47 protein-coding genes and 1 pseudogene (1 of these 48 cut by a window edge) are annotated in these 57,671 nt (G+C 71.2%); 13 read left to right on the top strand and 35 right to left on the bottom strand.

The genetic code is table 11. From position 1 onward, the window contains the following. Together ACZ4NT_RS08360 and ACZ4NT_RS08355 are read right to left on the bottom strand one after the other, a co-directional pair. On the bottom strand, positions 1-1,455 hold the 5' portion of the coding sequence (locus tag ACZ4NT_RS08360; RefSeq protein WP_467724315.1) for an ABC transporter permease/substrate binding protein. It extends 1,161 nt beyond the left edge of the window; the window shows 1,455 of its 2,616 coding nt (coding positions 1-1,455); its start codon is at positions 1,453-1,455; its stop codon lies off the left edge, out of view. After that, the gene (locus ACZ4NT_RS08355) at positions 1,448-2,554 is read right to left on the bottom strand and encodes a quaternary amine ABC transporter ATP-binding protein (RefSeq protein ID WP_467724313.1); all 1,107 of its coding nucleotides are present in this window, start codon (positions 2,552-2,554) and stop codon (positions 1,448-1,450) included. The genes ACZ4NT_RS08360 and ACZ4NT_RS08355 overlap by 8 nt, the downstream gene beginning before the upstream one ends. 302 nt (positions 2,555-2,856) lie before the next feature. Here ACZ4NT_RS08355 and ACZ4NT_RS08350 point away from each other — a divergent pair, with 302 nt between their 5' ends. From ACZ4NT_RS08350 to ACZ4NT_RS08335, 4 genes are all read left to right on the top strand, one after another. Beyond that, the gene (locus ACZ4NT_RS08350) at positions 2,857-3,786 is read left to right on the top strand and encodes a 5'-3' exonuclease (protein ID WP_121404819.1); all 930 of its coding nucleotides are present in this window, start codon (positions 2,857-2,859) and stop codon (positions 3,784-3,786) included. 60 nt (positions 3,787-3,846) lie between these two features. Next, positions 3,847-4,686, top strand: a complete 840-nt coding sequence (locus tag ACZ4NT_RS08345) for a siderophore-interacting protein (protein ID WP_121404228.1) — start codon at positions 3,847-3,849, stop codon at positions 4,684-4,686. Positions 4,687-5,300: 614 nt separating this feature from the next. Continuing rightward, complete coding sequence (locus tag ACZ4NT_RS08340; protein ID WP_467724310.1) at positions 5,301-6,848, top strand: amino acid permease; 1,548 nt, start codon at positions 5,301-5,303, stop codon at positions 6,846-6,848. 34 nt (positions 6,849-6,882) lie between these two features. Then, complete coding sequence (locus ACZ4NT_RS08335) at positions 6,883-7,824, top strand: RluA family pseudouridine synthase (protein ID WP_467724308.1); 942 nt, start codon at positions 6,883-6,885, stop codon at positions 7,822-7,824. 14 nt (positions 7,825-7,838) lie between these two features. Here the strand turns inward: ACZ4NT_RS08335 and ACZ4NT_RS08330 are convergent, their stop codons facing one another. The 6 genes from ACZ4NT_RS08330 to ACZ4NT_RS08305 form a co-directional block, all read right to left on the bottom strand. Then, a complete protein-coding gene (locus ACZ4NT_RS08330; protein WP_467724306.1) occupies positions 7,839-9,317 on the bottom strand; it encodes a cytochrome P450 in 1,479 nt (492 codons plus the stop codon). Between the two features lie 71 nt (positions 9,318-9,388). Further along, the gene (locus ACZ4NT_RS08325) at positions 9,389-10,003 is read right to left on the bottom strand and encodes a GTP-binding protein (protein ID WP_467724304.1); all 615 of its coding nucleotides are present in this window, start codon (positions 10,001-10,003) and stop codon (positions 9,389-9,391) included. Next, on the bottom strand, positions 9,984-10,388 hold the full coding sequence (locus ACZ4NT_RS08320; RefSeq protein WP_121404223.1) for a DUF742 domain-containing protein: 405 nt from the start codon (positions 10,386-10,388) through the stop codon (positions 9,984-9,986). Before ACZ4NT_RS08320 ends, ACZ4NT_RS08325 begins: the two co-directional genes overlap by 20 nt. Beyond that, positions 10,385-10,792, bottom strand: a complete 408-nt coding sequence (locus ACZ4NT_RS08315; RefSeq protein ID WP_121404222.1) for a roadblock/LC7 domain-containing protein — start codon at positions 10,790-10,792, stop codon at positions 10,385-10,387. Before ACZ4NT_RS08315 ends, ACZ4NT_RS08320 begins: the two co-directional genes overlap by 4 nt. Beyond that, positions 10,789-12,372 carry an ATP-binding protein gene (locus tag ACZ4NT_RS08310; protein WP_467724302.1) on the bottom strand — a complete coding sequence of 528 codons (1,584 nt, stop codon included), beginning with the start codon at positions 12,370-12,372 and terminating at the stop codon, positions 10,789-10,791. Before ACZ4NT_RS08310 ends, ACZ4NT_RS08315 begins: the two co-directional genes overlap by 4 nt. A gap of 303 nt (positions 12,373-12,675) precedes the next feature. After that, the gene (locus ACZ4NT_RS08305; RefSeq protein ID WP_121404219.1) at positions 12,676-13,299 is read right to left on the bottom strand and encodes a TetR/AcrR family transcriptional regulator; all 624 of its coding nucleotides are present in this window, start codon (positions 13,297-13,299) and stop codon (positions 12,676-12,678) included. A 170-nt stretch (positions 13,300-13,469) separates the two neighbouring features. Between ACZ4NT_RS08305 and ACZ4NT_RS08300 the strand changes: the two genes are divergently transcribed. From ACZ4NT_RS08300 to atzF, 4 genes are all read left to right on the top strand, one after another. Next, on the top strand, positions 13,470-14,294 hold the full coding sequence (locus tag ACZ4NT_RS08300) for an urea amidolyase associated protein UAAP1 (protein ID WP_121404217.1): 825 nt from the start codon (positions 13,470-13,472) through the stop codon (positions 14,292-14,294). Positions 14,295-14,446: 152 nt separating this feature from the next. Then, the gene (locus ACZ4NT_RS08295; RefSeq protein ID WP_467724503.1) at positions 14,447-15,103 is read left to right on the top strand and encodes an urea amidolyase associated protein UAAP2; all 657 of its coding nucleotides are present in this window, start codon (positions 14,447-14,449) and stop codon (positions 15,101-15,103) included. After that, a complete protein-coding gene (locus tag ACZ4NT_RS08290) occupies positions 15,100-18,615 on the top strand; it encodes a 5-oxoprolinase/urea amidolyase family protein (protein ID WP_467724299.1) in 3,516 nt (1,171 codons plus the stop codon). The genes ACZ4NT_RS08295 and ACZ4NT_RS08290 overlap by 4 nt, the downstream gene beginning before the upstream one ends. Positions 18,616-18,686: 71 nt before the next feature. Then, positions 18,687-20,342, top strand: a complete 1,656-nt coding sequence (gene atzF / locus ACZ4NT_RS08285; RefSeq protein ID WP_121404214.1) for an allophanate hydrolase — start codon at positions 18,687-18,689, stop codon at positions 20,340-20,342. 166 nt (positions 20,343-20,508) lie between these two features. On the opposite strand, the gene ACZ4NT_RS08280 is transcribed toward atzF, so the two are convergent. From ACZ4NT_RS08280 to ACZ4NT_RS08215, 14 genes are all read right to left on the bottom strand, one after another. Beyond that, positions 20,509-23,367: a DEAD/DEAH box helicase gene (locus ACZ4NT_RS08280; protein ID WP_121404212.1), complete on the bottom strand. Its 2,859-nt coding sequence runs from the start codon at positions 23,365-23,367 to the stop codon at positions 20,509-20,511. A 46-nt stretch (positions 23,368-23,413) separates the two neighbouring features. After that, positions 23,414-24,304 (bottom strand): diacylglycerol kinase, encoded by an 891-nt coding sequence (locus ACZ4NT_RS08275; RefSeq protein ID WP_121404209.1) that lies wholly within the window; start codon positions 24,302-24,304, stop codon positions 23,414-23,416. Positions 24,305-24,334: 30 nt separating this feature from the next. Then, positions 24,335-25,279, bottom strand: a complete 945-nt coding sequence (gene tatC / locus ACZ4NT_RS08270) for a twin-arginine translocase subunit TatC (RefSeq protein ID WP_467724296.1) — start codon at positions 25,277-25,279, stop codon at positions 24,335-24,337. A 47-nt stretch (positions 25,280-25,326) separates the two neighbouring features. Beyond that, positions 25,327-25,611, bottom strand: coding sequence for a Sec-independent protein translocase subunit TatA (gene tatA, locus ACZ4NT_RS08265; RefSeq protein WP_121404206.1), 285 nt, complete (start codon positions 25,609-25,611; stop codon positions 25,327-25,329). A 237-nt stretch (positions 25,612-25,848) separates the two neighbouring features. Next, on the bottom strand, positions 25,849-26,043 hold the full coding sequence (locus ACZ4NT_RS08260) for a hypothetical protein (RefSeq protein ID WP_121404205.1): 195 nt from the start codon (positions 26,041-26,043) through the stop codon (positions 25,849-25,851). Between the two features lie 24 nt (positions 26,044-26,067). Further along, positions 26,068-26,361: a hypothetical protein gene (locus tag ACZ4NT_RS08255; protein WP_183116898.1), complete on the bottom strand. Its 294-nt coding sequence runs from the start codon at positions 26,359-26,361 to the stop codon at positions 26,068-26,070. Beyond that, positions 26,358-27,440 carry a WYL domain-containing protein gene (locus ACZ4NT_RS08250; protein ID WP_121404203.1) on the bottom strand — a complete coding sequence of 361 codons (1,083 nt, stop codon included), beginning with the start codon at positions 27,438-27,440 and terminating at the stop codon, positions 26,358-26,360. Before ACZ4NT_RS08250 ends, ACZ4NT_RS08255 begins: the two co-directional genes overlap by 4 nt. 16 nt (positions 27,441-27,456) lie before the next feature. Next, complete coding sequence (locus ACZ4NT_RS08245) at positions 27,457-28,410, bottom strand: WYL domain-containing protein (RefSeq protein ID WP_121404201.1); 954 nt, start codon at positions 28,408-28,410, stop codon at positions 27,457-27,459. A 195-nt stretch (positions 28,411-28,605) separates the two neighbouring features. Next, positions 28,606-28,977, bottom strand: a complete 372-nt coding sequence (locus tag ACZ4NT_RS08240) for an FKBP-type peptidyl-prolyl cis-trans isomerase (RefSeq protein ID WP_121404199.1) — start codon at positions 28,975-28,977, stop codon at positions 28,606-28,608. Positions 28,978-29,031: 54 nt separating this feature from the next. After that, positions 29,032-30,006, bottom strand: a complete 975-nt coding sequence (locus ACZ4NT_RS08235; RefSeq protein ID WP_121404197.1) for an FKBP-type peptidyl-prolyl cis-trans isomerase — start codon at positions 30,004-30,006, stop codon at positions 29,032-29,034. 154 nt (positions 30,007-30,160) lie between these two features. Further along, positions 30,161-30,814 carry a hypothetical protein gene (locus tag ACZ4NT_RS08230; protein WP_467724292.1) on the bottom strand — a complete coding sequence of 218 codons (654 nt, stop codon included), beginning with the start codon at positions 30,812-30,814 and terminating at the stop codon, positions 30,161-30,163. Positions 30,815-30,829: 15 nt separating this feature from the next. Then, a complete protein-coding gene (locus tag ACZ4NT_RS08225; RefSeq protein WP_121404194.1) occupies positions 30,830-31,381 on the bottom strand; it encodes a matrixin family metalloprotease in 552 nt (183 codons plus the stop codon). A 508-nt stretch (positions 31,382-31,889) separates the two neighbouring features. Continuing rightward, on the bottom strand, positions 31,890-33,251 hold the full coding sequence (gene pafA / locus ACZ4NT_RS08220; RefSeq protein WP_121404192.1) for a Pup--protein ligase: 1,362 nt from the start codon (positions 33,249-33,251) through the stop codon (positions 31,890-31,892). Between the two features lie 9 nt (positions 33,252-33,260). Next, positions 33,261-34,520 (bottom strand): MFS transporter, encoded by a 1,260-nt coding sequence (locus ACZ4NT_RS08215; RefSeq protein ID WP_467724289.1) that lies wholly within the window; start codon positions 34,518-34,520, stop codon positions 33,261-33,263. Positions 34,521-34,636: 116 nt separating this feature from the next. Between ACZ4NT_RS08215 and ACZ4NT_RS08210 the strand changes: the two genes are divergently transcribed. Beyond that, positions 34,637-35,647 carry a LacI family DNA-binding transcriptional regulator gene (locus ACZ4NT_RS08210; RefSeq protein WP_183116897.1) on the top strand — a complete coding sequence of 337 codons (1,011 nt, stop codon included), beginning with the start codon at positions 34,637-34,639 and terminating at the stop codon, positions 35,645-35,647. Positions 35,648-35,775: 128 nt separating this feature from the next. Here the strand turns inward: ACZ4NT_RS08210 and prcA are convergent, their stop codons facing one another. The 6 genes from prcA to arc all read right to left on the bottom strand — a co-directional run bounded on the left by prcA (position 35,776) and on the right by arc (position 41,915). Further along, complete coding sequence (prcA, locus tag ACZ4NT_RS08205; RefSeq protein ID WP_121404187.1) at positions 35,776-36,522, bottom strand: proteasome subunit alpha; 747 nt, start codon at positions 36,520-36,522, stop codon at positions 35,776-35,778. 58 nt (positions 36,523-36,580) lie between these two features. Continuing rightward, positions 36,581-37,426 carry a proteasome subunit beta gene (gene prcB / locus ACZ4NT_RS08200; RefSeq protein ID WP_121404185.1) on the bottom strand — a complete coding sequence of 282 codons (846 nt, stop codon included), beginning with the start codon at positions 37,424-37,426 and terminating at the stop codon, positions 36,581-36,583. Continuing rightward, the gene (locus ACZ4NT_RS08195) at positions 37,378-37,977 is read right to left on the bottom strand and encodes an endonuclease VII domain-containing protein (protein ID WP_467724286.1); all 600 of its coding nucleotides are present in this window, start codon (positions 37,975-37,977) and stop codon (positions 37,378-37,380) included. The genes prcB and ACZ4NT_RS08195 overlap by 49 nt, the downstream gene beginning before the upstream one ends. 40 nt (positions 37,978-38,017) lie before the next feature. Then, entirely contained in the window at positions 38,018-38,236 is a 219-nt protein-coding gene (locus tag ACZ4NT_RS08190; protein WP_467724284.1) for a ubiquitin-like protein Pup, read from the bottom strand. 166 nt (positions 38,237-38,402) lie between these two features. Then, positions 38,403-39,914, bottom strand: coding sequence for a depupylase/deamidase Dop (gene dop, locus ACZ4NT_RS08185; RefSeq protein ID WP_467724282.1), 1,512 nt, complete (start codon positions 39,912-39,914; stop codon positions 38,403-38,405). Positions 39,915-40,148: 234 nt separating this feature from the next. Beyond that, entirely contained in the window at positions 40,149-41,915 is a 1,767-nt protein-coding gene (gene arc, locus ACZ4NT_RS08180) for a proteasome ATPase (RefSeq protein ID WP_121404178.1), read from the bottom strand. Between the two features lie 254 nt (positions 41,916-42,169). On the opposite strand from arc, the gene ACZ4NT_RS08175 reads away from it, so the two are divergent. After that, positions 42,170-42,475 carry a ferredoxin gene (locus tag ACZ4NT_RS08175; RefSeq protein ID WP_121404174.1) on the top strand — a complete coding sequence of 102 codons (306 nt, stop codon included), beginning with the start codon at positions 42,170-42,172 and terminating at the stop codon, positions 42,473-42,475. A 38-nt stretch (positions 42,476-42,513) separates the two neighbouring features. Here ACZ4NT_RS08175 and ACZ4NT_RS08170 read toward each other — a convergent pair whose 3' ends face one another. The 3 genes and pseudogenes from ACZ4NT_RS08170 to ACZ4NT_RS08160 all read right to left on the bottom strand — a co-directional run. Next, complete coding sequence (locus tag ACZ4NT_RS08170) at positions 42,514-43,092, bottom strand: hypothetical protein (RefSeq protein ID WP_121404172.1); 579 nt, start codon at positions 43,090-43,092, stop codon at positions 42,514-42,516. Between the two features lie 198 nt (positions 43,093-43,290). Further along, positions 43,291-44,193: a tRNA (adenine-N1)-methyltransferase gene (locus tag ACZ4NT_RS08165; RefSeq protein WP_121404170.1), complete on the bottom strand. Its 903-nt coding sequence runs from the start codon at positions 44,191-44,193 to the stop codon at positions 43,291-43,293. Positions 44,194-44,291: 98 nt separating this feature from the next. Then, positions 44,292-45,461, bottom strand: a pseudogene (locus tag ACZ4NT_RS08160) (site-2 protease family protein); the annotation flags it as partial. A gap of 933 nt (positions 45,462-46,394) precedes the next feature. Here ACZ4NT_RS08160 and ACZ4NT_RS08155 point away from each other — a divergent pair. Together ACZ4NT_RS08155 and ACZ4NT_RS08150 are read left to right on the top strand one after the other, a co-directional pair. Then, entirely contained in the window at positions 46,395-47,489 is a 1,095-nt protein-coding gene (locus tag ACZ4NT_RS08155) for a RecB family exonuclease (RefSeq protein ID WP_121404166.1), read from the top strand. A 14-nt stretch (positions 47,490-47,503) separates the two neighbouring features. Beyond that, a complete protein-coding gene (locus tag ACZ4NT_RS08150; protein ID WP_010988071.1) occupies positions 47,504-48,175 on the top strand; it encodes a response regulator in 672 nt (223 codons plus the stop codon). A 122-nt stretch (positions 48,176-48,297) separates the two neighbouring features. Here ACZ4NT_RS08150 and ACZ4NT_RS08145 read toward each other — a convergent pair whose 3' ends face one another. From ACZ4NT_RS08145 to metH, 4 genes are all read right to left on the bottom strand, one after another. After that, positions 48,298-49,881: an ABC transporter substrate-binding protein gene (locus ACZ4NT_RS08145; protein WP_467724278.1), complete on the bottom strand. Its 1,584-nt coding sequence runs from the start codon at positions 49,879-49,881 to the stop codon at positions 48,298-48,300. 79 nt (positions 49,882-49,960) lie between these two features. Then, a complete protein-coding gene (locus ACZ4NT_RS08140) occupies positions 49,961-51,559 on the bottom strand; it encodes an ABC transporter substrate-binding protein (protein ID WP_121404164.1) in 1,599 nt (532 codons plus the stop codon). Between the two features lie 423 nt (positions 51,560-51,982). Then, positions 51,983-52,684, bottom strand: coding sequence for an HAD family hydrolase (locus ACZ4NT_RS08135; RefSeq protein WP_121404160.1), 702 nt, complete (start codon positions 52,682-52,684; stop codon positions 51,983-51,985). A gap of 211 nt (positions 52,685-52,895) precedes the next feature. Beyond that, positions 52,896-56,423 (bottom strand): methionine synthase, encoded by a 3,528-nt coding sequence (metH, locus tag ACZ4NT_RS08130; protein ID WP_467724276.1) that lies wholly within the window; start codon positions 56,421-56,423, stop codon positions 52,896-52,898. Between the two features lie 342 nt (positions 56,424-56,765). Between metH and ACZ4NT_RS08125 the strand changes: the two genes are divergently transcribed. Next, positions 56,766-57,530: an IclR family transcriptional regulator gene (locus tag ACZ4NT_RS08125; protein ID WP_121404156.1), complete on the top strand. Its 765-nt coding sequence runs from the start codon at positions 56,766-56,768 to the stop codon at positions 57,528-57,530. Positions 57,531-57,671 lie beyond the last annotated feature (141 nt).

The following is a 57,671-nucleotide window of genomic DNA, read 5'->3' as shown; positions in this document are numbered from 1 at the left end:
CGTCGAGCTGTCGACGACCTTGTACTCCTTGTCGAGCCCGTACTCCTTCAGCACCTTGCTCTTGAGCAGGCTCATCATCCCGGCGCTGGACTCGATTCCGGTGATCTTGCCGCCGAACTCGTCCGCCCGGCCCTTGAGGTCCTCCAGCGAGTCGATGCCCTTCATGTACGAGGGCACGCTCAGCTCCAGGGACGTCGGGCCGTACCAGGAGCCCAGGTCGTCGAGCTGCTTGCCGTACTTCTTCCAGTACTGCTCGTGCGTGGTCGGCAGCCAGGAGTCGGTCTGGAAGTCGATGTTGCCCTGCGCGAGGGAGGTGTAGAGCGGTCCGGCGTCGAACTGCTTGGTCTCCACCTCGTAGCCGCGCTCCTCGAGGATCTCCTTCCACAGGTACGTGGAGGCGACGCCCTCGTCCCACGGGATGTAGCCGATGGTGATCTTCTTGCCCTGGCCGACGTTCTTGCCGTCGGAGGCGGCGGTGGTGCCGTCCGCGGCCCCGCCGAAGATGCCCATGCCGCCCGCGACCAGCGCGAGCACGACCACGCCGACGACGGCGACGGCGGGGCGGGGGCGGTAGGACCAGATCTTCAGACCGTGCGCGGCCCGCAGCTTGGCGGCGGCGCGGCGGCCGAGCGGCGACACCTGGGTGCCCAGCGCGCTCGTCATGCGGTCCAGGTAGATCGCTAGGATGACGATGGCGACACCGGCCTCGGAGCCGAGGCCCACGTTCAGCTGGCCGATGGCCTCGTTGACGTCGCCGCCGAGACCGCCGGTGCCCACCATGCCCGCGATCGCGGCCATGGACAGGCCCAGCATGATGACCTGGTTGACGCCGGCCATGACGGTGGGCAGCGCCAGCGGCAGCTGGATGCGCAGCAGCGTGTTCCCGGGCGTGGTGCCGAAGGCGTCGGCGGCCTCGACCAGTTCCTTGTCGACCTGGCGGATGCCGAGTTCGGTCATGCGCACTCCGGGGGCGAGCGCGAAGATCAGGGTGGCCACGATGCCCGCGGGGGCTCCGGTGCCGAAGAACAGGATCGCCGGGATGAGGTAGATCATCGCGGGCAGCGTCTGCATGAAGTCGAGGACCGGCCGGACCAGTCCGCTCACCCGGTCCGAGCGCGCCGCCCAGATGCCCACGGGCACGGAGATCACCAGCGCGATGAGCGTCGCCACGAGGACGAGCGACAGGGTCACCATCGCGTCCTCCCACAGTTCGAGGGAGTCGATGAAGGCGAATCCGGCGAAGGTGAGGAGACCGGCGGAGGTACCGCGCAGCCAGAAGGCGATCACGGCGAAGATGCCGGCCAGGAGGAGCGGCTCGGGAGCCTGGAGGACGGCGTTGATGCCGTCGAAGGCGCCCAGGAAGACGGTCTTGAAGAAGTCGAAGAGCCACGCCATGTGGTTCAGCAGCCAGTCGACCGTGTCGTTGACCCAGTCGCCGAAGGGGATCCTAGGCACCGGCCTTCACCGCCTTCACGGTCTGGTCGCCGTGGCCGCTCGTGGCGCGGGGCGTGCCGCAGGCCGCGGGTTCAGCCTGTTCGTCGCCCAGGAAGCCGACGAGCCGCTGCCGGGGCACCACGCCCACGAGTCGCCGTTCGCCGTCGAGGACCGCGACCGGGTGGGTCAGCCGGGCGCTGATGGCGCACAGCTCGGTGAAAGATGTGTCGGGAGCGGCGGTCTCGCAGGAGCAGTCCGCCTCGTTCCCGCGGACGTCGGTGTCCATCACGGATTCGGCGGTGAGCACCCGGGAGCGGTCGACGTCCTGGGTGAAGGAGGCGACGTAGTCGTTCGCGGGGCGCACCAGGATGTCCTCGGCGCTGCCGATCTGGACGATCCGGCCGTCGCGCATGACGGCGATCCGGTCGCCCAGCCGCATGGCCTCGTTGAGGTCGTGCGTGATGAAGACGATGGTCTTCTTGAGCTTCTTCTGCAGCTCGATGAGCTGGTCCTGCATGTCGCGGCGGATCAGCGGGTCGAGCGCGCTGAAGGACTCGTCCATCAGCAGCAGGTCCGCGTCCGTGGCGAGCGCGCGGGCCAGGCCCACACGCTGCTGCATACCGCCGGACAGCTCGTCGGGCCAGGACTTCTCCCAGCCGCCGAGACCCACCAGTTCGAGCGCCTCCGCGGCGCGCTTCCTGCGCTCGGCGCTCGGCACGCCCTGGACCTCCAGGCCGTAGGCGGCGTTCTCGCGGACGCTGCGGTGCGGGAAGAGCGCGAAGTGCTGGAAGACCATGCTGATCTTCTTCGAGCGGACCTCGCGCAGCGCCCGCGGGCTCAGCCCTGTCAGGTCCTGACCGTCGAAGAGCACGTGTCCCGAGGTCGGCTCCAGCAACCCGTTCAGCATGCGCAGCAGCGTGGACTTGCCGGACCCGGACAGGCCCATGACCACGAAGATCTGGCCCGGTTCCACGGTGAACGACGCGTCGATCACCGCGGCGGTGGTGCCGCCCGCGCGCAGTTCCTCGCGGTCGGCTCCGGCGCGGAGCCGCTCCACCGCGTCGTCGGGTCGTCTGCCGAACACCTTGTACAGGTGTTCCGCTTCTAGCCTGGATGCCACGGGCGCCTCTCGTCTTCGAACCACGACGGCCCGCCTCCCCCGCCGGCGGGCCGTGGAGCGAGGCGGGTTCTGTCCGCTCGACCGGATGGCGTTTGTCAGCACTTGTTGAAAATGCGACCGGCTTCGCTCCGGCCCGGCACCTGCCCCTGCTTATGCAGACCAAACACGTAAGTGGCCCAGTTCACAGGCCGTGCGCGTTTCCCGTGGCAGGCCTCCCCCCGGCCCGACGTCACGGCGTCCCTCCCCCCTCCGTGACGGCCGCCCGGACCGCCGACCGGTGACTGTCGGTGGGGTACGGCATGATGCGGAGGGTGACCAGACGCCTGATGCTGCTCGACACCGCCTCCCTGTACTTCCGGGCCTACTTCGGGGTCCCCGACTCGGTGAAGGCCCCGGACGGCACGCCCGTGAACGCCGTGCGCGGACTGCTCGAATTCATCGACCGCCTGGTCAAGGACCACCGGCCCGACGACCTGGTCGCGTGCATGGACGCGGACTGGCGCCCCCAGTGGCGGGTCGACCTGATCCCGTCGTACAAGGCGCACCGCGTGGCCGCGGAGCGCGCCGGGGGCCCGGACGAGGAGGAGGTGCCGGACACCCTCTCGCCGCAGGTGCCCGTCATCGAGGCCGTCCTCGACGCGGTGGGCATCGCCCGTGTGGGTGTCGAGGGGTACGAGGCCGACGACGTGATCGGCACGTTCGCCGGGCGGGCCACCGGCCCCGTCGACATCGTCACCGGGGACCGCGACCTGTACCAACTGGTCGACGACAAGCGGGAAATCCGCGTCCTGTACCCCCTCAAGGGCGTCGGCTCGCTCCAGCTCACCGACGAGGCGTGGCTGCGCGAGAAGTACGGGGTCGACGGCGCGGGGTACGCGGATCTGGCGCTGCTGCGGGGCGATCCCAGCGACGGCCTGCCGGGCGTCCCCGGCATCGGCGAGAAGACGGCCGCGAAGCTGCTCGCCGAGTTCGGCGACCTGGCGGGGATCATGGCCGCGGTCGACGACCCGAAGGCCCGGCTGACGCCGTCGCAGCGCAGGCGGCTCGACGAGTCACGGCCGTACGTGGCGGTGGCGCCCAAGGTCGTACGGGTCGCGGGTGACGTCCCCGTCCCGGACGTCGACACCGCGCTGCCGCACGCGCCGCGCGACCCGGTCGCGCTGGACGAACTCGCGGCCCGCTGGGGGCTCGGCGGGTCGTTGCAGCGGTTGCTCTCGACACTTCGGGTGTGAGGTGTTCACTGGGGAGAGATGCTAACTTAGGCAAGCCTAAGCACCGACTGGGAGGCCGTCATGGCAGAGCGTCCGGCACGCAGGACCCCGAAGCCCCACTCCGCGCGGGTCGTGCGGACCGAGCGGCTGACTCCGCACATGCAGCGGGTCGTTCTCGGCGGTGACGGTCTCGCCGACTTCACCGTCGGTTCCTGCACCGACCACTACGTGAAGCTCCTGTTCGGCGCCGAGGGCGTGACCTACCCCGAGCCCTTCGACGTGCAGCGGATCCGTGAGGAGTTCCCGCGCGAGCAGTGGCCCGTGACCCGCACGTACACGGTGCGGCACTGGAACGCCGAACTGCACGAGCTGACCCTCGACTTCGTGGTGCACGGGGACGAGGGCCTGGCCGGCCCCTGGGCCCTTCGCGTCCAGCCGGGCGAACTCGTCCGGTTCCTGGGCCCCGGCGGCGCCTACGCGCCCGACGCCGGCGCCGACTGGCATCTGCTGGCCGGTGACGAGAGCGCCCTGCCGGCCATCGCGGCCACCCTGGAGGCACTGCCGGAAGGGGCCGAGGTCCGGGCGTTGGTGGAGGTCTCCGGGCCCGAGGAGGAGCAGAAGATCGACTCCGACGTGGACGTCGTCTGGCTGCACCGCGGCGCCCGGCCGGTCGGCTCCGCCCTGGTCGAGGCCGTACGCGCCCTGGAGTTCCCGGAGGGCCGGATGCAGGCGTTCGTGCACGGCGAGGCGGGCTTCGTGAAGGAGCTGCGCCGCCTGCTCCGCGTCGAGCTGGAGATCCCGCGCGAGGACCTCTCGATCTCCGGTTACTGGCGCCTCGGGCACAACGAGGACGGCTGGCAGGCCTCCAAGCGGGAGTGGAACGCGCAGGTCGAGGCCGAACAGGAGACGCACCCCTCCTGAACCGAGTGGTCTCCTCGCCGGGCACCGACCGAGGTGCCCGGCACGCGAGCCGCCGGATGCCGTCCCGGCCCTGACGCGGCGGCCGTCCGCCTGCCTCGAAAGAGCGGCGGCCCGCTGCCCTGACGCGGTGCCTGCCTCGAAAGAGCGGCGGCCCGCTCGCCCTGACCCGGTGACCGCCCGCTTGCCTCGAATCAGCGGTGGCGCCCTCGCCCTGACGCCGTGAGGCCACTCCCGCCCTGACCCGGCGGGGGCGCCGTCGTCTGCCACCGACGCCCCGGCTCCCGCCCCGCATACCCGCATCCCGTAGGCACCCCGGCCTGCCCCGCCGCCCCCGGGTGTGCCCCTCACTCACCCCCGGCGCACGGGCGCACCCGCACGCGCAGCGCCGGGGGTGCGCAGCCGCCCCCGCAAAGGGCGCAGGCCCGTCGGGCCCCGCACACCTCGCGAGGTATCGCGATGCCCCGACCCCGGTCACGACGTGAGCACTTGGGCCCCCTCCGGACATGGACGCGTCACGCGAGTGAAACAGGCTCTCCCTAATTTCTGTCACCCGACAGGAATCCGGACCCTGTCGGCCCGTCCCGCCCCCTTCCGCGCCGAAGGCAGGTGCCGCCGTGACCACCACCGCCCCCTCCGAACTGCGCCCCGATCCGCCGGGGTCCCCCGACGACCGCTCGCTGACCGCGTTCGGCTACCGACAGGAGCTGCACCGCAGCCTCGGCCGGTACGCCTCGTTCGCCGCCGGCTTCTCCTTCATCTCGGTCCTGACGACCGTCTTCCAGTTCTTCGCCTTCGGGTACGCGTTCGGCGGCCCGGTCTTCTTCTGGACCTGGCCGGCCGTTCTGGTGGGCCAGTTGCTCGTCGCCGCCTGCTTCGCCGAGCTCGCGGCCCGCTATCCCCTCTCGGGCGCGATCTACCAGTGGTCGTCGAGGCTCTCGAACCTCTCCTTCGGCTGGTTCGCCGGCTGGATCATGGTGATCGGCCAGGTCGTGGTCGTCGCGGCGGCGGCGCTCGCGCTGCAGATGGTGCTCCCGGCGATCTGGTCCGGCTTCCAGCTGGTGGGCGGCGACCCCGCCCCCACATCACCGGACGGCGCGGCCAACGCGGCCGTGCTCGGCGTGATCCTGCTGGGTCTGACCACGCTGGTGAACCTCGCCGACAACCGCGTCATGTCCGTGATCAACCGGGTCGGCGTCACCGCCGAGATCATCGGCGCCGTCCTCATCGTCGTGCTGCTGCTGACGCACGCGGAACGCACCCCCGGCATCACCTTCCACACGGGCGGGGCCGGCAGCGGCCTCGCCGGAGCCCTGCTCGTGGGCTCCTTCATGGCGGCGTACGTGATGATCGGTTTCGACAGCGCCGGCGAGATGAGCGAGGAGACGCACCACCCGAGGCGCACCGCACCCCGCACGATCCTCACCGCGCTCGGCGCCGCGGGCCTGCTCGGCGGCCTGATCGTGCTGGGCGGCCTGCTCGCCGCGCCCAGTCTCACGGACGGCCGCCTGGGCGTCGACGGCCTGAGCTACGTGCTCACCAGCAGCCTCGGCGACGGTGTCGGCAGGGCGCTGCTCGCCGACGTGGTGGTGGCCGTCGCCGTGGCGACCCTGGCGATCCAGACGTCCGCCTGCCGCATGCTCTTCTCGATGGCCCGCGACGGGCGGCTGCCGTTCTCCCGGCGCCTCGCCGAGGTCAATCCGCGCACCGGGATGCCGAGCGCGCCCGCCGTGGTCGTCGGCGTGCTCGCCGCGGCCCTGCTGCTCCTCAACTTCGCGTCCCCGGAGGCCTTTCTGGCCATCGGCACCACGTGCATCGTGATGCTGTACCTGGCGTACGCGATGGTCACCGGGCCGCTGCTGGTGCGCCGGCTGCGGGGGCGCTTCCCCGAGGAGGACGGCGTGGACGAGGAGGGCGGCCCCCTCTTCTCCCTCGGCCGCTGGGGGATCCCGGTCAACGCGCTCGCCCTGCTCTACGGCCTGTTCATGACCGTCAACCTCGCCTGGCCCCGCGCGGCCGTCTACGACCCGGCGGGCGGTCACTGGTACTTCCAGTGGTTCACCGTGCTGTTCCTGGGCGCGACGCTGCTCGTGGGCGGGGCCTACCGGGGGTACACCGCGCACGCGGCGCGCAGGGCGCCCGCCGAGACGCCCGTCCACGTCTGACCGTGGCGGACCCCGCCTCGTACGATTGATCACGATGAGACGCAAGCCCCGGATCCCGCCCTCCCCCCTGCCGCAGCGCGACGGGGTGGACCCCGTGCGGATCAGGCTTCCGCAGGACGGAGGCTGGGCGACCGTCCGCGAGCACCTGGTGGAGCGGCTCGCGGCGGGGCCCGGGGTGATCGACGCGATGCTCGGCGAGGGGCTGATCGTCGGGGCGGACGGACGGCCCGTGCGGGCCGACACGGCGTACGAGCCGGGGATGTTCGTATGGTTCCACCGCGCACTGCCCGACGAGGAGCGGGTGCCGTTCGCCCTCGACGTCGTCCACCACGACGAGCACATCGTGGTGGCCGACAAGCCGCACTTCCTCGCCACCACGCCACGCGGCAGCCATGTCGCCGAGACCGCCCTGGCCCGGCTGCGCCGGGAGCTGGGCATCCCCACACTCGGGGCGGCGCACCGGCTGGACCGGCTCACGGCGGGGCTCGTGCTGTTCACCGTGCGGCCGCAGGAGCGGGGCGCGTACCAGACCCTCTTCCGCGACAAGCTGGTCCGCAAGGAGTACGAGGCGGTGGCCCCGTACTCCCCCGGCCTGGTGCTGCCGCGCACCGTCCGCAGCCGCATCGTGAAGGAGCGCGGTGTGCCGGCCGCCCGCGAGGTCGAGGGCGAGCCGAACGCCGTGAGCCGGATCGAGCTCGTGGAGCACCGGGCCGGGCTCGGCCGCTACCGTCTCACGCCGAGCACCGGGCAGACCCATCAGCTGCGCGTCCACATGAGCGCGGCGGGCGTGCCGATCCTGGGCGATCCGCTCTATCCGGTGGTGACCGGCCCCGTGCCGGCCGGTGACTTCCGGCGCCCGCTCCAACTGCTGGCGCGGGCACTGGAGTTCACCGACCCGGTCACGGGGCGCGAGCACCGGTTCGCCAGCACCCGGGTGCTCGGGTCCTGGGCCGCCTACGACGACTGGGCCCGGTAGCCGCGCGACTGGGCTCAGTAACCGCGCCACCAGCGCACGAGCCGCTGCCAGGCGCCGGGGCGGTGTGCCGGCTCCGGAACCGCGGAGGGCGCGTTCGTCGGGGCGACGGGCTCGGCCGGCGGCGTCGCCGGCTCCGCCGGGGGCGCCGTCGTGACCTGCCAGCCCGGCCGCGGCGTCGGCACCGGGTGGGCGGCGGGGCGCTGCTGGACGTCCTGCTGCGCCTTGGGCGCGAACTGCACCGGCAGCTCGACCAGGTGCCGCGAGGCGATCGAGGACGTCCAGCGCAACTCGTGCTCCTCGCAGCCCAGTTGGACGTCGGGCAGCCGCATCAGCAGGGCGTCGACGCCGGTGTCGGCGATGGCACGGCCGATGTCCTGGCCCGGGCACTCGTGAGGGCCGCCGCCGAAGGCGAGGTGGGAGCGGTTGCCCTGCATGTTCGCCGCGAGGTCGGGGCGGACGTGCGGGTCGACGTTGCCCGGGGCGATGCCGAAGAGCAGGCCGTCGCCCCGGCGGATGCGCTGGCCGCCCAGCTCCGTCTCGTGCTTGGCGAAGTAGGCGAAGACGGTGCTGAACGGCGGTTCGTCCCAGAGGGACTGCTCGACCGCCTCGGGCACCGTCATCTGGCCGCCGCTGAGCTGGGCGCGGAACCGGGGGTCGGTCAGCACCATGCGCAGCACGTTGGCGATGAGGTTCGCCGTGGCCTCGTAGGCCGCCATGAGGACCAGCCACAGGTGCTTGGTGACCTCGTCGTCGGTGAGCCCCGCCGGGTGGCTCATCAGCTGGCTCGCGAAGTCCTCGGCGGGCCGTTCGCGGCGGCGCTCGGTCAGCCGCTCCAGAGCGCCCATGACGTAGGCCTGGCTGGCGATGGCCGTGTCGGTGCCGCGGAGCATGTCGCGGGTGGCCTGCACGATCCGGTCGTTGTACTCCTCGGGCATGCCGAGGATCTCGCACATCACGGCCATCGGAAGGTGCTCGGCGAACTGGCTGACCAGGTCGGCGGTGCCCCTTTCGCAGAACTTGTTGACCAGTTGCTGGGTGAAGCGGTTGATGTGCCGGCGGATGCCCCGGTGGTCGATGGTCGACATGGCGCCGGTGACCGCGCCCCGCAGCCTCAGGTGCTCGTCGCCCTCGGCGTGGGAGCAGATGGGCTGCCAGGTGATGTGGGGGGCGAGCGGGTGGTCGGGACCCGCCGTGCCGTCCTGCACGGCGGTCCACAGCCGGCTGTCCCGTGCGAACTGCGAGGGGGTGCGCACCATGTGCAGGTTCTCGCTGTGGCCGAGCACCACCCAGATGGGTACGTCGTTGTGCAGCAACGCGGGTGCCACCGGGCCGTGTTCGGCACGGAGCTTCTCGTAGAGGGCCGACAGGTCCTCCGCCTCGGGGCCGTAGAGCCGGCGCAGTCCGCCGGGGCCGATTCCGTGGGCGGGGCAGCCGGGCGGTGGGCCGAGGGTGGGGTCGTCCATACCGGTCGGGGCGTGGGATTCAGACGTCACGGTGGTGGCTCCGGGCTGAAGTGGATCGGATGTCTGGGGTGGGGGCGGGGCGTCCGGCGGGGCGCCCCGGGTCACGCGGAGGTCATCGCCAGCGAGTGCAGGAAGCGCATCAGCGTCATCAGGACGTCACGGCTGGAGGCGCGGCGCCGGGCGTCACACTTCACGATGGGGATCTCCTCGGACAGGTCGAGAGCCGTCCGCAGGTCCTCGACCGGGTAGCGGGGAGCGTCCGGGAAGTCGTTTATGGCGATGACGAACGGCACGCCGCGCTCCTCCAGGCGGCCGATGACGTCGAAGCTGACTTCCAGCCGCCGGGTGTCGACCAGGACGACCGCGCCGAGCGCGCCTTCGAACAGGCCGTTCCACAGGAACCAGAAGCGCTCCTGGCCGGGGGTGCCGAACAGGTACAGCACCAGCTGTTCCGTGATGCTGATGCGCCCGAAGTCCATGGCGACGGTGGTGGCCGTCTTGGTCTCCGAGCCGTAGTTGTCGTCGACTCCGATGCCGGCCTGCGTCATGGTCTCCTCGGTGGTCAGCGGCCTGATCTCGCTGACGGAGCCCACCATGGTCGTCTTGCCGACTCCGAAGCCGCCCACGATCACGACCTTCACCGCGGCCTGCGCCGTCTGCGGCAGATGGTCCTCGGCGCGAGGGCCCGTGATGGTGTCAGAGCTTTTGAAGTCCATGCATCACCGCTTCGAGGAGGGAACGGTCGGGGAGCGCCGAGCGGACGATCGGGGCGCGCGCCTGTACCAGTTCGGCCGCCAGCAGCTCGGTGAGCAGGACGGTCACCACGCTGACCGGCAGGTTCAGATAGGCCGAGATCTCGGCCACGGACAAGGGGGCCCTGCAGAGCCGGATCACCGCCGACTGCTCCGGCTGCGAGGTGGGCGGGGGCACCTCGGCGTTCGCCACGATCAGGGTGACCAGGTCGAGCGGGGCGCGGTCCGCGCCCTCGCCCCCGCCCGTGAGCACGTACAGCCGCTCCGGGATCTTCGCGTCCCGGCCCGCTTGGGGAGGTTCCGCGGGCTCTTCCTCGGGGTGGCGCCGCCGCCGTTGCGGAGGAGTCATACGGTCTGCCCGTTGCGGCGCGGCGGACTCGTGAGATGGGCTCCGATCCGTACGACGAGGTCGCGCATGCGGTTGCTCATCAGCCCGGCGTCCACGGTCTGGTCGGCGAGGACCGCGAGGTAGGCGTTGGCGCCGGCCGACATCAGGTAGAAGTAGCCGCCGTTGATCTCGATGATGACCATGCGCATCCGGCCGTCGCTGTCGGGGATCTCCCCGGCGACGGCTCCGGCCAGGCTCTGCAGCCCCGCACAGGCGGCGGCGATGCGGTCGGCGGCGTCCGGGTCGCCGCCGTAGCGGGCGATGCGCAGCCCGTCGGCGGAGAGCACCACGATCTGCTGGGTGCCCGGGACGCCGTCGGAGAGCTCCTTGAGCATCCAGTCGAAGTTGGCTCGCTGCTGGATCACTTGAGGTCCCCCTCGTCGTCGGCCTCGACACGGGCCGGCTGGTTGGTCGTGGCCGGATCGGGGTCACCGCCCTTGAGTCCGTTCATGAACGCCTCGACCCACAGGCCCGGTTCGGGTTCCTTCTGTTCCGGGGCGGGCTCGGGCGCCCAGGCGGGCGCGGCCGTCCGTGCGGCCTCCGCGGCGGCTTCCGCGGCCCTGGCCTCGGCCACCCGCTGGCTGAAGGAGACCTTGACGCGGCTGCGGCGCTGCGGCAGCCCGTTGGGCGTCCACTCGGTCACCTCGGGGGCGTCGTCCTCCATGGCGGCAGCCGGCGGGGCGGGGACACGGGGCCCGGTGGTGGGACGGCGCTTCTTCGGCTTGCGCGCGGGGCCCTCCACGCCGCCGGTGTCCATGCGGGGCACGGCGGCGGCGCCGATGCCGTGGGCGAGTCCGGGGGCGTCGCCGGTGGTGAGCATGTCGCGCGGCACGACGAGGACGGCACGGACACCGCCGTAGGCGGACTGCCGCAGCGAGATCTGCATGTTGTACATCTGCGAGAGGCGGCCGACGACGGCCATGCCGAGGCGCGGGGTCTCCCCGAGGTCGTTGAGGTCGATGCCGGCCTGGGCCATCCGGAGCATGTTCTCGGCCCGGCCGCGGGCCTCCTCACTGAGGCTGACGCCGCCGTCCTCGATCTCGATGGCGATGCCGGTCTGCACCTCGACGGCGGTGACGTGCACCTTGGTCTGCGGGGGCGAGTAGCGCGTGGCGTTGTCGAGGAGCTCGGCGCAGGCGTGGATGAGCGGTTCGACGGAGACGCCGTTGATGGCGACCTCCGCGATCGAGTGCAGCTCGATGCGGCGGTACTCGAGGATCCGGGACATCGCCCCGCGCAGCACGCTGAACAGCGGTACGGGCTTGGGCCACTGGCGGCCGGGACGGCCACCGCCGAGCACGGCGATGGAGTCGGCGAGGCGGCCGATCAGCGCGGTGCCGTGGTCGATGCGCAGCAGGTCGTCGAAGACCTCGGGGTTGCGTCCGTGGTCCTCCTCCATCTCGCGCAGTTCCTTGGCCTGCTGGTGGACGATCGCCTGGACGCGGCGGGCGATGTTGACGAAGGCGCGCTGGGCGGAGTCGCGCAGCGCCGTCTCGTGATCCACGATGTCGAGTACGGACCGCACCAAGTCGCGGTGCGACTCGGGGAGTTCGCGGTGGACGGGGTCGGCGTCGACGAACGTGCGCATCACCCCCGAGGGGGATTCCCCGCCGCGCAGCCGGTGCAGCGCGGCCGGCAGGAGTTCCGTGCCGAGGTGCACGATCTCCCGGTCGTGGTCGGAGATGCGCTGTTCCAGGTACGCGGTCCGGTGCGCCAGTTCGGTGCGCAGGGCGCGTGCGGCCCGGCCGCGGCGCACCGCTTCGGCCGCGGTCGCGATCACCATGAGCGTGGCCACGGCACCGCACCAGCCGACGGCGGCCCTGGCCGGCTCCGTCACCACGGCGACGGCGGCCCCGGACACCGCGGCCATCAGTATGGCCGGCAGCAACAGCACGCGCGCGTAGGGAAGTTCACGGCCTGCGGGAGGCGATTGAACGCTCACCATGTATGCCCTCTGAGACAAATCGGCTGGGGGTGGGGGGGATGGTTCTGGACCTTCGTTACTTTGGGGAACAAGCGCACGATTACATCCCAACTCGGTGCGCTGCGGGCGAGCTTAGTCCGACCGGATCATCGCCGTGTCATATTCGGCAAGCCCCTGAAATCGCCCGGAGGACAGGAGTACTCTCGGCTCCATTTGCACGCTCAGGGATCACTCGCACACGGTGTGTGACGGCGCACGGGCATGCGAAGAAGACTCCCCGAAGGAGCGGAAACCCGTCGGGCGGTCAGCCGTTCGCGGGCGGGCTCACAGCCCCGCGATGCGCAGTGCCGCGTCCGCCGTGGCCTCGGCGAACGCCGACACGGGCCGCTCCGGATCGGAGCGGTGGACGAGGATGACACCCTCGATCAGCCCGAAGAGCAGGTCCGTCCGCAGCTCCAGCTCGCTCTTGGCGAGCGCCCCGCCCGACTCGGTCGCGGCGAGCAACTGCCGGTAGGCGTCCTTGAGTTCGGCGCGCACGGCATGGAAGCCGGCGAAGCGTTCGGCGCGCACCTCGGGCAGCAGGTACAGGCCCCCGAGGTTGTGCGTGCCACCGCAGAGCAGCTCCACGTCCGTACGGCACAGCTCCCAGAGCCGGTCCGCGGCCGGCACCGTATCGTCCGCGAGGAGCCTGCGGGCGCAGGCCAGCGAAGGGGTGACGGTGGACTCCAGGAGCGCGGCGAGCAGTTCCTCCTTGCCACTGACGTAGTGGTACATGGAGGCCTGCCGCATGCCGGCCCGCTCGGCGACGGCCCGGGTCGTCGTGGCGGCGTAACCGCGGGTCGTGAACAACTCGGCCGCGGCGGACAGGAGTTCCTCGCGCGGCGGGAGACCGCTGTCCGGCCGCTGCGCGGCCCGCGGCCTGCCGACCCGTCGTCCACTGCTCCCCATGCGTTCGATCCTCGCACACCCCCTCGCGGGGTGATCACGGTGAGCGATCGGTAACCGGGCGGCAACCCGCGGGCAACGGCCCGGACCCGCCCGGCTCCTAATTTCTGTCGGGCGACAGAAATGACGGAGCAGGTCCGGTCCCGGGTCCTGCCGAGCCGGAGGTCCCGCGAATGGCGACAGCGACCACGTACGGAGCCCGCGCGCACGCCCGGGCACAGGAGGGCACCCGTGTCCGGGCCATGCCCGTCGTGCCGGCCGGCGCCTGGCCCGACCCGCCCTGCGAGGCGGGCCACCTGGTGTGGGCGGAGACGGTGGCGGGCGGCACCTACACGCACCGGGTGCTGGCACGCGGCACCGAGCTGCGGCTCACCGACCTCGACGGCGACGCCTGCGCCCACCTTCTGCTGTACGTCGCCGACCGGCCGTGGGAGCGGCTCAACGTCGCCGACACGGTCAAGGTCCAGTGGAACGCCTATCTCGGCGAGGGTCGGCTGCTGCTGTCCGACCAGGGCCGGGTGCTGGCCTCGGTCGTCGCCGACACCTCCGGCCGCCACGACGCGTTGTGCGGCACCTCCACGCTGGTGCGGAACAGCGCGCGGTACGGGGACGGCACACCGCAGTCCGGCTCGCCCGCCGGACGCGAGCTGTTCAAGCTGGCGGCCGCCAAGAACGGCCTGGAACCCCGCGATCTGCCGCCCTCGCTCTCGTTCTTCCAGGGCGTGCGGGTGGGGGACGACGGCGCCCTGGACTTCACCGGGTCCGCCGGTCCGGGCGGCAGCGTGACGCTCCGCGCCGAGCAGGACGTCACCGTCCTGCTCGCGAACGTGCCGCACCCCTGCGACCCCCGCCCCGCCTACACCAGCACCGCGCTGGAGGTGCTGGCCTGGCGGGCCGAGGCGACCCGGCCGGGCGACGCCTTGTGGGAGGCCACTCCCGAGGGCCGCCGCGCCTTCCTGAACACCGCCGAACACCTCGCCGCGAGGGGGCTCGCATGAGCACCGGAGTCCAGCCGCCCGCAGCCGCCCACGCGGACACCGGGACGCCGTCACCCGACGGGTCCCCCACCGGCACCGGTTCGCCCTCACCGCGAACGCTCCCCGCCGGCACCGCGACGCCGTCCCCCGACGGCTTCCCCGGCGGCACCGGGATCCGGTCGGCCGAAAAGCCCGCCGCGCCGTCCGCGCGGCCCTCCGAGCGGCCCGGCACCACCCGCACCGTCGTCCCCGCCCGGGCCGCCTGGTCGGCCGTCGTCCGCGCCGGCGAGACGCTCACCCTCACCGATCTGCACGGCAACCAGGCCGTCGACTTCCTGGTGTACGACGCCCGGGACACGGCCGTGCGCTACAGCGCGCCCGACACCGTGCACGGCCAGGGCAGCCTCTTCCTCACCACGGGCAGCGACCTGCTCTCCAACGAGCACACCCCGCTGATGACCGTCGTCTCCGACGAGGTGGGCCGGCACGACACCGTCGGCGGGGCGTGCTCCAAGGAGTCGAACACCCTCCGGTACGGGCACCACACCTGGTCCCAGCACGCCTGCGTGGAGAACTTCCTCGCCGAGGGCGCCCGGTACGGCCTCGGCAAGCGCGACCTCGTCTCCAACGTCAACTGGTACATGAACGTGCCGGTCGAACCGGACGGCACCCTCGGCATCGTCGACGGCATCTCGGCGCCCGGCCGCTCGCTCGTCCTGCGCGCCGAGTGCGACGTGCTCGTGCTGGTCTCCAACTGCCCGCAGATCAACAACCCGTGCAACGGCTTCGAGCCGACAGCCGTCGAACTGACCGTCGGAGCGCCGGAATGACCTTCGACACGCTGCTGATCGCCAACCGTGGCGAGATCGCCGTCCGGATCATCCGCACGGCCCGTGAGCTCGGCCTGCGCACCGTCGCCGTGTACTCCGACGCCGACCGGGGCGCCCCGCACGTGAGGCTCGCCGACGAGGCCGTCCGGCTGGGGCCGGCGCCCGCCAAGGAGTCGTACCTGGACGCCGACCTCGTCCTGAAGGCCGCCAAGGACACCGGCGCGGGCGCGATCCACCCCGGCTACGGCTTCCTGTCCGAGGACGCGGCCTTCGCCCGCCGCTGCGAGGACGCCGGGATCGTGTTCGTGGGGCCCACGCCCGCACAGCTGGAACTCTTCGGCGCCAAGCACACCGCGCGGGCCGCCGCGGAGGCCTCCGGGGTGCCGCTCCTGCCGGGCACGGGACTGCTCACAGGCCTCGGCGAGGCGCTCCGGGAGGCCGAGCGCGTCGGCTATCCCGTGATGCTCAAGGCCACCGGGGGTGGCGGCGGCATCGGCATGTCGGCCTGTCGCCATGCCGACGAACTGACCGAGGCCTGGGACCGGGTGCAGCGGATCGCCGCCGCCTCGTTCTCCTCCGCCGGGGTCTTCCTGGAGCGGCTGGTCGAGCACGCCCGCCATGTCGAGGTGCAGGTCTTCGGCGACGGGCGGGGCCGGGTCGTCGCCCTCGGCGACCGCGACTGCTCGCTCCAGCGCCGCAACCAGAAGGTCGTGGAGGAGGCCCCCGCCCCGGGCCTGCCGCCCGCCGTCCGCGCCCGCCTGGCGGGCGCGGCACGCGACCTCTGCGCCGGCGTCGGCTACCGCTCGGCCGGCACGGTGGAGTTCGTGTACGACGCCGCCCGCGAGGAGGCGTACTTCCTGGAGGTCAACACGCGCCTGCAGGTGGAGCATCCGGTCACCGAGGAGGTCTACGGCATCGACCTCGTCGCCTGGATGCTGCGGCTGGCCCGCGGCGAGGCCGATGTCGTACGGGAGCCGGGCGAGCCCCGGGGACACGCCGTCGAGGCACGCCTGTACGCCGAGGACCCCTCACGTGGACACCGGCCCAGCGCGGGCCTGTTGACCCGGGTGGAGTTCCCCCCGGGCGTCCGCGTGGACAGCTGGATCGAGACGGGCACCGAGGTGACCACGTCGTACGACCCCATGCTCGCGAAGGTCGTCGCGGTCGGGCACGACCGGGCGCACGCCCTGGCCCGGCTGGACGAGGCGCTGGCCGGGACGCGGGTGGACGGCATCGAGACCAACCTCGGCCTGCTGCGGGCGGCGCTCGCCGAGCCGTCCTTCCGGTCGGCCTCGCACTCGACGGCCACGCTCGCCGGCGTCACCGACCCGTCGCCGCGTGTCGAGGTGGTCTCGGGCGGCACCCTGACCACCGTCCAGGACTGGCCCGGCCGCACCGGCTACTGGCAGGTGGGCGTGCCGCCCTGCGGACCGATGGACGACCTGTCCTTCCGGCTGGGCAACCGCGCGCTCGGCAACGCCGAGGGAGCACCGGGCCTGGAGTGCACCCTGCAGGGACCGGCGCTCCGCTTCACCCACGCGACCACGGTGTGCGTCACGGGAGCCCCGGCGCCGGTCTCCGTGGACGGTGCGGCCGTCCCCCAGTGGGAGCCCGTGACGGTACCCGCGGGGGCCGTGCTGGACGTGGGTGCTCCCGCCCGGCACGGACTGCGCACCTACGTGCTCTTCGCGGGCGGCGGCCTCGACGTGCCCGCGTTCCTGGGCAGCGCCTCCACCTTCACGCTGGGCCGGTTCGGCGGCCACGGGGGCCGGGCGCTGCGCACCGGGGACGTGCTGCACGGCGGTACCCGCACGGGCTCCGGCACCCCCGTGCCCGACGGAGACCGCCCGGTCCTCGGGGCGCGGTGGGACATCGGCGCCCTCGAAGGGCCGCACGCGGCGCCGGAGTTCTTCACCGAGGAGGACGTGCAGGACTTCTACGCCGCCGACTGGAAGGTCCACTTCAACTCGGCGCGCACCGGTGTCCGGCTGATCGGGCCGAAGCCCCGCTGGGCGCGCGCCGACGGCGGCGAGGCGGGACTGCACCCGTCCAACATCCACGACACGCCGTACTCGGTCGGTGCCGTCGACTACACGGGCGACATGCCGGTACTGCTCGGTCCGGACGGCCCCTCGCTCGGCGGGTTCGTGTGCCCGGCGACGGTGATCTCCACCGAGCGCTGGAAGCTCGGCCAGCTGCGCCCCGGCGACACGGTGCGTTTCGTGCCGGTCACCGAGGACGGCGCGGCCCGGGCGGCGATCGTGGACGGCGGGGTGCTGGCCCGGGACGGTGACATCACCTTCCGCCGCAGCGGCGACGACAACCTGCTCGTCGAGTTCGGTCCCCTACAGCTCGATCTGGCGCTGCGCATGCGGGTGCACGCGCTGATGGAGGCGGTGGCCGCGGCCGGTCCCGACGGCGTCACCGACCTCACTCCGGGCATCCGCTCCCTGCAGATCCAGGCGGACCCGCGCCGGCTGCCGCAACGCCGACTCCTCGCCGCCGTACGGGAGATCGCGCGCACCCTGCCGACGGACGGCCGGCTGACCGTGCCGTCCCGGACGGTGCACCTCCCGCTCTCCTGGGACGACCCGGCCACCCGCGAGGCGATCGCCCGCTACATGGCGGGCGTGCGGGACGACGCTCCCTGGTGCCCCTGGAACATCGAGTTCATCCGCCGGGTGAACGGGCTGGAGTCGGTGGCGGACGTGTACCGGACCGTCTTCGACGCGGAGTACCTGGTCCTGGGCCTGGGCGACGTGTACCTGGGGGCACCGGTCGCGACGCCGCTCGACCCCCGCCACCGGCTGGTCACCACGAAGTACAACCCGGCGCGCACCTGGACGGCGGAGAACTCGGTCGGCATCGGCGGCGCCTACTTGTGCGTCTACGGCATGGAGGGTCCGGGCGGCTACCAGTTCGTGGGCCGGACGACCCAGGTGTGGTCGGGCTGGCAGCAGCGCGGCGCGTTCGAGCCGGGGTCGCCCTGGCTGCTGCGCTTCTTCGACCGGATCAAGTGGTATCCCGTGGAGCCGGACGAACTCCTCACGCTGCGCGCCGACATCATCTCCGGCAGGTTCGTGCCGCGCATCGAGGAGGGTGAGTTCTCCCTGGCCGAGTACGAGGCCTTCCTGGCCGCGAACGCCGACTCCATCGGGGAGTTCCGCGCCCGGCAGGGAGCGGCCTTCTCGGCGGAGCGGGACGCCTGGGCGGCGGCGGGCGAGTTCACCCGGGCGGAGGTGGCCGCAGCTCCCGCCCCGGCGCCCGCCGAGATCACGGTGCCCGAGGGCGGTCGGCTGGTGGAGGCCGAGTTCGCCGCCTCCGTCTGGCAGCTGAACGTGGCGAAGGGCGACCGGGTCACCGCCGGCCAGCCGCTGCTGGCCCTGGAGGCGATGAAGATGGAGTCCCGGGTGTCCGCCCCGGTGGACGGCGTGGTGGCCGAGATACTCGCCGGACCGGGCGACCAGGTGGAGGCGGGGAGCGCGTTGCTGGTCCTGGCGCCCGTGTCGTGACCACCGGTCCGGGCTCCGGGCCCGTACACCTTCCTGTTGCCACGACCATCCGTTCCCGGCGAGGAGTTCCGATGCCGTCCACCGCGCTCGACCGTGCCCGTCTCGCCCTTGCCCGCATCGAGGCGGTCGACCGCCCCGAGATCTGGATCGGCCTCCGCTCCCGGGCGGAGGTCGAGGAGGAGGCCCGGGCCGTCGACGCCCGGGTGGCCGCGGGTGCGCGCCTCCCCCTGGCCGGGAAGCTGTTCGCCGCGAAGGGCAACATCGACGTGGCCGGTCTGCCGACCACGGCGGGCTGCCCGTCGTACGCCTACGCGCCCGAGGCGGACGCTCCTGCGGTCGCCCGCCTCCGCGCGGCGGGTGCCGTCCTGCTCGGCACCACGAACCTGGACCAGTTCGCCACCGGCCTGGTCGGCACCCGCTCCCCCTACGGCGCGGTCCGCAACGCCCTCGACCCGGCCCGGATCAGCGGCGGCTCCAGCTCCGGCTCGGCCGTCGCGGTGGCCCTCGGCCTCGTCGACCTGGCCCTCGGCACGGACACGGCGGGCTCCGGCCGCATTCCCGCGGCCTTCAACGGCATCGTCGGCCTCAAGCCCACCCGCGGCCTCGTCCCGACGACCGGCGTCGTGCCCGCCTGCGCCTCCCTCGACTGCGTGACGGTCTTCGCCCGCACCCTGCCCGAGGCCGAACAGGCACTGGCCCACCTGATGTCCCCGTCCGGACGCGACCTGCCGCCCCTCCCCCGCCGGACACCGGGGCCGTGGCGGGTGGCGGCCCCGCCGGCCGCGCAACTGGGAGACCTCGACGAGGGGTGGGCGGCGGCGTTCGAGGAGACGCTCGCTCTGCTGCGCGCCGCGGGGGCGGACGTGCGCACCCTCGACCTCACGCCGTTCACCGAGGCCGCCGCGATGCTCTACGAGGGCGCGTTCGTGGCCGAGCGCTACGCCGCGGTGGGGAGCTTTGTCGACAAGTTGATCGCGGATGGGGGCGACGGGCTCGACCCCACCGTCGCCGGCATCATCACCCGAGCCCGGGACATCCCCGCGCACCGCCTCTTCGCCGACCAGGAGCGTCTCGCCGGCCTCCGCGGCCGGGCCCTCACCGAACTCGGCGACGCGGACGCCCTGTTGCTGCCGACCGCGCCCGGCCATCCCACCCTCGACGAGGTCGCCGCCGACCCGCTGGGCGCCAACGCCCGGCTGGGCCGCTTCACCAACTCCACGAATCTCTTCGACCTGGCGGCCGTCGCCGTCCCCGGCGGCGAGGTGGCCGGGCTGCCGTTCGGCGTCATGCTGATCGGCCCCGCCTTCACCGACGAGCGGCTCGCCACGATCGCCCGGCTGGTTCAGCCACCCCTGCGGATCGCGGTCGTCGGGGCGCACCTCTCGGGTGAACCCCTCAACCCTCAACTCCTCGCGCTGGGCGCCGAGTACGAGCGCACGACCACCACAGCGCCCGTCTACCGCCTGCACGCGCTGGCCACCACGCCACCGAAACCGGGGCTCGTCCACGTGGGCGCGGGCGGCGCCGCGATCGAGGCCGAGGTGTGGCGGCTGCCCGCCGAGGGGCTCGGCCGGCTGGTGGCCGCGCTGCCGCGGCCGATGACCCTCGGCCGCGTCGAGCTCGCCGACGGCGGTCACGTGCCCGGCTTCCTGTGCGAGCCCGCGGCGCTCGCCGACGCGGCGGACATCACGGCGCACGGCGGCTGGCGCGCCTACCGGAACCGCTGACCCACCGGCTCCGGGCCGCCGTGCGCAGCGGTCCGGAGCACCGTCCCCCGTGGATCGAAGCCGCGCGTCGGCCCGGCAGCGGCGAACGACCGGCCCGGCCCGACCCCGGACGCAGGCGCGCCGCCCTCTGCCGAGGACGGCGCACCGATGAGCAAGGGTCGCGCGGCTACCCCACCGAGGAGTAGGCCACGACCCCGCGCAGCAGTCCGTCGACCGCCTTGCGGGCGTTCTTCGCGACCGTCGAGGTCTGGCCGGAGACCGGTGCGGCGGCGGCGATCTGCCCCAGCACGTCGATGACCTGCTTGCACCAGCGCACGAAGTCGCCCGCCGGCATCTCCGCCTCGCGCAGCACCTCGTCCAGGCCCTTGCCGGACGCCCACTGGTGGGCGGCCCAGGCGAAGCCGAGATCCGGCTCGCGCTGGCCGACGCCCTCCGTCTGGTTGATCCGGAAGTCCTCCTCCAGGGCGTCGAGGCGGCCCCAGATACGGACCATCTCGCCGAGCGCGGCCTTGGCGCCGCCGGACGGCACCTTCGGCGCCATGGCGTCGTCACCGACCCGGGACTCGTACACCAACGCGGAGACGCACGCGGCCAGTTCGGCCGGGCCGAGCCCTTCCCAGACGCCGGCGCGCAGGCACTCGCTGGCGAGGAGGTCGAGTTCACCGTAGAGCCGGGCGAGCCGCTTGCCGTTCTCCGTGACCTCGTCGCCGCGCAGGTAGTCCAGTTCGGTCAGGAGCGCGACGATGCGGTCGAAGGTCCGGGCGATGGTGTTCGTCCGGCCCTCGATGCGGCGCTCCAGCTGCGAGGTGTCACGCAGCAGCCGGTGGTACCGCTCGGCCCAACGGGCGTGGTCCTCCCGGTCGCTGCACCCGTGGCAGGGGTGCGCGCGGATGGCGGTGCGCAGCCGGGCGATCTCACGGTCGTCGGCCGCCGCGGACCGCTTCTTGTTCAGCCGGTCCGGCACGATGTGCCCGGCCTTGGTGCGCAGCGCGGAGGCGAGGTCACGGCGGGACTGCGGCGAGCGCGCGTTGAAGGACTTCGGGATCCGCATCCGCTCCAGTGCCTCCACCGGCACCGGGAAGTCCATCGAGGCCAGCCGCTTGACCTGTCGCTCGGCGGTGAGCACCAGGGGACGCGGCCCGTCGACGTGCTCGAAGCCCCGGTGGCCGTTGGAGCGGCCGGCGGGGAGCCCTGGGTCCAGGACGAGGGCCAGTCCCGCGAACTTGCCGGTCGGGACGTGGATGACGTCGCCCGGCTTGAGCTTCTCCAGGGCCACGGCGGCCTCGGCCCTGCGCTGGGCCGCGCCCTGCTTGGCCAGCTCGGTCTCGCGGTCCTTGAGTTCACGGCGCAGCCGCGCGTACTCCTCGAAGTCCCCGAGGTGGCAGGTCATCGACTCCTTGTAGCCTTCGAGACCCTCCTCGTTGCGCTGCACCTGCCGGGAGATGCCGACGACCGACTTGTCGGCCTGGAACTGGGCGAACGACGTCTCCAGCAGCTCGCGGGAGCGGTGCCGTCCGAACTGCTCCACCAGGTTCACCGCCATGTTGTACGACGGCTTGAAGCTGGAGCGGAGCGGATAGGTGCGCGTGCCGGCGAGTCCCGCCAGGTGCTCGGGGCTGATGCCGCGCTGCCACAGGACGACCGCGTGGCCCTCGACATCGATGCCTCGGCGGCCGGCCCTGCCGGTCAGCTGCGTGTACTCGCCCGGGGTGATGTCGGCGTGCTGCTCGCCGTTCCACTTGACGAGCTTCTCCAGCACCACGGACCGGGCCGGCATGTTGATGCCGAGCGCGAGGGTCTCGGTGGCGAAGACGGCCTTGACCAGGCCGCGCACGAAGAGTTCCTCGACGACCTCCTTGAACGTGGGCAGCATGCCCGCGTGGTGGGCCGCGATGCCGCGCTCCAGGCCCTCCAGGAACTCGTAGTACCCGAGGACGTGCAGGTCTTCGGTGGGGATGGAGGCGGTGCGCTCCTCGACGAGTTCCCGCACCCGCACCCGCGCCTCGTCGTCGTTCAGCCGCAGGCCCGCGTACAGGCACTGCTGGACGGCGGCCTCGCAGGCGGCGCGGCTGAAGATGAACGTGATGGCGGGCAGCAGCCCCTCGGCGTCGAGCCGCTCGATGACCTCGGGGCGGCTCGGAGTCCAGACCCGTGATCGCTGCCGGCGCTCACGCTCGCGGTCGGCCTCGCGCATCGCCCGGCCGCGCCTGCGGTCCTGGTACGACGGACGGCTCGCCTCCATGCGCGCCAGGCGCGTGAGGTCGGGATTGACGGCCTTGCGCCGGCCCTCGCCCTCCTCGAACAGGTCGTACATCCGCCGGCCGGCCAGCACGTGCTGGAAGAGAGGCACGGGCCGGTGCTCGGAGACGATCACCTGGGTGTCGCCGCGCACCGTGTCCAGCCAGTCCCCGAACTCCTCGGCGTTCGACACGGTCGCCGAGAGCGACACCAGGGTCACGGACTCGGGGAGGTGGATGATCACCTCCTCCCAGACGGCGCCCCGGAAGCGGTCGGAGAGGTAGTGCACCTCGTCCATCACCACGTAGCCGAGGCCGCGCAGGGTCTGCGAGCCGGCGTAGAGCATGTTGCGCAGCACCTCGGTGGTCATCACGACCACCGGGGCGTCCGAGTTGACGCTGTTGTCGCCGGTGAGCAGCCCGACCTTGTCCGCTCCGTAGCGGCGCGCGAGGTCGGAGTACTTCTGGTTGGAGAGTGCCTTGATGGGGGTCGTGTAGAAGCACTTCTTGCCCTGCTGGAGGGCCAGGTGGACGGCGAACTCGCCGACGATCGTCTTGCCCGAGCCGGTGGGCGCGGCCACCAGCACGCCCTTGCCCTTCTCGAGCGCCTGACAGGCCTCGATCTGGAAGGGGTCGAGACCGAAGTCGTACATCTCGCGGAAGGAGGCGAGCGCGGTGGCCTGCTCGGCAGCGCGCTTCCGTGCTGCCGCGTACCGCTCGGCCGGTGAGAGGTCCTCTGTCATCGTGCTTTCGAGCCTACCGGCAGGCACTGACAACAGGACGATCATTATCCGATCCGATGGCCCGCAACCCTGATCCGCGCAGCTCAGCAGCTCAGGGCACGGCGATACGGACCGCCGCGGGCACGCACTCGGCGGTCAGCGGCAGCGGCCCGAGCGGCTCCCCGTCGGCGTACCCGGTGACGCCCTCGGCCACCAGCTCGACGCGGGCGGCCCGGTGGACGGTCACCTTGGGATGGCCGAGGTGGGTGCCCTTGTACACCTTGGGGAACACCGTGAGCAGCGTCGTGCGGCTGCAGTCCCCGACGACGGTGACGTCGAAGAGCCCGTCCTCGAGGTCTGCGTCGGCACAGATCCGCATGCCGCCGCCGTACGACGACCCGTTGCCGACGGCCACCAGCGTCGCCTCGACCTCCCGGACGTCGCCGCCGTCCAGGGTGATGCGGTACGGGAGGGGCTTGAAGGAGGCCAGCTCCGCGAGGATCGCCAGGTCGTACGCGAACCGTCCGGCGGGCCACCGCATCCGGTTGCCGCGGTCGTTGACCCGCGAGTCGAAGCCGGAGGCGAGGACGGTGCCGAACCAGGTGCCGGCCACCCGCCCGAGGTCGACGTCACGCAGCCGGCCGCACCTGAGCGCGTCGGCGATCTGCCGTCCCGCGGCCGCCGGGTCCCGCACCGGGAGGCCCAGGGCCCGCGCGAAGTCGTTGCCGGTGCCGACGGGGACCAGCCCCAGCGGCGTACGGGTCCCGGCGACGGCCTGCAGGGCCAGATTCGCCATGCCGTCCCCGCCGACGGCCACCAGGGCTTCGACGCCCTCCGCGACGGCGGCACGCGCGCACCGGAGGGCGTCCTCGGCGTCCCGTCCGAGGACCGTCCGCACCCGGAAGCCCGCCGCCCGCAACGCCGAAGCGGCCGGGTGCGCCGCGCGGGCGCCCCGGCCGCGGCCCGCGGTGGGGTTGACGAAGAGGGCGATCTCGCTGGTCACGGCCCGACCCTACGAGGTCGCGGCGCCTGCTCAGGTCACGTCGTCATAACCGTTGACCCGGTCCGTGCTCGCCTGCTCGGGAACCGCCCGTCCCGCGGGGACGGCTTCGATCTCGCCGATGTCCTCGGGGGTGAGGTCGAGCTCGGAGGCCTCGTCGTCGGCGGGGCCCTCGGCGTCGCGCAGTCGCCTGCGCCGGTCGTTCAGGAGGGAGAAGAGCACCGCGAGGAAGTACAGGACCCAGATCGGGCCGGCGAGGGCCAGCATGCTCAGCGGGTCCGTGCTCGGCGTCGCGAGCGCCGCGAACAGCGTGATGCCGAGGATCATCGCGCGCCACCAGCCCAGCATCCGCTGACCGGTGATCATTCCCGTGAGGTTGAGGAAGATCAGCAGCAGGGGCAGCTCGAAGGACAGGCCGAAGACGACGACCATCCGCGTCACGAGGTCCAGCAGGTCGTCCAACGGGAGCAGGTTGACCGCACCGTCGGGCGTGAAGTCCAGGAGCACCTTCGCGGTGGTCGGCAGCACCTTGTAGGCGAAGAAGGCGCCGCCGAGGAAGAGCGGGGCACCGAGGCCGACGAACCCGTAGGCGTACTTCTTCTCGTGCCGGTGCAGGCCGGGCGCGACGAACGCCCACAGCTGGTAGAGCCAGACCGGCGAGGCCAGGACGACACCGGCCATCAGCGAGACCTTGAGCGCCAGCGTGAAGGGCATGAGGAGACCGCTGACGGTCAGCTGCGCGCACTGGGGGTCCGAGGACTTGGACAGCTCCTCGAAGGTCTGGTGGCAGCCGACCTTGCTGAGGATCGGCTCGGTGATGAAGTTGATGATGTCGTAGTAGAAGAAGGCGGCGACGACCGTGACGGCGACGATGGCCAGCATCGCCTTCGCGAGCCGGTTGCGGAGCTCACGAAGGTGCTCCGCGAGGGGCATCCGCCCCTCGGGATCCTTCTCCTTCTTGCGGGCAGACTTGAGCAACCCACGTCCTCATCTCGTGCGGCGGGCCGGAGGCCTCCGGCCCTGCGTCAGCGCTTGGTCGTGTCCGTCGGCTCGGCCACCGGGCGCGAGCTGGTCACGTCGCCGGGCGCGGCCTGGATCGTGCGCTGAGACGGGGACTGCTCGTCGGTGTTCGGCGGGCCCGCGGGGGCCGGGTCCTGGCCCTCCGTCTTCATGGCCTTGGCCTCGCTCTTGAGGATGCGAGCGGACTTGCCGAGGGAGCGGGCCATGTCCGGAAGCTTCTTCGCGCCGAACAGCAGGATGATGACGACGAGGATGAGAATGATCTCGGGGGCTCCGAGCCTTCCGAACATAAGTCTTTACCTTCTCACCGAGGCGGCATGGAATGGGTGCTGTTCGATCGGTCGGACATGTGCCCGATCGTCGTGCTGCCAGCGATCGTAACGCTCAGGGGTGAACGCGGGGCAATCCCTGTGCGTACTCCCAGTTCGCGACCCGCGCCTCGTATCCGGGCCACACTGAGCAGCGTACCCGGCCGCCCCGGCGGGTCGACAGGCGGAAAGCCCCGGGAACCGCGGGGAACCCGCGACTCACAGGGCGTCCACGGAGCGGGCGGTGGTCGTGGCGACCCGCTCCAGGTCCTCCGCGGCCCGGTTGATGCGCTGCGCGGAGTCCGCCACCTGCCGGCCCAGACGCTCGGCCTCCAGGAAGACACGGACGGCCAGCACGCCGAGGACGGCAATTCCCAGGAAACCCACAGCGATCGCGAACATCGGCCAGAACATGTCGTCGACCCTAGCCGCTGCCGCTCAGATCCTGGAGTGCAGGCGCAGCGTCCGCACGCCGCCCCCGGTGAGCAGTTCGACGATGCGCTCGCCGGCGGGCCTGCGTACGGCCTCACCGCACTCGGGGCAGGTGAAGGAGTAGAACGTGGTGCGGCTGCTGGCGCCGATGGCCAGCCGCAGCGCGGCGGCGGAGAGCTCGAAGCGGCCGCGGCAGTCGGGGCAAGCGGCTCTGAAGAGGACGGGGGCCACTCTCGTCATCCCGGCGAACGCCGACGCCACCGACATGTCCCGTGCACCAGAGATCGCCGACGTGCTCACAGCCCCTGCTCCTGCCTGTCGTACAGCTCGTCCTGAACTCCGTGGGGCGTGCCCCGCCCGGCGGTCGGGCGAGGCGCGCCGAGCGCCGCGGGCGGCTCCGGCTCGTCGTACGCGGCCAGCGCCTCGCGGGCGGCCCGGCGGGCACTGTCCGCGAGGTCCTGCGGCGACACGATCCGGCCGTCGCCGCCGAGTCGCAGCGCGAGCCGGCGCAGCGAGGCCGGGTCGGGCGCCCGCAGGGTGATCCGCAGGCCCCCGTCGGGCAGCTCCTCCGCACTGTCGTGCGGGTAGTACTCGGCGACCCAGCGGCCGCCGGGGCCGACCTCGATCACCACCTCGGGGTCCTCGGCCGCGGGCTGCACGAGCCCTTCGGAGAGGTCCCGCAGCTCGATCTCGGGCGGCGCGGACGGCTCGTCCAGGATGCGGATCTCGGCGACCCGGTCCAGCCGGAAGGTGCGCCGCGCCTCGGAGCGGCGGCACCACGCCTCCACATAGGTGTGCCCGACGCTGACCAGGCGGATGGGGTCGATCTCGCGCTCGGAGAGCTCGTCGCGGGCGGGCGAGTAGTAGCGGATCCACAGGCGGCGCCGCTCCGAGATGGCCCGGTCGACGTCCGCGAAGACACCGCCCTCGGACTCGAAGGTGACCGAGAGCCGGGAGCTGGCGCCGGCGGTCTCGCCGGCCGCGGCCTCGACCTTGGCGGTGGCCCGCAGCAGCGCCTGCCGGTCGCCCTCGCGCAGCCCGGGCAGGGTGGAGACCGCACGCGCGGCGACGAGCAGCGCGGTCGCCTCGTCGGCCGCCAGGCGCAGCGGCTCGGCGGCCTCCGCGCCGAGGGCGGCCGGGTTGTGCCACCAGATGCGGTCGCCGTCGGTGTCGATGTCGAGGAGGTCGCCCCCGCGGAAGCTGGTGCCGCACAGCGGCAGCACGTCGAGGTCGGAGATCAGCTCGTCCTCGCTGATGCCGAAGGCGCGCGCCACGTCACTGACCCGTGCGCCGGGACGCTCGCGCAGATAGGTCACCAGCGACAGCATCCGCCGGGTCTGGTCGATGGCGTTCGCCGGCCTGGCCGGTTTGCCTGCCACGTTGCTCGTGTCCCCCTCAGCCCTTGGCCACGGCGCGCAGCCGGTCCACTACGTCGGCCCGCAGCTCGGCGGGCTCCAGGACGACCACGTCCGGCCCGAACTCCACGAGCCAGGCGTCGAGGCCGTGCCCGTACGGGATTTCCAACTCGTCCCACCCGTCGCCGAGTTCCCGTACGGAGACGGCCTTGGCGCGCAGCGGGTAGCCGGCGCCCGCGCGCAGCCGGATCAGGGCGGAGCGGTCGGCGTTCTCACCGGCCCAGCTCGCGACGGTCACCCGGACGGTGACGACGTCGGGGACCTCGGCGGTGAACTTCCCGGAGCGGGTGCGCACCTTGCCGGTGATCCGGGAGAGCCGGAAGACGCGTTCGGCACCGCGGTCGCGGTCCCATCCGGCCAGGTACCAGTGGCCGCGCCAGCACTCCAGGGCCCACGGTTCGACCGTACGGGGCTCGGGCCGGGCGGCGGTGGCCTTGCGGTAGTCGAAGGCGACCGGGCGGCGGTCGCGGCAGGCCAGCATCAGCGGTTCGAAGGCCGCCTCGTGCACGGGGATGTGCGGTTCCAGGGCGCCGTGCGCCTCGTAGGGGTCCACGTCCTCGGGCAGCCCCGCGGCGCGCAGCTTCTGCAGGGCGCCGCTCGCCGCACCGGCCAGCCGGGCCTGCTGCCAGACCTTGGCCAGGAGCCCCAGCGCGGCGGCCTCCTCGGCGTCGAGCGTGATGGGCGGCAGGCGGTTGCTGTCGCGGCGGGCCAGGTAGCCGATCTCGCCGTCGAGGTTCTCCACGGTCTCGATGACCAGACCCAGTTCGCGCAGGTCGTCCTTGTCGCGCTCGAACATCCGGTTGAAGGAGTCGTCCGACCCGGCCTCCAGGTAGGCCTCGATGGACTCGCGCAGCTCGCGCTTGGTGAGCGGCCGCCGCGTCCCCAGCAGACACAGCGCCAGGTTCATCAGCCGCTCGGCCTTGGCAATGGCCATCGACGCCCTTCCTATGGTGCTTCCGACCGATGACCGTACCGCTCCGGAGTGTCGCGGCAAAAGCCGAGGGCCCATGCCGGACAGGCATGGGCCCAGGTGATCGGGTCCGGTCGGACTTCGATCACGCGGCGTACGAAGATCGGACCGCGATCCTGTTCTTACGATGATCGGATCGGGTGCGGTTCCTCCGACGGCTCAGACCGAGACCAGGTCGCACACGAAGATCAGCGTCTCGCCCGGGGCGATCCGGCCGCCGGCGCCGCGGTCGCCGTAGGCGAGGTGCGCCGGGATGGTCAGCTGGCGACGGCCGCCGACCTTCATGCCCTGCACGCCCTGGTCCCAGCCGGAGATGACCTGGCCGACACCGAGCTGGAACTGCAGCGGGGTGCCGCGGTTCCAGGAGGCGTCGAACTCCTCGCCGGTGGAGAAGGCCACGCCCACGTAGTGGACCTTGACCGTGTCGCCGGCCTTGGCGACCGGTCCGTCGCCCTCCCAGATGTCCTTGATCTCGAGGTCCGCCGGGGGCTCGCCGCCCGGGAAGTCGATCTCGGGCTTCTCGATGCTCACTTCATTGCTCCTTGTTACGCGGCATGGTCCCGGACGGTGTCAGTGACACCGCGGTCAGACCGTTCCGAGGATATCCACTACGAAGACCAGCGTGTTCTTGGCCAGCTCGCTCTGGGGGTTCGAGCCGTAGGCGAGCGAGGGCGGGATCACGAGCAGGACGCGGTCGCCCACGTTCTTGCCGACGAGGCCCTTGTCCCAGCCCTGGATGACGGAGCCGGTGCCGATCTGGAAGCCGGTGGCGCCACCGTGGTTCCAGGAGGAGTCGAACGTCTTGCCGTCCTCCCACTTGACGCCGGTGTACTGGGCGATGATGCCCTGCCCCGCCTTGACCTTCGGGCCGGTGCCCTTGATGAGCACCTGCTCCTTGAGGTCCTTGGGAGCCTTGGTGTTCTTCGGGATGGTGATGGTCGCCGGCTTCTGCGACGGGGCCTTCACCACCGGCATGCCCGGCGCGGGGGCGGCCTGCTCGCCCTTGGCCTCCGCCTTGGAGTCGACGGCGGCCGCACCGTCGGCGTCGACCACCCAGATGAGCACGTCGTCCTTGGCGATGCCGGAGGACGTGTTCAGGTTCTCGCCGATCAGGTCGCCCGCGGTGCCCTGCACCAGGACCCGGCTGCCCTGCTTCTCGCCCTTGACGGCGTCCAGCACCTTGGCGGGCAGCTGCTGGCTCTGCTGTCCGACCCGCTCCACGGCCTGCTGGCGGGGCGTGCTGCCCCCGCTCGCGGAGGCCCAGGTGCCGCCGAGTTCCTTGGCGCCGTCCCACTTCTCGACGGTCCAGTCCAGCCGGACGAAGTCCGACTTGTCGATCACCTTGCCGTCGCCCGTGACGACGGTCTTGGTCACCGTCTTCTCCGACGGGTCGCCCTTGGGGACGGAGATCTTGGGCTTCTGCCCGACCTTCCCCGTGACGACGGCGACTCCTTCCGTGGAGCCGCCGTCGTCGTCACCGTCCGATCCGCACGCGGCGGTGAACAGCAGGGCGGGTACGGCCAGCAGCGCGACGGCGCGACGCTTCACGTTGTAGTTCATCAGTCCAACTGGGGATCGGAGGCGGGGCAATGGCCGCCACTCTACGGCGTACGCACATCGGTGCACGGAGATCGCGACACGCGCGGGTGCCCGGATCGAGTGACGACCCGGGCACCCTCACCTCCGTGCGGACCGCCCGAGCAGGGCGGGGACGCTAGCGCGCCGAGAGCGCGCGGAGCTTGCCGCGGAACTCGGCGCGGTCCATCCGTGCGGCCGGACCCCCGTCGTGGGCCCCGCCCGCGTAGGTGGCGTCGACGACCGAGCCACCGCTCGCCCGGTAGACGAAGTTGGGCGTCATGGCCGGGCTCGTCTCGGAGTCGACGGCCGCGTACTCCGTGCCGAACACCACCAGCGAGGCGCCGGCCGCGAAGGTCTTCTTCGCCGGCGCCTCCTCGACCTCGTAGCGGACGCCGTCCGCCGTGCCGCCCATCGAGCGCACGACGACCTCGTCGCCCTTCTCCAGACCGCCCTTGTGGACCCGGTCCACCCGGACCACGACCGGCGTGTAGACGACCTCGAACGTCGAGCCGTCGTCGAGCACGTCCGTGGCGTGCACGTCGGCGCGCCGCTTCACGACCGTGCCCTCGAAGACGTTCACGTTCTGCGGGAAGCCGATCGCCGCCGCGGGACTGCTGTCCACGGCGTAGGGGTGCCCCTCGATGACGCGGACCTTCTTCTCCCCCGCGCCCGCCGACCGGTCGCCCTGGTCCGCGGCGGAGGAACATGCCGTGGCACCGAGGACGAGGACGACGAGGGCGGCCGACGCGCGGGCCAGGGCGCGCGGCCTTGCTGTGCGTACTGCGGTCATTTCTGTTTCCCCCGGTCAGTAGATGGCTTTGACGCCGGCTATGTCGTCGCTGTTGAGCCCGCGCCGGGTGCCGGTGTTGATGGTCGTCATCACCGACTTCTTCTCGGCGTCCGTGTAGGCGGAGCCGTCCGGGCAGTGGGCGGGCCACGGGTGGGCGAGTCCGGTGAAGTGCCCCACCTCGTGCACCACGACGGTCTGGACGTCGGCCTTGTTCCGGCCGATGTCCTGGCTGGCGTTGACCCAGGAGAACCGGTTGGAGAGGTAGAGCGTCCCGCCGTTGTGGGTGCCGCCCGACCGCTGGGCCGCCGCGTAGCCGGGCGCGGGGCCCATGAGGCTGGTGTAGCTGTACGAGGCGCGGAAGGCGTAGATCTGCCATCCGCCGGTGTACGTCGGGGCGTTGTAGCGCAGGTTGGAACCACTGCGGTTCCACTGCAGGAGCCCGCCCTTGAGCCCGTTCCGCAGACCGCTCGGGAACGTGGTGTTGGCGCCGATCGTCTTGGAGTTGGCGGTGCTGTTCCACTTCGTCATGCCGGAGCGGCAGTAGGCCGCGGCGGGTGAGGCGGTCATGCCCACCAGCGCGGTGGCGACGACGGCCCCCGCCGTGGTGAGAACGGCTGCCTCACGTCCCTTTGTCCTGACCCAGCGCAAGATGTACCCCCTGTTTGGTGTCCGACAGGCTGGTCATGGCCATGTCGGCTGCACGCAGTAAAACAACGGGTCGCGGCCGGGTCTTCTGCTTTTACGCCGCCACCGCACGAACGGTGAACGCGCGGACGGCTCCGGTACGGCATGTCACTCACGGACGATCTTTCGTACGTGATATCGAATCGCGAAAACGACGCCACCCCACGAAGGGTGATAGATGGCGTTTTGTCCTTGCGAGCGGGAAATAAGGGTTCAGGAATCAACCATTCCGGACACCTGGCCCGTTCTCGGGACATCGTGAAATGTCTCACCCCGCCGATCCCGCCGCACCGCACCGGACCCTCTCCGTCCGCCGCCGAACGCGGAACGCCGATGCCCGGCGGCATCACTGCCGCCGGGCATCGGCGTTCGGTGCGGGTGGGCCGCCGGCTCACATTCCGGCGATCAGCTTCTCCACACGGTCGTCCACGGAGCGGAACGGGTCCTTGCACAGCACGGTGCGCTGCGCCTGGTCGTTGAGCTTGAGATGGACCCAGTCGACGGTGAAGTCGCGACGCTGCTCCTGGGCCCGCCGGATGAAGTCGCCGCGCAGCCGCGCACGCGTGGTCTGCGGCGGCACCGACTTGCCCTCGAAGATCTTCAAGTCGTTGCAGATCCGGGCGGCTTGTCCCTTCTTCTCCAGCAGGTAGTACAGCCCCCGGCGGCGGTGGATGTCGTGGTAGGCGAGGTCTATCTGGGCGACCCGCGGGTGCGACATCGTCATGTTGTGCTTGGCCCGGTACCGCTCGATGAGCTTGTACTTCATGACCCAGTCGATCTCGGTGCCGATCCGGTCGAGGTCCTCGGCCTCGATCGCGTCGAGCGTGCGGCCCCAGAGCTCCAGGACCTGCTCGACGGTTCCGGTGCGGATGCCGCGGCGCTCGCAGAAGTCCACGGCCTTCTCGAAGTACTCGCGCTGCACCTCCAGCGCGGAGGCCTCGCGCCCGCTGGCCAGCCGCACCTTGCGGCGGCCCGTGATGTCGTGGCTGACCTCGCGGATCGCCCGGATCGGGTTCTCCAGGGTCAGATCGCGCATCACCGTGCCCGCCTCGATCATGCGCAGCACGAGGTCGGTGGCGCCCACCTTGAGGAGCATGGTGGTCTCGGACATGTTCGAGTCGCCGACGATGACGTGCAGCCTGCGGTAGCGCTCGGCGTCGGCGTGCGGCTCGTCGCGGGTGTTGATGATGGGCCGGGAGCGGGTCGTCGCGGAGCTGACGCCCTCCCAGATGTGCTCGGCACGCTGGCTCACGCAGTACACGGCACCGCGCGGCGTCTGCAGCACCTTGCCGGCTCCGCAGAGCAGCTGCCGCGTGACGAGGAAGGGGATGAGAATGTCCGCGAGTCGGGAGAACTCCCCGTGCCGGGCCACCAGGTAGTTCTCGTGGCACCCGTAGGAGTTGCCCGCCGAGTCGGTGTTGTTCTTGAACAGATAGACGTCGCCCGCGATTCCTTCCTCGTGCAGGCGGCGTTCGGCGTCGACGAGGAGTCCTTCGAGAATGCGCTCGCCGGCCTTGTCGTGGGTGACCAGCTCGGTCACGTTGTCACATTCGGGTGTCGCGTATTCCGGATGTGATCCCACGTCGAGATAAAGGCGGGCACCGTTCCGCAGAAAGACATTGCTGCTGCGGCCCCATGACACGACACGGCGGAAGAGGTACCGCGCCACCTCGTCGGGAGACAGGCGGCGCTGTCCCCTGAACGTACACGTGACGCCGTACTCGTTCTCCAGCCCGAAAATGCGGCGGTCCATGACTGAACATTACGCCCGATCCCCTGTGCTGAAACGGGGTTCGACGGCACGGTTTGGATCATTTTCCGATGAGACCGCAACGACCTCGCCCGCAGCGGGAGCTGCGAGGACCCGTCCGGTGGCCAGCAGCACCAGCAACGACACGGCTCCGGCGGCACCGGGGACGGCGAAGCCCCAGAACGCCCCGCCCCACTGGACCACCGGCCCCGCGAGGCCCGTTCCCACCGACGCGCCGACCGTGAACGTCGTCACCAGCCAGGAGAACGCTTCGGTGACCGTGCCGCGCGGGGCATGCCGGTCGACGATGATGAACGCGCAGGCGATGCAGGGCGCGAGGAACACCCCGGACAGCGCGGCGAGCGCGGTCATCGCGACCGGGCCCGGCATCAGCATGAGCGGCAGGTAACACAGCCCCAGAAGGGCCACCAGCCACCGCAGTCGGCGCTCCGGCGCCCCCACCCACCGGCGCGCCCCGTACACGGTGCCGCCGATCAGGGCACCGAGGCCCAGCGCCGCCATCAGCCAGCCGTACACCGCGTCGCCGCCGTGGCCGTCGGCGTACGACACCGCGGCGACCGTGATGGAGCCGAGCGCCATGCCGATGAACAGGAAGGCACCGAGCAGGGCGAGCAGCCCCGGTGAGCGCAGCGCGCCCAGCCAGTGCGCCTCCCGCGGCGCCGAACGCCACGCGCGCGAGGGCGGGGAGACGACCACCCAGAGGGCGCCCAGGACGCCGATGACGCACAGGACGAGCAGCGCGGCCCGGGCCGACCAGAGCGCCACGCAGAGCGTCACCAGCAACGGCCCGACGGTGAACATGACTTCCTGCGCCACGGCGTCCATCGCGTACGCGGTGTGCACCTGTTCCTCCTTGCGCAGGACGCTGGGCCACAGGGCTCGCAGGCCGCCCTCCAGCGGAGGGGTGAAGAGTCCGGCCACCACCATGGCGACGTAGGCGAGGGGCAGCGGATCCGTGCCCGCGAACGCGAAGACGGCCATGCCGAGGGCGGACACCAGCGCGGCGGGCAGCTGGACCCGCGGCTGGCCGTGGAGGTCGACGAGCCGGCCGAGCAGCGGCTGGCCCACCGCGTTGGCGACGCCGTAGACCGCTGCCAGCGCCCCGGCCAGGCTGTAGGTACCGCCCTCCGCGCGGATGAAGAGCACGACGGCGATCGCGGCGGTGGCGTTCGGCAGCCGGCCCACCAGGGTGCCCGCCAGGAGCCGTGCGGCGTGCTTCGCCCTCAGGATCTCCAGGTATCCCGCAGCCATGTCGCCTTCTCTCCCGAGCACCGAGGCGGTCCGCACCTCAAGTTTTACGTATAACTTCGCTTCCCATACGTACCATGTGCCCAGTCCGCGAGTCCAGCAGAAAGACAGGTCGACCGGTGGCACCAGGTAGTACGCGCCCCACCAGCCGGGACGTCGCCCAGGCCGCCGGGGTGTCCCAGGCCGCCGTCTCCCTGGTGCTCGGCGAGAAGTGGCGGGGCCGCGTCTCCGCCGCCACCGCGGACCGGGTCCGGGAGGCCGCCCGCGACCTCGGCTACCGGCCCAACCTCGCCGCCCGCAACCTGCGCCTCGGCCGCACCCGGACCGTGCTCCTCGTGGTGCCCGCCCTGACCACCGAGTTCTTCGCCGGCGTCTACACCGGCGCCGCCCGGGTCGCCGCCGAGCACGGCTTCGGCGTGGTCCTCTATCCCTCCCCCGAAGGCATCGGACCGGCCCGCGACCCCTTCGGCTCCGCCCGCGCCGCACTGGACGGCGTCCTCGCCTCCTCGATGGCCGCCGACGCCCTCACCGACATCCGCGGCGACCAGCTGCCCCTCGTCATGCTGGACAGCGACCCCGAGGGCAGCCTCGGCGCGGCGACCGTCAACCTCGACATCGCGGACGGCGTACGGCAGATCGTGGAGCATCTGCTCGACCTCGGCCACCGGCACATCCTGCACCTCGCGGCCGACATCGCGTCCTGGACCTTCGAGGTACGGGCCCGGGAACTCGCCGCCCGGCTCACCGGTGTCCCCGGCGCACGGCTGCGGACCGCACGCGCACCCATCTCCATCGAGGGCGCCGTGGCCGCCGCCGCGGCCGCCCTCGCCGCCCCCGGGGAACGGCCCACCGCGATCGTCTGCGACGACGACAAGCTGGCGGCGGGCGCCTACAAGGCCGTCCGGCGGCTCGGCCTGCGCGTCCCCGACGACATCTCGGTCACCGGGCTCGACGACCTGGCCCTGGCCACCGCCATCGACCCGGAGCTGACGACCGTACGGCTGGACGCCGAGCTCTTCGGTGAGCGCGGCATGGCGGCCCTCCTGGCCGTACTGGAAGGCCGCACGCCCGAGGCCGGCGACATCCCCGTCGAACTGGTCGTACGGGGCTCCACGGCGCCGCCCCGCTGAGCCCGCCCCGCTCGGGACCCCGCCCCGGCCCCGCCGCGCGAATGCAACAGGAGCGGCCCCCCACCCGCAACGCCGTGTGCCCCGGCCGTGGCGGCCGGGGCACAGACAGCGTAGGACGAAAGACCAGGTCACTCGTCGTCGTCGGCGTCCTCGGCCTCCGTGGCGGTGGACGCACCACCGGCCTCCAGCAGGCGGCCGAGCTGCCGCCCGGTGATGCGCTTGAACTTGCGCTTCTGCGGGCGCGTCCGGTCCAGGACGGCGACCTCCAAGCGCTCCGCGGGGATCTCCCGCTCGCCGCCGTTCGGCTCCCGCGACAGGGACTGCACCGCCAGCTTGAGCGCTTCCGCGAGCGTCATGCCGTCCTGGTGGCGCTGGTCCAGATAGCTGCTGATCTGCTCGGCGTTGCCGCCGACCGCGACCGAGCCGTGCTCGTCCACGATCGAGCCGTCGTGCGGCAGCCGGTAGATCTGGTCCCCCTCGGCGGTCTCACCGACCTCGGCGACCACCAGCTCCACCTCGTACGGCTTCTCGGCGGCGGAGGAAAAGATCGTGCCCAGGGTCTGGGCGTACACGTTGGCGAGGCCGCGGGCGGTCACGTCGTCACGGTCGTAGGTGTAGCCGCGCAGGTCGGCGTAGCGCACCCCGCCGATCCGCAGGTTCTCGTACTCGTTGTACTTGCCGGCGGCCGCGAAGCCGATCCGGTCGTAGATCTCGCTGAACTTGTGCAGCGCACGGGACGGGTTCTCGCCGACGAACACGATGCCGTCGGCGTACTGCAGCACGACCAGGCTGCGGCCACGGGCGATGCCCTTGCGGGCGTACTCCGCCCGGTCGGCCATCGCCTGCTGGGGTGAGACATAGAACGGCGTCGACACCGGTTATCCGTCCCTTTCTGTCGAAGTCACAGGGTCACCTGGGTAAGAGAGAGCGATGTCAGAGCAGCGCGGCCCGCGGGCCGTCGGGCTGCTCCAGGCGCCGCTCCAGGATCGCGCGGGCGATCTCGGAGGACTCGGTGTCGCCGAGCCTGCGGAATCCCTCTTCGGTGATCACGGTGACGATCGGGTAGATCCGGCGGGCGACATCGGGACCGCCCGTCGCCGAGTCGTCGTCGGCCGCGTCGTACAGGGCCTGGACGACGAGGGTCGTGGCCTGCTCCTCGGTCAGATCGTCGCGGTAGAGCTTCTTCATGGCCCCGCGCGCGAAGATCGAGCCGGAACCGGTGGCGGCGAAACCGTGCTCCTCGGAGCGGCCGCCGGTGACGTCGTAGGAGAAGATGCGGCCGCGCTCGCGGTCCACGTCGTACCCCGCGAAGAGCGGGACCACGGCGAGACCCTGCATGGCCATGCCGAGGTTGGAGCGGATCATGGTGGAGAGCCGGTTCGCCTTGCCCTCCAGGGAGAGCGTGGCGCCCTCCACCTTCTCGAAGTGCTCCAGCTCCAGCTGGAACAGCTTCACCATCTCCACGGCCAGGCCCGCCGTGCCGGCGATGCCCACCGCCGAGTACTCGTCGGCCGGGAACACCTTCTCGATGTCCCGCTGCGCGATCACATTGCCCATCGTGGCCCGCCGGTCACCGGCGAGCACCACGCCGCCGGGGAACGTGACGGCGACGATGGTGGTGCCGTGCGGCGCCTCGATCACGCCCTGGGTGGGCGGCAGCTGCCGGTTGCCCGGGAGCATGGCCGGCTGATGCTCGGACAGGAAGTCCATGAACGACGACGACCCAGGCGTCAGGAAGGCAGCCGGTAGACGCCCGGTGCTACGAGTGTTGGCTTCCACGCGTTTCCCTCCAGGTAGGCGGCAGCCCGACGAACAGCGTCGGGATCGTCTCCCAACTTGCCGATGGCCGAATTGCAGTTGAAGCACAGTACGCCACGGACCCTACCCGTCTCATGGCAGTGATCCACATGAATGGCAGGAGCCTTTAAGCAGATCACGCAGAGCCCGTATTGAGCGGCGATCATCTCGTCACGTTCGGCTTCGGTCATGCCGTACCGACGCTTCAGGTGCCCGTGCCCCTGTCTTCCTCGGACGGCCTTGCACGACTTGCAGCAGGTCGCCAGGCCGTCCGAGGAAGTGGCGTTGAGGTGCCACTCGCAGTGTGGCTTCACCTCGCCACAACCGCGGCAGTACTTGTGCCCCACGGGCACTTCGACCCGTGGTCGGACATTGCGCCCCTTGGCGACCTGGCGCTGTTGGTGGTAGGCCGCCGCGCACTCCCGGCAATAGGCCTGAAGACCGTCCCGCACGGACCGGTTGCTCGCGAAGGCTGATCGCGGTTTGTGGATCTTGCACCGCGAGCAGCGCTTCCCGCCCACCCCGTCCGCCATTTTCCGGCCCCCCGGCCATCAGTAGCCTTCGATTCGAAGGCTACTGGCCCCCCTTCTGAACGAAGCTTCGAACGAAATCCTCAGCATTCTCTTCGAGGACATCGTCGATCTCGTCCAGGACGGAGTCCACGTCGTCGCTCAGCTTCTCCTGGCGCTCCTTGAGGTCCTCGGAGGCCTGCGCGTCCTGCGTCTGCTCCTCGGCCTCCTCGGTGGAACGCGTGGCCTTCTGCTGCCCGCCGCCGGTGTCCTTGGTCGCCATAACCCTCACCCCGCTCGGTTCGACGTTCTTGATCAGACCCTACAAGCAGGGTCCGACATCGGCCCCGCAGTTGCTACAACGTCCGGGCGCCACCTCGATGATTCCCGGACACCGCCTCTTTCCACCCCACCGGGCCCACCGGGCCCGGTGGGGGCTCCGGGCCCGCTCAGTGGCCCGACAGGACCCTGACCAGGTCTTCCGCCGTACGACAGCGGTCGAGGAGCTCCTTGACGTGATTACGCGTTCCGCGAAGCGGCTCAAGGGTTGGGACGCGCTGGAGCGAGTCCCGGCCGGGCAGATCGAAGATCACCGAGTCCCAGGAGGCCGCCGCCACGTCGTCCGCGTACTGCTCGAGGCAGCGTCCGCGGAAGTACGCACGGGTGTCCTCCGGCGGCTTGGTACGGGCCCGCTCGACGTCCGTCTCGTCCAGGAGGCGCTTCATCCTGCCCCGGGCCGCCAGACGGTTGTACAGGCCCTTGTCGGGGCGCACGTCGGCGTACTGGAGGTCGACCAGGTGCAGTCGGGCCGCGTCCCAGTCGAGGTCGTCGCGGCGCCGGTAGCCCTCCATGAGCTCCCGCTTGGCGACCCAGTCGAGCTCTCCGGCGAGGCTCATCGGGTCGTTCTCCAGGCGGTTCAGGGTGTCCTCCCAGCGCGCGAGGACGTCCTTCGTCTGGTCGTCCGCGTCGGCGCCGAAACGCTCCTCGACGTACTTGCGGGAGAGCTCGAAGTACTCCATCTGGAGCTGGACGGCGGTGAGTGTGCGGCCGCTGCGGAGCGTGACCAGGCGCTTGAGCGTCGGGTCGTGCGAGACCTGGTGCAGGGTGCGAACGGGCTGGTCGACGGCCAGGTCGACGGCGATGAAGCCGTCCTCGATCATGGACAGGACCAGCGCCGTCGTGCCCAGCTTGAGGTAGGTGGAGATCTCCGACAGGTTCGCGTCGCCGATGATCACGTGCAGGCGGCGGTACTTCTCCGCGTCCGCGTGCGGTTCGTCGCGCGTGTTGATGATCGGCCGTTTGAGGGTGGTCTCCAGGCCCACCTCGACCTCGAAGTAGTCGGCGCGCTGGCTGAGCTGGAACCCGTGCTCGTGGCCGTCCTGGCCGATGCCGACGCGTCCGGCGCCGGTGACCACCTGCCGGGAGACGAAGAACGGGGTGAGGTGGCGCACGATGTCCGAGAAGGGGGTCTCCCGCTTCATCAGGTAGTTCTCGTGCGTGCCGTAGGAGGCGCCCTTGTTGTCGGTGTTGTTCTTGTAGAGGTGGATCGGCTGGGCGCCCGGCAGCTGGGCCGCGCGCTCGGCGGCCTCGGCCATGATGCGTTCGCCGGCCTTGTCCCACAGGACGGCGTCCCACGGGTTGGTGACCTCGGGGGCGCTGTACTCGGGGTGCGCGTGGTCGACGTAGAGACGCGCGCCGTTGGTGAGGATGACGTTGGCCAGACCGATGTCCTCGTCGGTGAGCTGGCTGGAGTCGGCGGTCTCACGGGCGAGGTCGAACCCTCGCGCGTCCCGCAGCGGATTCTCCTCCTCGAAGTCCCACCGGGCGCGGCGCGCCCGGTGCATCGCCGCCGCGTAGGCGTTGACGATCTGGGATGAGGTGAGCATGGCATTGGCGTTGGGGTGGCCGGGGACGGAGATGCCGTACTCCGTCTCAATGCCCATTACTCGCCGTACGGTCATGCGGCCCTCCTTGCCCGGCGGCGCCCTCGGTCGGGGGCGCTGCTCAAGTACCGCTGGTGCTCCGGTGCGTGTGCGGTGCCCGTCCCCGCAACACGCGACTCGGCGGTACGAAAGAGCCTAGAACGCCTTTGCGCTGGTGGGGAGATCATTTGCGTCATTGCCTTGCTCCGGCCGTGTCCTGAAAAACAGTCGGCTGCGGGTACCCACTGAGGGCACCCGCAGCCGCCCTGGCTTTTACAGGTACTGACCGGTGTTCGCCACCGTGTCGATGGAGCGTCCGGTGTCCGCTCCCTGCTTTCCGGTGACGAGGGTGCGGATGTAGACGATCCGTTCACCCTTCTTGCCGGAGATGCGGGCCCAGTCGTCCGGGTTGGTGGTGTTCGGCAGGTCCTCGTTCTCCTTGAACTCGTCCACGCATGCCTGGAGGAGGTGGGAGACCCTGAGGCCCTTCTGGTTCGCGTCGAGGAAGTCCTTGATGGCTGCCTTCTTGGCGCGGCCGACGATGTTCTCGATCATGGCGCCGGAATTGAAGTCCTTGAAGTACAGGACTTCCTTGTCGCCGTTGGCGTACGTGACCTCGAGGAAGCGGTTCTCCTCGGACTCGGCGTACATCTGCTCCACGGCGGTCTGGATCATGCCGTGGACGGTGGCCTCCCGGTCGCCGCCGTGCTCGCCGAGGTCGTCGGAGTGCAGCGGGAGCCGCGAGGTGAGGTACTTCGCGAAGATGTCCTTCGCGGCCTGGGCGTCGGGGCGCTCGATCTTGATCTTCACGTCGAGCCGGCCGGGGCGCAGGATGGCGGGGTCGATCATGTCCTCGCGGTTCGAGGCGCCGATCACGACCACGTTCTCCAGGCCCTCCACACCGTCGATCTCGGCGAGCAGCTGGGGGACGATGGTGTTCTCCACGTCCGAGCTGACACCGGAGCCGCGGGTGCGGAAGAGGGACTCCATCTCGTCGAAGAAGACGATGACGGGGGTGCCCTCGCTGGCCTTCTCACGCGCACGCTGGAAGACCAGGCGGATCTGCCGCTCGGTCTCGCCGACGTACTTGTTCAGGAGCTCGGGGCCCTTGATGTTGAGGAAGAAGCTCTTGCCGGTGGCCTGCCCGGTCACCTCGGCGACCTTCTTGGCGAGGGAGTTCGCCACGGCCTTGGCGATGAGCGTCTTGCCGCATCCGGGGGGCCCGTAGAGCAGCACGCCCTTGGGCGGCCGCAGTTCGTGCTCCTTGAAGAGGTCGGGGTAGAGGTACGGGAGCTCGACCGCGTCGCGGATCAGTTCGATCTGGTTTCCCAGGCCGCCGATCTGCTCGTAGCCGATGTCCGGGACCTCTTCGAGGACGAGCTCCTCGACCTCGCTCTTCGGTACGACCTCGTAGACGTAGCCGGACCTGGGTTCGAGCAGCAGGGCGTCGCCGGGACGGATGGTGACGTCCAGCAGCGGCTCGGCGAGCCGTACCACCCGTTCCTCGTCGGTGTGCCCCACCACGAGGGCGCGCTCGCCGTCCTCGAGGATCTCCTTGAGGGTGACGATGTCGCCGACGCTCTCGTACTCCATGGCCTCGACCACGTTGAGGGCTTCGTTCAGCATCAGTTCCTGGCCGCGACGGAGCTCCTCGAGCTCCACGCTCGGGCTGACGTTCACCCGGAGCTTGCGGCCCCCGGTGAAGATGTCCGCCGTGCCGTCCTCGTTCGCCGTGAGGAAGACACCGAAGCCTGCCGGCGGCTGGGCCAGCCGGTCGACCTCCTCCTTGAGGGCCACGATCTGGTCGCGGGCCTCACGGAGCGTATTGGCGAGCCGCTCGTTCTGCGCGGACACGCCGGCCAGGTTGGTCTGCAGCTCGACGATCCGCTCTTCGAGAATCCTCGTGTGCCGCGGAGAGTCGGCGAGCTTGCGTCGCAGGACGGCGATCTCCTGCTCAAGGTAGGCAATCTGCCCGGCGGGGTCATCGGACCCTCTTCCCGGGCGGATGCCGCGGTTCATGTCGTCGTCGTGGGCTGCCACGGTCCTCACCTCCTCCAAGGGGAGCTGGACGCTTCCAGACCCTACCTGGGTGGGTGTCGATTGAAACCCCTAGATCACAAAGACTGTCGAGGTGTGTCCGATCTTCACCCTTGCGCTCTCCCTCACGCCAGGGGAATACCCACCCAACATGATTGGGAAGCGGACGGAGGTAGGGTCGAAGTGTTCAACACCCGTCAGAGCTGGCCCGACTTGCCGGCGAATCGGATCGCTCGACGCAGGAAACGGCAGGAGAAATGACCGTGCAGCAGGAGGCAGGAGTCGACGGCGAGGCGCTGGAGGTCTGGATCGACCAGGATCTCTGTACCGGCGACGGCATCTGCGCCCAGTACGCGCCCGAGGTCTTCGAGCTGGACATCGACGGCCTGGCCTACGTGAAGAGCGCGGACGAGGAGCTGCTCCAGGCGCCGGGCGCCACAACCCCCGTACCGCTGACGCTTCTGCGGGACGTCGCGGACTCCGCCAAGGAGTGTCCGGGCGACTGCATCCATGTGCGGCGCGTTTCGGACAGGGTCGAGGTCTACGGACCGGACGCCGGGTGACCTGACGGGCACCCGGTGTCACCGCTCCGCCGGGTTCCTCAGACGCTCTGCGCCTCGGAGGGCCTGGAGCGGACGAACGCGCCGTCCTTCCACTGCCACTTGGCGGGGTCCTTCACGTCCGGGCAGCAACTCGGTACGGCGGCCGAGGAGTAGCCGAGCAGGGTGGCGGTGACGGCGCCGTCGCGCAGCGCGAAGTCCGAGACGCTTCTGCGGTCCGCGGGATCGACGAGCGTGGCCACGACGCGCGGCTTGCCCGCACCCTCGCCCTGGGTGAGCACGTAGACACCGTTGGGCGGGGTGCCGGACCCGGCGTCGCAGCGGACCACGGCGACCGTCTCCGGGCGGCCGTCGCCGTCGAGGTCCCCGGAGGCCTTCTTCTGGACCAGGACCTTCGCGGGCCCGCATTCGATCGGGAAGTCGACCGCCGCGGGGTCGGGCGGCGCGGCGGCGGCCGGGGCGGCCTTCGCGTCGGTGCCCGCGGCCTGGGCCGCCGTCGCCGCGTCCGGCTGCAGGACCGAGGACAGCGCGACGACGCCCGCGAGGGCGGTGGCCGTGGCGACCCAGTGGATGGGGCTGGTGTGCGTGTGTGCCAGTTCCGGGACGGCGGATTGCTGCACTCGGAGCGTCTCCTGTGAAGGCTGTGCCGGTGGGGGTGGCTCGCATGGTGCCACACGTCACAGTGAGGCGGAACCGGGGGGTGGGTACTCGTGCCGGTTCGTCAACGGAAAAGCGGTGTGGCCGAGTTCCCGGGCGTTCCCGGGAACTCGGCCACGGCCGTGGTGCGTTGGTGATGTCGTCGGCTCGCGCCTGCGGGGTCAGCGGCCGGCGCCGCCGTCGGCGTTCGGTCCCGCGTAGTCCTCGCCGTAGGCGCCCTTGGCGGGGCGGCGGCGGCGCATGGGCGGCTCGACGCCGTCCGCCAGGCGGCGGGCGGTGAGCAGGAAGCCGGTGTGGCCGATCATCCGGTGGTCCGGGCGGACGGCCAGTCCCTCGATGTGCCAGTTGCGGATCATCGACTCCCAGGCGGTCGGCTCGTTGAAGCAGCCGATCTCGCGGATGGACTCGACGGTCCGCGCGAGCTGCGTGGTGGTGGCGACGTAGCAGCACAGGATGCCGCCCGGGACGAGCGCCTTGGAGACGGCCTCCAGGCACTCCCAGGGGGCGAGCATGTCGAGGATGACCCGGTCCACGTCCGTGTCGCTCAGGTTGTCCTGGAGGTCGCCGACGGTGAGCTGCCAGGCGGGGTGCGGGCCGCCGAAGTAGCGCTCCACGTTCTGCCGGGCGATGTCGGCGAAGTCCTCGCGACGCTCGTAGGAGTGCAGCATGCCCTGGTCGCCGATGGCGCGCAGCAGGAAGCTGCTGAGCGATCCGGAGCCCACCCCCGCCTCCACGACGCGCGCGCCGGGGAAGATGTCCGCGAAGGACAGGATCTGCCCCGCGTCCTTGGGGTAGACCACGGCGGCGCCGCGGGGCATGGACAGGACGTAGTCGGGGAGCAGGGGGCGCAGCGCGAGATAGGCGACGTTCCCCGTGGTGCGGACAACGCTGCCCTCGGGAGCGCCGATCAGCTCGTCGTGGGGGAAGGAACCCTTGTGGGTGTGGAAGTTCTTCCCGGCCTCGAGCGTGAACGTGTAGTGGCGGCCCTTGGGGTCGGTCAGCTGAACCTGGTCCCCGACCTTGAAGGGCCCGCGCCTGCGGGCGGCACCGGTCGGTTCGGACATGTGAACAGCCTACCGGTCCCGACGGGGGCCGCGGACCACCTGTCGGGCGGGTCCGGCCGGGGCCGCCGGGGCGGGTTCGCCGGGCGTCGGCGTGATCGCTAGGAGGGCCGGGCCATCGCCTTGACGAAGGCGCGCTCCACGTCGGCGGCCGAGAGGACTCCGTAGATCTCGCCGGAGTCCTCCACCACCAGGTACTCGGTCGCGGGGGTGGCGCGCAGGACGTCGAGGAGCTCCTCCCCCGCGAGTTCGGCGGAGACGCGCATGCCGTCGGTGAGGTCCTGGGCGAGCCCGCTGACCGCGACCCACGGGCGGCGGTGCTCCGGCACGCCGACGATGGCGGCTTCGCGGACCAGTGAGAGCGGTTCGCCGTCGGGGTCGACGACGACGAGTGCGCGGGCGCCGGCCTCGTTGGCGCGGCGCAGGGCCTCGGAGAGCGGTGTGCTGGTCTCGACGGGGACCGCGCGGCGGGTGAGGGATCGGGCGCGCAGTTCCGGCAGGTGCTCGCGCAGGCGGGCCATGCGCAGGCTGTTGCCGGCACCGGTCCAGATGATGGCGGCGAGGATCGCGGCGAGCAGGGCGTCCATGACGGTGTCCATGCCGCCGATGTCCTCGGGTGCGTCGCCGAGGGCGCCGGACTGCGTCAGCAGGGGCAGCCCGATCAGGACGGAGACGGCGAGCGCGCGGCCGACCCAGGCGGCGGCGACGGTGCCGCTCATCGGCTTGCCGGTGATCTTCCAGACCACGGCCCGCAGCATCCGGCCGCCGTCGAGGGGCAGGCCGGGCAGCAGGTTGAAGGCGGCCACGATCAGGTTGGAGATCATCAGGCCGGCGAGCAGGACGCCGGGGACGGTGCCCGGTTCGACGGCCTGCATGGCGGCGTAGAAGATGCCCGCGAGGACCAGGGAGAGCAGGGGGCCCACGAAGGCCAGCACGAACTCCCGGCCGGGTGTCTCGGACTCCTTCTCGATCTCCGACACCCCGCCGAAGAACTGGAGCTGGATCCGGCGGACCGGCAGCTGGAAGCGGAGGGCGGCGACGGTGTGCGCCAGCTCGTGCACCAGTACCGAGGCGTAGAAGGCGACGGCGAAGAAGAGGGACACGAGGTAGCGCAGGTTGCCGAGCTCGGGGAGCACCCGGTCGAGCTGGCCGCCGAACACCCAGGTGATGAGGGCGGCGACGAGGAACCAGCTCGGGGCGACGTAGACGGGCACGCCGAAGGGCCGACCCATGAGCAGCCCGCCGCCGGGCTCCTTGGGACGGCGCGGGGGCCGGCCCCGGCGGTTGCCGGCCGTGGCGGGGGTCCGGTGCTCCGGCGGGCCGCCCGTACCTCCCGGAGCGTGCTGCGCGCCGGGCTTCCCGAGGGGGTCGCGGTGCGCCTCGGGCTTCGCGAAGGGGTCGGGGGGCGAGGCCGGGCCGGCCGGTGTCGCGGGCTTCCCGGCGGGCGCGGGGTGCGGGGCCGGGTCGGCTTGCGCTTCGGGCTTCCCGGCGGGGCCCGGCTGCGCGGCCGGGTCGGCTTGCGCTTCGGGCTGTGCGACAGGGTGGGGCCGCGCCTCGGGTTTCCCGGCGGGCTCCGGGTGGGCGTCCGGCCCGTTGGCGGAGGGGGCCGGGGCAGACCCGGCCGATTCGGTCGTCGGCCCGGTCGGGCCCGGTGCGGCGGGGTTGCCGTCGGGTTCGTGGTCCGGGGCCGGCCGGTGACCGCCGGGCGGCGGGGCGGTGACGCCGGGCTCCTCGCCGCGGTCCGGGGCCGGACCGGTCCCGCCTTCCCCGACGGGCTCCGCGCGGCCGGTCCGCCCGGGCGCCCCCGAGGCGGCACCCCGGTCGCTTTCCTGCGTCGCGGGAGTTTCACCGTCCCCCCGGGCCGCGGGGGTCTCGGGGTCGGTAGGGGCCGGTTCCCGGGGGACGTCGTGCCGCTCGGGCGCAGGACGCCCGGGTCCGGCGGCCGCAGGTGCCGATGGACCCGTGTGACGCCCGGTCGCCTCGTCGCTGCCGGACCGCGGCTGCCCGCTCCCGCCGCTCTCGTCCACGATGTCCCCTCGTTCGAAGCGTCTCCCTTACTCCCGATCATGCAGGGCGGGAGGGTCTCCGGTCGATGGTATGCGGCCGTCGCGGCGCGTCCCGCCCCGGCACCCCCCGAGTTTTCCGTGCCGTCGCCCGAGCCGCGGCTGGGTCGCTGTCGGTGCCGGGCCGTAAGGTCTGTCGTCATGGACACCAGCACCGAGGACCCGGCGGAGGCCGGCGTGCCCGGCACCGCGCAAGCCCCCTCCGGCAGCACCGGCACGGCCGTGCCGTCGGAGGCCGCCGCGAGCGCCGTGGCCCCGGTGACCGCGGTGCCGGAGGCGTCTTCCGCCGGGGCCGCGGCGGAGGGCGTGCCCGCCCAGGCCGGCGAGCCGTCGGCGGTCGCGGTGGCCGACGGGGCCGTCGCCGAGGCGGTCGCGAAAGTCGCGGCCGTGCCCCCGGCCTCGCTGTCGCCGTCGCGCGCGGGCGACTTCATGCAGTGTCCGCTGCTCTACCGCTTCCGGGTGATCGACAAGCTTCCCGAGAAGCCCAGCGAGGCGGCCACCCGCGGCACGCTGGTGCACGCGGTGCTGGAGCGCCTCTTCGACGCACCGGCCACGGAGCGCACCGCGCCGCGGGCCAAGTCCCTGATTCCCGGTCAGTGGGACCGGCTGCGGGAGACCAGGCCGGAGGTCGTGGAGCTGTTCGCCGACGACCCGGAGGGCGAGCGCCTGGCCCGCTGGCTGGGCGAGGCGGAGCGGCTGGTCGAGCGCTGGTTCACGCTGGAGGACCCGACCCGGCTCGAACCGGCGGAGCGCGAGCTCTTCGTCGAGGCCAGCCTGGACTCGGGGCTGAAGCTGCGCGGCATCATCGACCGCGTCGACGTGGCGCCGACGGGCGAGGTGCGGATCGTCGACTACAAGACCGGCAAGGCCCCCCGGCCGGAGTACGCCGAAGGCGCCCTGTTCCAGATGAAGTTCTACGCGCTGGTGGTCTGGCGCCTGAAGCGGGTCGTGCCGCGCCGGCTCCAGCTCGTCTATCTCGGCAGCGGCGACGTGCTGACGTACGACCCGGTGGTCGCGGACCTGGAGCGCGTCGAGCGCAAGCTGCTCGCGCTGTGGGAGGCGATCCGCGAGGCCACCGAGACCGGCGACTGGCGGCCGCGGCCGACGAAGCTGTGCGGCTGGTGCGACCACCGTGAGGTGTGCCCGGAGTTCGGCGGCACTCCTCCGCCGTATCCGCTCCCGGTCAGGGCGCCCGAATCCGGTGCGGCCGCGCAGGGCAGAATGGGGCCGGACTAGCGAAGGAGACTTACGTGGCCATCCGCGTCCTACTGGTCGACGACCAGCCGCTGCTGCGTACCGGCTTCCGGATGATCCTGGAGGCGGAGCAGGACCTTGCGGTCGTCGGCGAGGCCGGAGACGGCCTCCAGGCACTCGACCAGGTCCGTGCTCTGCAGCCCGATGTGGTTCTGATGGACATCCGCATGCCGCGGATGGACGGAGTGGAGGCGACCCGGCAGATCACCGGCCCCGGCCGGGACGGTCCGGCGAAGGTCCTCGTGCTGACCACCTTCGACCTCGACGAATACGTGGTGGAGGCGCTGCGCGCCGGCGCGAGCGGCTTCCTCCTCAAGGACGCCCCGGCCAACGAACTGGTCCAGGCGATCCGGGTCGTCGCGGCGGGCGAGGCGATGCTCGCGCCGAGCATCACGCGCCGGCTGCTCGACAAGTACGCCGGCCATCTGCCGTCCGGTGACGAGCCGGTGCCGGACACCCTGCACACGCTGACCGAGCGCGAGGTCGAGGTGCTGAAGCTGGTGGCACGGGGCCTGTCGAACGCGGAGATCGCGGCCGACCTGTTCGTCAGCGAGACCACCGTCAAGACGCATGTGGGGCACGTCCTCACCAAGCTGGGCCTGCGCGACCGCGTGCAGGCCGCGGTGTACGCGTACGAGAGCGGGCTGGTGCGTCCCGGCGCGCAGTAGCCGAGGAGGGCGCGCGGTGGCCTCCGCTCGGGACCCGCGCGGCTTCACACGGAACGCGGTGGGCGTCTCCTTCCGGCCGGAAGGAGACGCCCACTGCGCTGTGCCCGCTCGGGCGGTCGTGCTCAGTCCTTGCTGATCTCCCAGAAGCGGAAGACGGTCGAGGCGTCGAGGCAGTATTCGAGGCCGTAGACGTTGTCCCGCACGACCGCGTACTGCTTGGCCTGCCAGACGGGGATGACCGGCACCTGGTCGGCCACGATGCCCTGGACCCGGCCGTAGTCCGCGTCGGTCGAGGAGCGGTCGCTCTCCGCGGCGGTCTTCGGGATGAGGTGGGACGTGATCGTGCTGTTGGTGTAGTTGTTGTCCAGCACGTTGCCCTTGCCGAAGAAGGGGGCCGTGAAGTTGTCGGGGTCCGGGTAGTCGGGCACCCAGCCCTTCACGTACACGCCGTACTTGCCCTGGGCGATGTCCTTCTCGTACCGGTCGAACGGGACGGACTTCACGGAGGCGTCGAACAGGCCGCTCGCGTTGAGCTGACGGGCGATCGCCCGGAACTCCTCGTCGGTGGCCGGGCCGTAGCGCGAGGGGGTCGACCACAGGGTCAGCTTCACCCTGCCGGTGACGCCCTCCTCCTGCAGTGCGGCCCGTGCCTTGGACTTCGACGGGCGGGCGCCGTAGGTGTCGAAGAACGCGGTGTCGTGGCCGGTGATGCCGGCCGGGATGATCGAGTACAGCGGGGTCGCCGTGTCCTCGTAGACCTCTCCGACCAGGGCCTCGCGGTCGAGCAGATAGGCGATGGCCTTGCGGACGCCGAGCTTGCCGGCGACCGGGTCGTCCATGTTGAAGACCAGATGCTGCACCTCGGCGCCGGTGCCCTCGACGACCTCGACGCCCTTGCCGGTGGAGTCGGCGTCGTCGAGGTCGGCGATGTCGTCGGCGGCGAGGCCCCGGTAGGCCAGGTCGACGCGGTCGGCGAGCAGCGCGTTCTTCAGGGCGGACTGGTCGCCGTGGAAGAACTTCAGGGTCACGCCGGAGTTCTGGACCTCGGCGGTGCCCCGGTAGTTGTCGTTGACGGAGAAGACGGCCTGGTCCTTGGCGAAGGACTCCAGCTTGTAGGGTCCCGATCCGACCGCCTGGCCGTCCGTGCGCAGTCCGTCGGCGGAGTACTGCCGGTGGTCCACGATCGAGCCGGCACCCGAGGCGATCTTGCTCGGGAAGGTCGCGTCGGGGTACTTGAGCTTGAAGACGACCGTCTTCGCGTCCGGCGTGGTGACCTCGTCGAGCATGGGGAACATGATCGCGGGGCCCGCGTCGTCGTCGATCTTGAGCAGTCGGTCGAAGGAGAACTTGACGTCCTTCGAGGTGAGTGCGTCACCGTTGCTGAACTTCAGGCCGTCCTGGAGGGTGCAGGTGTAGACCTTGGTGCCGCCGTCCGTGAAGGCGCACTCGCGGGCGGCCTCGGGCTCGGGTTCCGTGCCGCCCTTGGGGAAGCTCAGCAACGACTGGAAGACGTTGTTGAACAGCAGCCACGACCCGGGGTCGTAGCCGGTGGCGGGGTCGGTTGCCAGGACGTCGTCGGACATCCCCACGACCACGGAGGATCCGCTGCTCTCGGAGTCGCCGGTGTCCGAGCCGCATCCGGTCAGCAGGCCGGCGGCCAGCCCCGTCACGATGGACAGGACCGGCCACTGGTTACGCATGTTCACGTGCATGTGCCTTGTCGTTGGATCTGAACGTCCCGGTGGACCGCAGAGGGTCCCGGGTTCGGGATGGCCCGACCGTGCCTCAGAGGCCGCGGCCGAGCTCCCACAGCTGCAGGGTCGAGGAGGAGTTGATGGCCCACTCGGCGCCCGTGATGTCGTCGCGGGTGGCGATGTACTGCTTGCCCTGCCACAGCGGCAGCAGCGGTACGTCCGCGGCCACGATGTCCTGGATCTCGCTGATGCTCTTCGACGCGGTGAGCCGGTCGGCCTCGCGGCGGGACTCGGGGATCAGCGTGTTGCGGATCTCGCCGTTCGCGTACGGCGAGCCGAGGGTGTTGTCCTTGTCGAGGAACGGCGCCAGGTAGTTGTCGGCGTCCGGGAAGTCGGGGAACCAGCCCATGCCGTACACGTCGAACTTGCCGGCGATCTCGGCGGGACGGAACTTGTCCCAGGCCTCGCCCTTGATGTCGACGTCGAACAGGCCGCTGCCGTTGAGCTGCGACTTCAGGACCTCGAACTCCGCCTTGGTGGCGGTGCCGTAGTGGTCCGTCGTGTAGTGGAGCGTGAGCTTCACCGGGGTGGAGATGCCGGCCTTGGTGAGGAAGGCCTTGGCCTTGGAGGTGCTCGGGTCGCCGTACTCGTTGAAGAACGAGTTGTTGTGGCCCGTGATGGTGGCGGGGACCATCGAGAAGAGGGGCTCGGCCTGGGTGCCGTAGACCTTGTCGATGAGCTGGCCGCGGTTGACGAGCTGGGCCATCGCCTGCCGGACGGCCTTCGACTTGACCGACGAGGCACCGGTGTTGAAGCCGAGGTAGCGGATCTCCAGACCGGGCATCTCGACCAGGTCGACGTCGCCTTCGGAGTTCTTCGACAGCTTCTTGATCTGCGCGGGCGTCATCGAGCGGGTCATCAGGTCGATGTCGCCCTTTTCGAGCGCGCTGCCCATGGATTCGGCGCTGGTGAAGGAGCGCAGCTCGACCTTGTCGTTCTTCGGCTTCAACAGGCCCTTGTAGTGCGGGTTCTTGGTGAAGACGGCGTTGACGAGCTCGTTGTTCTTGACCTCGGACTCGAGGGTGTACGGGCCGGAGCCGTCGACCTGGAAGCCGTCGCGCAGCTTGCCCTTCTCGTAGTCGTCGGGGTTGACGATGCCGGCGACCGGGGTCGACAGCTTGAACGGGAAGGTGGCGTCGGCCGTCTTGAGGTGGAAGATCACCTCGCGGTCGCCCTTGGTCTCGATGGTGTCGACGGTGGACAGCAGGGCGAACACACCGCTGTCGGCCTCGAGGGAGAGTGCGCGGTTGATGGAGAACTGCACGTCCTTGGCGGTGATGGGGTCACCGTTGGAGAACTTGAGGTCCTCGCGCAGGGTGCAGACGTACCGCTCGTTCCCGGAGTCGGTGAAACCGCACTCCTGGGCCGCCTCGGGCTCCGGCTCACCGTCGCCACGCGGCTGGACCATGAGGGTCTGCACGGTCTGGCGAAGGATGTTCCAGGTGCCGACGTCGTACGCGTACGCCGGGTCGAGCGGCGCGGGGGCATCGCTCGAGAGGGTGAACCGGTCCGTGGTGCCGACGACGATCGCGTCGCCCCCCTTGCTGCCGCTGTCGGAACCACCGCAGCCGGCGAGCACGGGGCCGAGCAGGCCGACGATCGCCGGCAGCACCAAAGTCTTGCGGTTCATGCTCGAGTTTCTCCAGAGCTGTCGAGTCCGTGTACCCGGCATGCAGGGGTGGTGCTGCGGATCACGGGGAGTTGTGGCGAGGTTCTCGCGACGAGATTAGTCCGCACCTGCGGGGCGGCTCACAGGTACGGGAGCCACCCTCCCATCACGCTGCGAAACCGGGCGTGGACGCACCGAAAACCCGACAGGGGAAGGATTCGTGCAGCGTTCCATCAATCAGGACACAAGGGCACACCAAGTACCCCTGAAACGGGGGGCTCAGCACAGGACGACTCCGGTGTCGACCCCAAGGAGAGTGGCGAACGTCACACAGTCAACTGGGTTACCGAGTACCGGAATTCGGCCATCCGACCTGGTTCCGAATTGTGCGGGCGGCGGTCTCCGGTTTTTCCGCGTATTAGGACCCGCACACTGGGTGAAGTCCTAGCGCATTTCCGTCATCAGGCCCCGGAGGAATCCCAGATCCACCTCTTCCAGAGAGGAGACCACGGTGCGTCGGCGGGCGGGCGCGATGGGCGACACCGACGGCACGGCGACCACGTGGCAGCCCGCCGACTCGGCGGCGGCCACACCCGTCGCGGTGTCCTCGATGACGGCGCATCTGACCGGATCCGCGCCGAGCCCGGCGGCCGCCAGCAGATACGGATCGGGGAAGGGCTTGGTCCGCTCGACCTCGTCGCCCGCGACGGTCAGACCGAAGTACTGGGGGCCGATGGAGGCCAGGACGCGGTCGATGATGCGCCGGTGCGAGGCGGAGACCAGAGCGGTGGGGATGCGGTGCGCGGCGAGTTCGGCGAGCAGCCGGGCCGCCCCCGGCATCAGCGGCAGCGCCCGCCCGATGCGGGCCTCGAACCCGTCGTTCAGCAGGACGCTCAGCTCGGGCAGCGTGATGTCGGCGCCGGTGGCCTCGATGAGGAAGCCGGCGCTGCGTGTCATGGGGCCGCCGACCACGACATGGCGCCAGGAGTCGTCGAGCACATGGCCGAGGGACGCGAAGACCTCGACCTCGACGTCCCACCAGAACCCCTCGGTGTCCACCAGGGTTCCGTCCATGTCGAGGAGCACGGCCTGCAGGGCTGAGCCTTCGGCCGTACGGGTTCCGAGCGCGGGGACCGTACTGGTCATCCGGGCGCACCTCCTTGAGGGACGATCAGGCCGGCTGCCCTTTTTTCGACGACGGGCAGCCGGCCTGCAGTGGACCGACCAGTGTACGACTTGTCCGGTCGAAATGCCTCGGTGAACGCCTGCGCGTGCCTCGCGTCACGCCGGAGCCCGCCCCGGAGGGCGGGCTCGTCGTACCCGCGGAGGCCGTCCCGGAAGGCGGCCCCCGGGGGCGTCAGCGGGCGTTGAAGTACTTCGCCTCGGGGTGGTGGATCACGATCGCGTCCGTGGACTGCTCCGGGTGGAGCTGGAACTCCTCGGAGAGGTGGACGCCGATGCGCTCCGGCTCCAGGAGTCCGGCGATCTTGGCGCGGTCCTCCAGGTTGGGGCAGGCGCCGTAGCCCAGGGAGAAGCGGGCGCCGCGGTACTTGAGGTCGAACATGTCCTCCACGGCGGCCGGGTCCTCTCCCCCGAAGCCGAGTTCGGCGCGCACCCGCGCGTGCCAGTACTCGGCCAGTGCCTCCGCCAACTGGACGGACAGGCCGTGCAGTTCGAGGTAGTCGCGGTAGGAGTTGGACTCGAAGAGCCGGGCGGTCTCCTCGCCGATCCGGGAGCCGACGGTGACGACCTGGAGACCGACGACGTCCGTCTCGCCGGACTCCTCGGGCCGGAAGTAGTCGGCGAGGCAGAGACGGCGGCCGCGGCGCTGGCGCGGGAAGGTGAAGCGGGTGCGCTCGTTGCCCTGCTCGTCCAGGAGGATCAGGTCGTCGTCCTTGGACACGCAGGGGAAGTATCCGTAGACCACCGCCGCTTCCAGCAGGTTGCCGGTCTGGAGCTGGTCCAGCAGGCCGCGCAGCCGGGGCCTGCCCTCGCTCTCCACGAGCTCCTCGTACGTCGGGCCGTCGCCCGTGCGCGCCTGCTTGAGACCCCACTGGCCCTTGAAGAGGGCCCCCTCGTCCAGCCAGGAGGCGTACTCCTTGAGCTGGATGCCCTTGATGACGCGGGTGCCCCAGAACGGCGGCTCGGGCACGGGGTTGTCGACGGCGACGTCGGAGCGTACGTGCCCCTCCTCCGGCCGTTCCTCGGTCTCGATCCGGGCGGTGGGCCGCACCCGGCGCTGCTTGAGCTCCGGCAGGGCGGCGCCCGGCACGCCGCGCTTGACGGCGATCAGCGCGTCCATCAGGCGCAGGCCCTCGAACGCGTCGCGGGCGTAACGGACTTCGCCCTCGTAGATCTCGTGCAGGTCCTGCTCGACGTATGCCCTGGTGAGGGCGGCGCCGCCGAGGATGACGGGGTAGTCGGCGGCCAGCTTGCGCTGGTTGAGCTCCTCCAGGTTCTCCTTCATGATCACCGTGGACTTGACCAGCAGGCCGGACATGCCGATGACGTCGGCGCGGTGCTCCTGGGCGGCCTCCAGGATCGCGGAGACGGGCTGCTTGATGCCGAGGTTGACGACGGTGTAGCCGTTGTTGGAGAGGATGATGTCGACGAGGTTCTTGCCGATGTCGTGCACGTCGCCGCGCACGGTGGCCAGCACGATGGTGCCCTTGCCCTCGTCGTCGGTCTTCTCCATGTGCGGCTCCAGATGCGCCACCGCGGTCTTCATGACCTCGGCGGACTGGAGGACGAACGGCAGCTGCATCTGGCCGGAGCCGAAGAGTTCACCGACGACCTTCATGCCGTCGAGCAGCGTGTCGTTGACGATGTCCAGGGCGGGGCGCTCCGTCAGCGCCTCGTCGAGGTCCTGTTCGAGGCCGTTCTTCTCGCCGTCGATGATGCGCCGCTTGAGCCGCTCGTCCAGGGGCAGGGCGGCCAGTTCCTCGGCCCGTCCCGCCTTCAGGGACTTGGTGGTGGCGCCCTCGAACAGCGCCATCAGCTTCTGCAGCGGGTCGTAGCCCTCGCGGCGCCGGTCGTAAATCAGGTCGAGGGCGGTGGTGACCTGCTCCTCGTCGAAGCGGGCGATCGGCAGGATCTTGCTCGCGTGCACGATCGCCGAGTCGAGGCCCGCCTTGACGCACTCGTCGAGGAAGACCGAGTTCAGCAGGACGCGCGCGGCCGGGTTGAGCCCGAAGGAGATGTTCGACAGGCCCAGGGTGGTCTGCACGTCCGGGCGCCGCCGCTTGAGTTCGCGGATCGCCTCGATGGTGGCGATGCCGTCCTTGCGGGACTCCTCCTGGCCGGTGCAGATGGTGAAGGTCAGACAGTCGATGAGGATGTCCGACTCGTGGACGCCCCAGTTCGTCGTCAGGTCCTCGATCAGCCGCTCGGCGATGGCGACCTTGGTCTCGACGGTGCGGGCCTGGCCCTCCTCGTCGATGGTCAGCGCGATCAGCGCGGCGCCGTGCTCCCGGGCGAGTGCGGTGACCTTGGCGAACCGGGACTCGGGGCCGTCGCCGTCCTCGTAGTTGACCGAGTTGATGACGGCGCGTCCGCCGAGCTTCTCCAGGCCGGCCCGCAGCACGTCGACCTCGGTGGAGTCGAGGACGATCGGCAGGGTGGAGGCGGTGGCGAAGCGGCCCGCCAGTTCCTCCATGTCGGCGACGCCGTCGCGGCCGACGTAGTCGACGCAGAGGTCGAGCATGTGCGCGCCCTCGCGGATCTGGTCGCGGGCCATCTCCACGCAGTCGTCCCAGCGGCCCTCCAGCATGGCCTCGCGGAACTTCTTGGAGCCGTTGGCGTTGGTGCGCTCGCCGATGGCCATGTAGGCGGTGTCCTGGCGGAACGGCACGGTCTGGTACAGGGACGCGGCGCCGGGCTCGGGGTGCGGTTCGCGGGCGGTGGGCGACAGGTCACGGACCCGCTCGACCACCTGGCGCAGGTGCTCCGGGGTGGTGCCGCAGCAGCCGCCGACCAGCGAGAGGCCGTACTCGCGGACGAAGGTCTCCTGCGCGTCGGCCAGCTCGGGCGCGGTCAGCGGGTAGTGCGCGCCGTCCTTGCCGAGGACGGGCAGACCGGCGTTCGGCATGCAGGACAGCGGGATGCGCGAGTGGCGGGCGAGGTAGCGCAGGTGCTCGCTCATCTCGGCGGGGCCGGTGGCGCAGTTCAGGCCGATCATGTCGATGCCGAGCGGTTCGAGCGCGGTCAGCGCGGCACCGATCTCCGAGCCGAGCAGCATGGTGCCGGTGGTCTCGACGGTGACCGAGACGATCAGCGGCAGGTCGAGGCCGGTGGCGTCCAGTGCGCGGCGGGCGCCGAGGACGGCGGCCTTCGTCTGCAGCAGGTCCTGGGTGGTCTCCACCAGCAGGGCGTCCGCGCCGCCGGCGATCATGCCCTCGGCGTTCCGCTGGTAGGCGTCGCGCAGCAGGGTGTAGGGGGCGTGGCCCAGGGTCGGCAGCTTGGTGCCGGGGCCCATGGAGCCGAGCACCCAGCGCTGCTGTCCGCTGGAGGCGGTGAACTCGTCGGCGACCTCGCGGGCGATGCGGGCGCCGGCCTCGGAGAGCTCGAAGACGCGCTCGGGGATGTCGTACTCGCCGAGCGCGCTGTGGTTGGCCCCGAAGGTGTTCGTCTCGACGCAGTCGACGCCCACGGCGAAGTACGCCTCGTGGACGGAGCGGACGATGTCGGGCCGGGTGAGGTTCAGGATCTCGTTGCAGCCCTCGAGGTTCTCGAAGTCCTCGAGGGTCGGTTCCTGGGCCTGGAGCATCGTGCCCATGGCGCCGTCGGCCACCACGACACGGGTGGCGAGCGCCCGGCGGAGGGCGTCGGTTCGGGTCCGGCTCTCGGAGGCTGCGGACGAGGGGGACGGGTTAGGCGACGAGGCCATGAAGGGTGCTCCCTGGAGTGCGACGGCTGTCGGCTTTGCGCTTCCCATGGAAGGCGCACGCCGTCAGGGTAGCCCGGAGTGCCACGGCGTGGACGGGGCGTCCACGGTCCGGACGCGCGTGGCGTGCGGAAAGAGCCCGTGCGGGCGGGTACGGGGGCGGCGCGGCGGGGTCCGGGGCGGATCGTCCGTACGGGCGGCGGCGCCCGGCGTGCTCCCCTGGGGGAAGTGTTGTCCTCCGCCCATTAGCGGGACGTCGGTCACGACCGGTAGTGTTCGACATTGCCGAACGGCGGTAGCGCACAGGCTCGCCGACGGCCGAAGGGGACGGAGGGCAGCACGGCGATGGCACGGAACATCCAGTCGCTCGAACGGGCGGCCGCGATGCTGCGCCTGCTCGCGGGCGGTGAGCGGCGGCTCGGCCTGTCGGACATCGCCTCCTCGCTGGGCCTCGCCAAGGGTACGGCCCACGGCATATTGCGGACCCTGCAGCACGAGGGCTTCGTCGAGCAGGACACCGCGTCGGGCAGGTACCAGCTGGGCGCCGAGCTCCTCCGGCTGGGGACCACGTACCTCGACGTCCACGAGCTGCGGGCGCGTGCCCTGGTGTGGACCGACGACCTGGCCCGCTCCAGCGGCGAGAGCGTCTACCTGGGCGTGCTGCACCAGCAGGGCGTGCTGATCGTGCACCACGTGTTCCGGCCGGACGACAGCCGTCAGGTGCTGGAGGTCGGGGCCATGCAGCCGCTGCATTCCACGGCGCTCGGCAAGGTCCTCGCGGCCTACGACCCGGTGGCGCACAGCGAGGTCCTGGAGGCCGAGCGCAAGACGTTCACGCCCCGGACGATAAGCGAGCCGGACGCGTTCGAGGGCGTGCTGGACCTGACGCGGGCGCGGGGGTACGCGGACGACGTCGAGGAGACCTGGACGGGCGTCGCCTCGGTGGCCGCGCCGATCCACAACCAGCGGCGGATGCCGGTGGGCGCGGTGGGCATCACCGGGGCCGTGGAGCGGATCTGCAAGGACGGCGAGCTGCGTCCCGAGCTGATCGCCGCGGTGCGCGACTGCGCCCGCGCGGTGTCACGCGATCTGGGAGCCGGCCGCTTCTGAGGCACGGGCAGGGAAGGGGGGGGGGGGGGGGGGGGCGCCCGCCCCTCCCCCCCCCCCCCGGGGAAGGACGCGTTGTTGCACGGGGGGGGGGGTTTTGGTGATGCACGCGACAAGGAGTGCGTAGCGACCCATAACACCCAC

It is taken from the genome of Streptomyces sp. NPDC026417, from assembly GCF_055567695.1.
This window is presented reverse-complemented; position numbering and strand designations above follow the sequence as displayed.

Coding starts and splice junctions, on each gene's coding strand:
- ACZ4NT_RS08350 (WP_121404819.1), top strand. CDS start 2,857: ATGCGGAGGGTGACCAGACGCCTGATGCTGCTCGACACCGCCTCCCTG.
- ACZ4NT_RS08345 (WP_121404228.1), top strand. CDS start 3,847: ATGGCAGAGCGTCCGGCACGCAGGACCCCGAAGCCCCACTCCGCGCGG.
- ACZ4NT_RS08335 (WP_467724308.1), top strand. CDS start 6,883: ATGAGACGCAAGCCCCGGATCCCGCCCTCCCCCCTGCCGCAGCGCGAC.
- ACZ4NT_RS08325 (WP_467724304.1), bottom strand. CDS start 10,003: ATGGACTTCAAAAGCTCTGACACCATCACGGGCCCTCGCGCCGAGGAC.
- ACZ4NT_RS08320 (WP_121404223.1), bottom strand. CDS start 10,388: ATGACTCCTCCGCAACGGCGGCGGCGCCACCCCGAGGAAGAGCCCGCG.
- ACZ4NT_RS08310 (WP_467724302.1), bottom strand. CDS start 12,372: ATGGTGAGCGTTCAATCGCCTCCCGCAGGCCGTGAACTTCCCTACGCG.
- ACZ4NT_RS08305 (WP_121404219.1), bottom strand. CDS start 13,299: ATGGGGAGCAGTGGACGACGGGTCGGCAGGCCGCGGGCCGCGCAGCGG.
- ACZ4NT_RS08300 (WP_121404217.1), top strand. CDS start 13,470: ATGGCGACAGCGACCACGTACGGAGCCCGCGCGCACGCCCGGGCACAG.
- ACZ4NT_RS08290 (WP_467724299.1), top strand. CDS start 15,100: ATGACCTTCGACACGCTGCTGATCGCCAACCGTGGCGAGATCGCCGTC.
- atzF (WP_121404214.1), top strand. CDS start 18,687: ATGCCGTCCACCGCGCTCGACCGTGCCCGTCTCGCCCTTGCCCGCATC.
- ACZ4NT_RS08280 (WP_121404212.1), bottom strand. CDS start 23,367: ATGATCGTCCTGTTGTCAGTGCCTGCCGGTAGGCTCGAAAGCACGATG.
- tatA (WP_121404206.1), bottom strand. CDS start 25,611: ATGTTCGGAAGGCTCGGAGCCCCCGAGATCATTCTCATCCTCGTCGTC.
- ACZ4NT_RS08260 (WP_121404205.1), bottom strand. CDS start 26,043: ATGTTCTGGCCGATGTTCGCGATCGCTGTGGGTTTCCTGGGAATTGCC.
- ACZ4NT_RS08245 (WP_121404201.1), bottom strand. CDS start 28,410: ATGGCCATTGCCAAGGCCGAGCGGCTGATGAACCTGGCGCTGTGTCTG.
- ACZ4NT_RS08235 (WP_121404197.1), bottom strand. CDS start 30,006: ATGAACTACAACGTGAAGCGTCGCGCCGTCGCGCTGCTGGCCGTACCC.
- ACZ4NT_RS08230 (WP_467724292.1), bottom strand. CDS start 30,814: ATGACCGCAGTACGCACAGCAAGGCCGCGCGCCCTGGCCCGCGCGTCG.
- ACZ4NT_RS08225 (WP_121404194.1), bottom strand. CDS start 31,381: ATGACCGCCTCACCCGCCGCGGCCTACTGCCGCTCCGGCATGACGAAG.
- pafA (WP_121404192.1), bottom strand. CDS start 33,251: ATGGACCGCCGCATTTTCGGGCTGGAGAACGAGTACGGCGTCACGTGT.
- ACZ4NT_RS08215 (WP_467724289.1), bottom strand. CDS start 34,520: ATGGCTGCGGGATACCTGGAGATCCTGAGGGCGAAGCACGCCGCACGG.
- ACZ4NT_RS08195 (WP_467724286.1), bottom strand. CDS start 37,977: ATGGCGGACGGGGTGGGCGGGAAGCGCTGCTCGCGGTGCAAGATCCAC.
- ACZ4NT_RS08190 (WP_467724284.1), bottom strand. CDS start 38,236: ATGGCGACCAAGGACACCGGCGGCGGGCAGCAGAAGGCCACGCGTTCC.
- dop (WP_467724282.1), bottom strand. CDS start 39,914: ATGACCGTACGGCGAGTAATGGGCATTGAGACGGAGTACGGCATCTCC.
- ACZ4NT_RS08175 (WP_121404174.1), top strand. CDS start 42,170: ATGACCGTGCAGCAGGAGGCAGGAGTCGACGGCGAGGCGCTGGAGGTC.
- ACZ4NT_RS08165 (WP_121404170.1), bottom strand. CDS start 44,193: ATGTCCGAACCGACCGGTGCCGCCCGCAGGCGCGGGCCCTTCAAGGTC.
- ACZ4NT_RS08155 (WP_121404166.1), top strand. CDS start 46,395: ATGGACACCAGCACCGAGGACCCGGCGGAGGCCGGCGTGCCCGGCACC.
- ACZ4NT_RS08140 (WP_121404164.1), bottom strand. CDS start 51,559: ATGAACCGCAAGACTTTGGTGCTGCCGGCGATCGTCGGCCTGCTCGGC.
- ACZ4NT_RS08135 (WP_121404160.1), bottom strand. CDS start 52,684: ATGACCAGTACGGTCCCCGCGCTCGGAACCCGTACGGCCGAAGGCTCA.
- metH (WP_467724276.1), bottom strand. CDS start 56,423: ATGGCCTCGTCGCCTAACCCGTCCCCCTCGTCCGCAGCCTCCGAGAGC.
- ACZ4NT_RS08125 (WP_121404156.1), top strand. CDS start 56,766: ATGGCACGGAACATCCAGTCGCTCGAACGGGCGGCCGCGATGCTGCGC.